Origin of the sequence: Bradyrhizobium sp. SEMIA (genome assembly GCF_014844175.1) — a bacterium.
GTDB lineage: Bacteria > Pseudomonadota > Alphaproteobacteria > Rhizobiales > Xanthobacteraceae > Bradyrhizobium > Bradyrhizobium arachidis.
Genome location: NZ_CP046601.1, coordinates 6,252,445 through 6,307,821, shown reverse-complemented (window position 1 = coordinate 6,307,821; position 55,377 = coordinate 6,252,445). Strand labels below are relative to the sequence as shown.

52 protein-coding genes and 8 pseudogenes (2 of these 60 cut by a window edge) are annotated in these 55,377 nt (G+C 64.9%); 27 read left to right on the top strand and 33 right to left on the bottom strand.

From position 1 onward, the window contains the following. From FOM02_RS30580 to FOM02_RS30570, 3 genes are all read left to right on the top strand, one after another. Positions 1 to 307, top strand: the 3' portion of a protein-coding gene (locus FOM02_RS30580) for a copper-binding protein (protein WP_027562554.1). Its footprint begins 8 nt before the window's first position; 307 of the gene's 315 nt are visible here — the last part of the coding sequence; the start codon falls outside the window, past its left edge; it ends in the stop codon at positions 305 to 307. Positions 308 to 654: 347 nt separating this feature from the next. Beyond that, the gene (flhA, locus tag FOM02_RS30575; RefSeq protein WP_027562553.1) at positions 655 to 2,796 is read left to right on the top strand and encodes a flagellar biosynthesis protein FlhA; all 2,142 of its coding nucleotides are present in this window, start codon (positions 655 to 657) and stop codon (positions 2,794 to 2,796) included. 294 nt (positions 2,797 to 3,090) lie between these two features. After that, complete coding sequence (locus FOM02_RS30570) at positions 3,091 to 3,291, top strand: hypothetical protein (RefSeq protein ID WP_027562552.1); 201 nt, start codon at positions 3,091 to 3,093, stop codon at positions 3,289 to 3,291. Positions 3,292 to 3,625: 334 nt separating this feature from the next. On the opposite strand, the gene FOM02_RS30565 is transcribed toward FOM02_RS30570, so the two are convergent. The 6 genes and pseudogenes from FOM02_RS30565 to fliI all read right to left on the bottom strand — a co-directional run bounded on the left by FOM02_RS30565 (position 3,626) and on the right by fliI (position 9,770). Continuing rightward, positions 3,626 to 4,843, bottom strand: a complete 1,218-nt coding sequence (locus FOM02_RS30565) for an NAD(P)/FAD-dependent oxidoreductase (RefSeq protein ID WP_027562551.1) — start codon at positions 4,841 to 4,843, stop codon at positions 3,626 to 3,628. Positions 4,844 to 4,960: 117 nt separating this feature from the next. Next, positions 4,961 to 5,920, bottom strand: coding sequence for a helix-turn-helix transcriptional regulator (locus FOM02_RS30560; RefSeq protein ID WP_027562550.1), 960 nt, complete (start codon positions 5,918 to 5,920; stop codon positions 4,961 to 4,963). A gap of 166 nt (positions 5,921 to 6,086) precedes the next feature. Then, a complete protein-coding gene (locus FOM02_RS30555; RefSeq protein WP_027562549.1) occupies positions 6,087 to 7,139 on the bottom strand; it encodes an anti-sigma factor domain-containing protein in 1,053 nt (350 codons plus the stop codon). A 37-nt stretch (positions 7,140 to 7,176) separates the two neighbouring features. Then, on the bottom strand, positions 7,177 to 7,722 hold the full coding sequence (locus FOM02_RS30550) for a sigma-70 family RNA polymerase sigma factor (RefSeq protein WP_027562548.1): 546 nt from the start codon (positions 7,720 to 7,722) through the stop codon (positions 7,177 to 7,179). Between the two features lie 183 nt (positions 7,723 to 7,905). Next, a pseudogene (gene fliJ / locus FOM02_RS30545) lies at positions 7,906 to 8,323 on the bottom strand (flagellar export protein FliJ). A gap of 121 nt (positions 8,324 to 8,444) precedes the next feature. After that, positions 8,445 to 9,770 carry a flagellar protein export ATPase FliI gene (gene fliI / locus FOM02_RS30540; protein ID WP_027562547.1) on the bottom strand — a complete coding sequence of 442 codons (1,326 nt, stop codon included), beginning with the start codon at positions 9,768 to 9,770 and terminating at the stop codon, positions 8,445 to 8,447. Between the two features lie 400 nt (positions 9,771 to 10,170). Here fliI and ctrA point away from each other — a divergent pair, with 400 nt between their 5' ends. From ctrA to FOM02_RS30515, 5 genes are all read left to right on the top strand, one after another. After that, on the top strand, positions 10,171 to 10,872 hold the full coding sequence (gene ctrA, locus FOM02_RS30535) for a response regulator transcription factor CtrA (RefSeq protein WP_016848562.1): 702 nt from the start codon (positions 10,171 to 10,173) through the stop codon (positions 10,870 to 10,872). Between the two features lie 171 nt (positions 10,873 to 11,043). Continuing rightward, on the top strand, positions 11,044 to 11,448 hold the full coding sequence (locus FOM02_RS30530) for a DUF350 domain-containing protein (RefSeq protein ID WP_027562546.1): 405 nt from the start codon (positions 11,044 to 11,046) through the stop codon (positions 11,446 to 11,448). A 1-nt stretch (position 11,449) separates the two neighbouring features. Then, positions 11,450 to 11,842, top strand: coding sequence for a hypothetical protein (locus FOM02_RS30525; RefSeq protein ID WP_027562545.1), 393 nt, complete (start codon positions 11,450 to 11,452; stop codon positions 11,840 to 11,842). A gap of 64 nt (positions 11,843 to 11,906) precedes the next feature. Beyond that, positions 11,907 to 12,155 (top strand): hypothetical protein, encoded by a 249-nt coding sequence (locus tag FOM02_RS30520; RefSeq protein ID WP_027562544.1) that lies wholly within the window; start codon positions 11,907 to 11,909, stop codon positions 12,153 to 12,155. A 3-nt stretch (positions 12,156 to 12,158) separates the two neighbouring features. Next, positions 12,159 to 13,319, top strand: a complete 1,161-nt coding sequence (locus FOM02_RS30515; RefSeq protein WP_027562543.1) for a glutathionylspermidine synthase family protein — start codon at positions 12,159 to 12,161, stop codon at positions 13,317 to 13,319. A gap of 56 nt (positions 13,320 to 13,375) precedes the next feature. Here the strand turns inward: FOM02_RS30515 and FOM02_RS30510 are convergent, their stop codons facing one another. The 7 genes and pseudogenes from FOM02_RS30510 to FOM02_RS30480 form a co-directional block, all read right to left on the bottom strand. After that, positions 13,376 to 13,846, bottom strand: a complete 471-nt coding sequence (locus FOM02_RS30510; RefSeq protein ID WP_027562542.1) for a hypothetical protein — start codon at positions 13,844 to 13,846, stop codon at positions 13,376 to 13,378. A gap of 264 nt (positions 13,847 to 14,110) precedes the next feature. Then, positions 14,111 to 14,983 (bottom strand): CheR family methyltransferase, encoded by an 873-nt coding sequence (locus FOM02_RS30505; RefSeq protein ID WP_027562541.1) that lies wholly within the window; start codon positions 14,981 to 14,983, stop codon positions 14,111 to 14,113. Then, positions 14,980 to 16,086 (bottom strand): protein-glutamate methylesterase/protein-glutamine glutaminase, encoded by a 1,107-nt coding sequence (locus FOM02_RS30500; RefSeq protein ID WP_265440433.1) that lies wholly within the window; start codon positions 16,084 to 16,086, stop codon positions 14,980 to 14,982. Before FOM02_RS30500 ends, FOM02_RS30505 begins: the two co-directional genes overlap by 4 nt. A gap of 75 nt (positions 16,087 to 16,161) precedes the next feature. After that, a complete protein-coding gene (locus FOM02_RS30495) occupies positions 16,162 to 16,527 on the bottom strand; it encodes a response regulator (protein WP_007600538.1) in 366 nt (121 codons plus the stop codon). Between the two features lie 75 nt (positions 16,528 to 16,602). Further along, a pseudogene (locus FOM02_RS30490) lies at positions 16,603 to 16,683 on the bottom strand (chemotaxis protein CheW); the annotation flags it as partial. A gap of 239 nt (positions 16,684 to 16,922) precedes the next feature. Next, complete coding sequence (locus FOM02_RS30485; RefSeq protein WP_027562145.1) at positions 16,923 to 17,627, bottom strand: GDSL-type esterase/lipase family protein; 705 nt, start codon at positions 17,625 to 17,627, stop codon at positions 16,923 to 16,925. Positions 17,628 to 18,331: 704 nt separating this feature from the next. After that, complete coding sequence (locus FOM02_RS30480; RefSeq protein ID WP_108914563.1) at positions 18,332 to 18,739, bottom strand: Ig-like domain-containing protein; 408 nt, start codon at positions 18,737 to 18,739, stop codon at positions 18,332 to 18,334. 207 nt (positions 18,740 to 18,946) lie between these two features. On the opposite strand from FOM02_RS30480, the gene FOM02_RS30475 reads away from it, so the two are divergent. Continuing rightward, on the top strand, positions 18,947 to 19,189 hold the full coding sequence (locus tag FOM02_RS30475) for a hypothetical protein (protein ID WP_231164290.1): 243 nt from the start codon (positions 18,947 to 18,949) through the stop codon (positions 19,187 to 19,189). Between the two features lie 73 nt (positions 19,190 to 19,262). Here FOM02_RS30475 and FOM02_RS30470 read toward each other — a convergent pair whose 3' ends face one another. Beyond that, positions 19,263 to 19,496: a hypothetical protein gene (locus FOM02_RS30470; RefSeq protein ID WP_027562147.1), complete on the bottom strand. Its 234-nt coding sequence runs from the start codon at positions 19,494 to 19,496 to the stop codon at positions 19,263 to 19,265. 194 nt (positions 19,497 to 19,690) lie between these two features. Between FOM02_RS30470 and FOM02_RS30465 the strand changes: the two genes are divergently transcribed. Together FOM02_RS30465 and FOM02_RS30460 are read left to right on the top strand one after the other, a co-directional pair. Further along, on the top strand, positions 19,691 to 20,842 hold the full coding sequence (locus FOM02_RS30465) for a hypothetical protein (protein WP_027562148.1): 1,152 nt from the start codon (positions 19,691 to 19,693) through the stop codon (positions 20,840 to 20,842). A gap of 77 nt (positions 20,843 to 20,919) precedes the next feature. After that, the gene (locus tag FOM02_RS30460; protein WP_231164289.1) at positions 20,920 to 21,159 is read left to right on the top strand and encodes a hypothetical protein; all 240 of its coding nucleotides are present in this window, start codon (positions 20,920 to 20,922) and stop codon (positions 21,157 to 21,159) included. A 79-nt stretch (positions 21,160 to 21,238) separates the two neighbouring features. Here FOM02_RS30460 and FOM02_RS30455 read toward each other — a convergent pair whose 3' ends face one another. Beyond that, on the bottom strand, positions 21,239 to 21,607 hold the full coding sequence (locus FOM02_RS30455; RefSeq protein WP_051378048.1) for a hypothetical protein: 369 nt from the start codon (positions 21,605 to 21,607) through the stop codon (positions 21,239 to 21,241). Between the two features lie 208 nt (positions 21,608 to 21,815). Here FOM02_RS30455 and FOM02_RS30450 point away from each other — a divergent pair. Continuing rightward, a pseudogene (locus tag FOM02_RS30450) lies at positions 21,816 to 22,112 on the top strand (acyltransferase family protein); the annotation flags it as partial. Between the two features lie 87 nt (positions 22,113 to 22,199). Here the strand turns inward: FOM02_RS30450 and FOM02_RS30445 are convergent. The 10 genes and pseudogenes from FOM02_RS30445 to FOM02_RS30400 form a co-directional block, all read right to left on the bottom strand. Continuing rightward, a pseudogene (locus FOM02_RS30445) lies at positions 22,200 to 23,198 on the bottom strand (HAMP domain-containing protein); the annotation flags it as partial. Between the two features lie 60 nt (positions 23,199 to 23,258). Continuing rightward, on the bottom strand, positions 23,259 to 23,735 hold the full coding sequence (locus FOM02_RS30440; protein ID WP_027549415.1) for a chemotaxis protein CheW: 477 nt from the start codon (positions 23,733 to 23,735) through the stop codon (positions 23,259 to 23,261). A 66-nt stretch (positions 23,736 to 23,801) separates the two neighbouring features. Further along, a pseudogene (locus FOM02_RS30435) lies at positions 23,802 to 24,179 on the bottom strand (methyl-accepting chemotaxis protein); the annotation flags it as partial. Positions 24,180 to 24,330: 151 nt separating this feature from the next. Further along, on the bottom strand, positions 24,331 to 24,936 hold the full coding sequence (locus tag FOM02_RS30430; protein WP_027562979.1) for a hypothetical protein: 606 nt from the start codon (positions 24,934 to 24,936) through the stop codon (positions 24,331 to 24,333). 98 nt (positions 24,937 to 25,034) lie between these two features. Then, positions 25,035 to 25,661: a hypothetical protein gene (locus tag FOM02_RS30425; RefSeq protein WP_027562980.1), complete on the bottom strand. Its 627-nt coding sequence runs from the start codon at positions 25,659 to 25,661 to the stop codon at positions 25,035 to 25,037. A gap of 56 nt (positions 25,662 to 25,717) precedes the next feature. Then, a complete protein-coding gene (locus FOM02_RS30420) occupies positions 25,718 to 26,551 on the bottom strand; it encodes a shikimate dehydrogenase (RefSeq protein WP_027562981.1) in 834 nt (277 codons plus the stop codon). A gap of 85 nt (positions 26,552 to 26,636) precedes the next feature. Beyond that, on the bottom strand, positions 26,637 to 28,388 hold the full coding sequence (locus tag FOM02_RS30415) for a SulP family inorganic anion transporter (RefSeq protein ID WP_265440432.1): 1,752 nt from the start codon (positions 28,386 to 28,388) through the stop codon (positions 26,637 to 26,639). Between the two features lie 82 nt (positions 28,389 to 28,470). After that, entirely contained in the window at positions 28,471 to 28,743 is a 273-nt protein-coding gene (locus FOM02_RS30410; RefSeq protein ID WP_008566993.1) for a helix-turn-helix domain-containing protein, read from the bottom strand. Between the two features lie 316 nt (positions 28,744 to 29,059). After that, the gene (locus FOM02_RS30405) at positions 29,060 to 31,108 is read right to left on the bottom strand and encodes an elongation factor G (RefSeq protein WP_265440431.1); all 2,049 of its coding nucleotides are present in this window, start codon (positions 31,106 to 31,108) and stop codon (positions 29,060 to 29,062) included. Positions 31,109 to 31,308: 200 nt separating this feature from the next. After that, on the bottom strand, positions 31,309 to 31,791 hold the full coding sequence (locus tag FOM02_RS30400; protein WP_027562984.1) for a DUF992 domain-containing protein: 483 nt from the start codon (positions 31,789 to 31,791) through the stop codon (positions 31,309 to 31,311). Between the two features lie 452 nt (positions 31,792 to 32,243). Here FOM02_RS30400 and FOM02_RS30395 point away from each other — a divergent pair, with 452 nt between their 5' ends. The 7 genes from FOM02_RS30395 to FOM02_RS30365 all read left to right on the top strand — a co-directional run bounded on the left by FOM02_RS30395 (position 32,244) and on the right by FOM02_RS30365 (position 39,145). After that, positions 32,244 to 32,636, top strand: coding sequence for a BlaI/MecI/CopY family transcriptional regulator (locus tag FOM02_RS30395; RefSeq protein WP_027560480.1), 393 nt, complete (start codon positions 32,244 to 32,246; stop codon positions 32,634 to 32,636). Further along, complete coding sequence (locus FOM02_RS30390) at positions 32,633 to 35,152, top strand: M56 family metallopeptidase (RefSeq protein ID WP_027560479.1); 2,520 nt, start codon at positions 32,633 to 32,635, stop codon at positions 35,150 to 35,152. The genes FOM02_RS30395 and FOM02_RS30390 overlap by 4 nt, the downstream gene beginning before the upstream one ends. 157 nt (positions 35,153 to 35,309) lie before the next feature. After that, entirely contained in the window at positions 35,310 to 36,785 is a 1,476-nt protein-coding gene (locus tag FOM02_RS30385) for a DUF1800 domain-containing protein (RefSeq protein ID WP_027560478.1), read from the top strand. A gap of 2 nt (positions 36,786 to 36,787) precedes the next feature. Beyond that, complete coding sequence (locus FOM02_RS30380; RefSeq protein ID WP_265440430.1) at positions 36,788 to 38,017, top strand: DUF1501 domain-containing protein; 1,230 nt, start codon at positions 36,788 to 36,790, stop codon at positions 38,015 to 38,017. Between the two features lie 27 nt (positions 38,018 to 38,044). Beyond that, positions 38,045 to 38,212 carry a hypothetical protein gene (locus FOM02_RS30375; protein ID WP_159073936.1) on the top strand — a complete coding sequence of 56 codons (168 nt, stop codon included), beginning with the start codon at positions 38,045 to 38,047 and terminating at the stop codon, positions 38,210 to 38,212. 152 nt (positions 38,213 to 38,364) lie between these two features. Beyond that, positions 38,365 to 38,886: a septal ring lytic transglycosylase RlpA family protein gene (locus tag FOM02_RS30370; protein ID WP_027560476.1), complete on the top strand. Its 522-nt coding sequence runs from the start codon at positions 38,365 to 38,367 to the stop codon at positions 38,884 to 38,886. A gap of 103 nt (positions 38,887 to 38,989) precedes the next feature. Beyond that, a complete protein-coding gene (locus FOM02_RS30365) occupies positions 38,990 to 39,145 on the top strand; it encodes a hypothetical protein (protein WP_167336478.1) in 156 nt (51 codons plus the stop codon). A gap of 329 nt (positions 39,146 to 39,474) precedes the next feature. On the opposite strand, the gene FOM02_RS30360 is transcribed toward FOM02_RS30365, so the two are convergent. The 3 genes from FOM02_RS30360 to FOM02_RS30350 form a co-directional block, all read right to left on the bottom strand. Further along, entirely contained in the window at positions 39,475 to 39,780 is a 306-nt protein-coding gene (locus tag FOM02_RS30360; RefSeq protein WP_027560475.1) for a hypothetical protein, read from the bottom strand. Between the two features lie 113 nt (positions 39,781 to 39,893). Next, positions 39,894 to 40,169 (bottom strand): hypothetical protein, encoded by a 276-nt coding sequence (locus FOM02_RS30355; RefSeq protein ID WP_027560474.1) that lies wholly within the window; start codon positions 40,167 to 40,169, stop codon positions 39,894 to 39,896. Positions 40,170 to 40,298: 129 nt separating this feature from the next. Next, a complete protein-coding gene (locus tag FOM02_RS30350) occupies positions 40,299 to 42,989 on the bottom strand; it encodes a flavin-containing monooxygenase (RefSeq protein ID WP_027560473.1) in 2,691 nt (896 codons plus the stop codon). A 260-nt stretch (positions 42,990 to 43,249) separates the two neighbouring features. On the opposite strand from FOM02_RS30350, the gene FOM02_RS30345 reads away from it, so the two are divergent. Both FOM02_RS30345 and FOM02_RS30340 read left to right on the top strand, forming a co-directional pair. Further along, the gene (locus FOM02_RS30345; RefSeq protein WP_231164101.1) at positions 43,250 to 43,426 is read left to right on the top strand and encodes a hypothetical protein; all 177 of its coding nucleotides are present in this window, start codon (positions 43,250 to 43,252) and stop codon (positions 43,424 to 43,426) included. Positions 43,427 to 43,662: 236 nt separating this feature from the next. Then, entirely contained in the window at positions 43,663 to 45,135 is a 1,473-nt protein-coding gene (locus FOM02_RS30340; protein WP_027560471.1) for a carboxylesterase/lipase family protein, read from the top strand. Between the two features lie 7 nt (positions 45,136 to 45,142). Here the strand turns inward: FOM02_RS30340 and FOM02_RS30335 are convergent, their stop codons facing one another. Further along, positions 45,143 to 45,322, bottom strand: coding sequence for a hypothetical protein (locus tag FOM02_RS30335; protein WP_027560470.1), 180 nt, complete (start codon positions 45,320 to 45,322; stop codon positions 45,143 to 45,145). A gap of 157 nt (positions 45,323 to 45,479) precedes the next feature. Here FOM02_RS30335 and FOM02_RS30330 point away from each other — a divergent pair. Next, positions 45,480 to 46,273 (top strand): annotated as a pseudogene (locus FOM02_RS30330) (DODA-type extradiol aromatic ring-opening family dioxygenase). A 47-nt stretch (positions 46,274 to 46,320) separates the two neighbouring features. Here the strand turns inward: FOM02_RS30330 and FOM02_RS30325 are convergent. Genes FOM02_RS30325 through glgC form a run of 3 tightly spaced genes read right to left on the bottom strand, consistent with a single transcriptional unit; the run spans position 46,321 to position 49,335 of the window. Then, a complete protein-coding gene (locus FOM02_RS30325) occupies positions 46,321 to 46,581 on the bottom strand; it encodes a SemiSWEET transporter (RefSeq protein ID WP_027560468.1) in 261 nt (86 codons plus the stop codon). 37 nt (positions 46,582 to 46,618) lie between these two features. Continuing rightward, on the bottom strand, positions 46,619 to 48,076 hold the full coding sequence (gene glgA / locus FOM02_RS30320; protein WP_027560467.1) for a glycogen synthase GlgA: 1,458 nt from the start codon (positions 48,074 to 48,076) through the stop codon (positions 46,619 to 46,621). Continuing rightward, the gene (glgC, locus tag FOM02_RS30315) at positions 48,073 to 49,335 is read right to left on the bottom strand and encodes a glucose-1-phosphate adenylyltransferase (RefSeq protein WP_027560466.1); all 1,263 of its coding nucleotides are present in this window, start codon (positions 49,333 to 49,335) and stop codon (positions 48,073 to 48,075) included. Before glgC ends, glgA begins: the two co-directional genes overlap by 4 nt. A 335-nt stretch (positions 49,336 to 49,670) precedes the next feature. Here glgC and FOM02_RS30310 point away from each other — a divergent pair, with 335 nt between their 5' ends. Then, on the top strand, positions 49,671 to 50,102 hold the full coding sequence (locus tag FOM02_RS30310; RefSeq protein WP_027560465.1) for a hypothetical protein: 432 nt from the start codon (positions 49,671 to 49,673) through the stop codon (positions 50,100 to 50,102). A gap of 114 nt (positions 50,103 to 50,216) precedes the next feature. Here the strand turns inward: FOM02_RS30310 and FOM02_RS30305 are convergent, their stop codons facing one another. Further along, on the bottom strand, positions 50,217 to 51,197 hold the full coding sequence (locus tag FOM02_RS30305) for an ABC transporter substrate-binding protein (protein ID WP_027560464.1): 981 nt from the start codon (positions 51,195 to 51,197) through the stop codon (positions 50,217 to 50,219). A gap of 475 nt (positions 51,198 to 51,672) precedes the next feature. Here FOM02_RS30305 and FOM02_RS30300 point away from each other — a divergent pair. The 4 genes and pseudogenes from FOM02_RS30300 to FOM02_RS30285 form a co-directional block, all read left to right on the top strand. Continuing rightward, positions 51,673 to 52,792: pseudogene (locus FOM02_RS30300) on the top strand (ABC transporter substrate-binding protein). After that, positions 52,770 to 53,792: an ABC transporter permease gene (locus FOM02_RS30295; protein ID WP_027560462.1), complete on the top strand. Its 1,023-nt coding sequence runs from the start codon at positions 52,770 to 52,772 to the stop codon at positions 53,790 to 53,792. The pseudogene FOM02_RS30300 and the gene FOM02_RS30295 overlap by 23 nt, the downstream one beginning before the upstream one ends. Continuing rightward, positions 53,786 to 54,586 (top strand): ABC transporter ATP-binding protein, encoded by an 801-nt coding sequence (locus FOM02_RS30290; RefSeq protein WP_027560461.1) that lies wholly within the window; start codon positions 53,786 to 53,788, stop codon positions 54,584 to 54,586. Before FOM02_RS30295 ends, FOM02_RS30290 begins: the two co-directional genes overlap by 7 nt. Then, positions 54,580 to 55,377: pseudogene (locus FOM02_RS30285) on the top strand (acyl-CoA dehydrogenase family protein); it runs 375 nt beyond the window's last position. Before FOM02_RS30290 ends, FOM02_RS30285 begins: the two are co-directional and overlap by 7 nt.

Here is a 55,377-nt window from a genome sequence, read left to right as displayed (position 1 = left end):
CATCATCCGCATCGCCGCAGCGCTGGCGCTGACCGTCGGTCTTGCCACTGAAGTCTTTTCTTCTGGAGCCCTGGCGGCCGGCGCCGCCATCAGCGGCGAGGTCAAGAAGATCGACGAGGGCGCCGGCAAGATCACGCTCAAGCACGGCCCCGCCAGGAGCCTCGGCATGGAGGAGCCCATGACCATGGTCTACCGCGTCAAGGACGCCACGATGCTCAAGCAGGTGAAGGTCGGCGACAAGGTGACCTTCGAGGCCGAGGAAGCGGCGGCCGGGTACACCGTGACGAAGATGGAGAAGGCGAAGTAGGGGCACTTTGGTCATTCCGGGGCGCGCGCAGCGCGAGCCCGGAATCCATTTATCCACTGGCTCCGCTGCACAATGGATTCCGGGCTCGCCCTTCGGGCGCCCTGGAATGACACCCCCGGCCCCCGAATCCCCCCTGCCCAGACCTCCTGCCGCACCCTCCGTTAACCCTTTGCTAACCATACACCGGGCAAAAATTGCCGGGTGAAGTCGAGTGTCGTCGGCCGCGTTAGAACGGGGGATCCCCTGTGGACGCCAGTGCGGTGCCTCACTTTCGGAACGGCGGCCCCTCGGCCGCCGCGCAGACGTTTGGGGCGCGCGGCCGGCAGTCGCGCGGGGAGGCAGCTACCATGGTCGACGTCACCGCGGGTCAAGGCGTAGGCGCAGCCAAGCCCGGCATCCCCTCCCTCAACGAGATCGTCAGCATCCTCAAGCGCGGCGACATCGCGCTCGCGCTCGGCATCCTCACCATCCTGGTGGTGCTGATCCTCCCCCTGCCCGCGATCGTGCTGGACCTGTTCCTGGCGATCTCGATCACGCTCTCGATCCTGATCCTGATGACCTCGCTGTTCATCCAGGCGCCTCTCGAATTCTCGGCCTTCCCGACCATCCTCCTGATCTCGACCATGCTGCGCCTCTCGCTCAACATGGCCTCGACCCGCCTGATCCTGTCGCATGGGCACGAGGGCACGGATGCCGCCGGTCACGTCATCGAAGCCTTCGGCAGCTTCGTGATGGGCGGCAATTTCGTCATCGGCATCATCGTCTTCGCCATCCTGATCATCGTCAATTTCGTCGTCATCACCAAGGGTTCGGGCCGTATCGCCGAAGTCGCCGCCCGCTTCCACCTCGACGCCATGCCCGGCAAGCAGATGGCGATCGACGCCGACCTCTCCGCCGGCCTGATCGACGAGAAGGTCGCCAAGCAGCGCCGCAAGGAGCTGGAGGACGAGAGCGGATTCTTCGGCGCCATGGACGGTGCCTCCAAATTCGTCCGCGGCGATGCCATCGCCGGCCTCCTGATCGTCTTCATCAACGTCGTCGGCGGCATGATCATCGGCGTCGCGCAGCAGGGCCTCTCCTTCGCCGACGCCGGGCGCAGCTACACGCTGCTGACCGTCGGCGACGGCCTCGTCACCCAGGTGCCGGCGCTGATCGTCTCGACCGCGGCGGGCCTGCTCGTGTCCAAGGCCGGCGTCTCCGGCGCCGCCGACAAGGCGCTGATGAAGCAGTTCTCCGGTTATCCGCAGGCGCTGGCGATGTCCTCGGCAGTCATGCTGGTGCTGGCGGCCCTGCCGGGCATCCCGACCATCCCCTTCCTCGCGCTCGGCGCCGGCGCCGGCGCGCTGGCCTGGCACGCCCGCAACCACAAGCGCACCACCGTCAAGGCCGAGGAAGCTGCCAAGGCCGCTCCTGCGGCAGGTCAGCCTGGCGCGCCGGGAACCGCTGCGGCCGAGGAGCCGATCTCCGCTGCGCTGAAGATCGACGACCTCAAGATCGAGCTCGGCTACGCCCTCTTGCCGCTCGTCAACGGGCCTGACGGCACCGACCGCCTCACCGAGCAGATCAAGGCGCTGCGCCGCTCGCTGGCGATCGAGATGGGCTTCGTGATGCCGGCGGTGCGCATCCTCGACAACGTCCAGCTCGAAGCCAACACCTACATCATCAAGATCAAAGAGGTCGACGCCGGCAGCGGCAAGATCTGGCCGAACCAGTTCATGGTCATGGACCCCGGCGGCAGCCAGGTTCAGGTGCCCGGCATCCACACCACCGAGCCGACCTTCGGCCTGCCCGCGACCTGGGTCGACGCCAGCCTCAAGGAAGAAGCCTCGCTCAAGGGCTACACCGTCGTCGACGCCGCGACCGTGCTCTCGACCCATCTCACCGAGCTGCTCAAGGCCAACATGTCGGACCTGCTCTCCTATGGCGAGGTGCAGAAGCTGCTCAAGGAGCTGCCGAAGGAGCAGAGCGAGCTGGTCAAGGACATCGTGCCGGGACAGGTCACCGTGTCCGGCATCCAGCGCGTGCTGCAGCTGCTGCTGGCCGAGCGCATCTCCATCCGCGACCTCTCGACCATCCTCGAAGGCATCGCCGACTCGCTCGCCTTCTCGCGCAATCCCGCGACCATGGTCGAGCACGTCCGCGCCCGCCTGGCGCGCCAGATCTGCGCGCAAAACACCTCCTACAACGGTTATCTGCCGCTGATCGCGCTGTCGGCGAAGTGGGAGCAGGCGTTCGCCGAATCCATCATCGGCCAGGGCGAGGAGCGCAGCCTCGCGATGCAGCCCTCGAAACTGTCGGAGTTCATGACGGCCGTGCGCGAGGCGTTCGAGCGCGCCGCCCGCGAAGGCGAGGCTCCGGTGCTGGTCACCTCTGCGGCAATTCGTCCGTTCGTACGTTCCCTGGTCGAGCGGTTCCGGGCCCAGACGACCGTGCTGTCGCAGGCTGAAATCCACCCCAGGGCGAGGTTGAAAACGGTCGGAAGCATCTGATTTGCCTTAAGAAGCCGTGTGTTTTTCGGCCACAGGCAAATGGTTTTTGAGTTCCTGGCGCCTTGTCGACCAACGGCCGGAAAGGCGTCAGGCGAGCACATTACATCTTTGAAATAATTATATAATCGAACGATCCTGCGTCGTTTTTGATCGCGATCTTTCACGTCCTTTCACGCTCTTGTGATGGCCTCTTGGGAACGAATCCCACCAATACTACGTTGTTGGGCACCGGAAGCATGAACCTGCCTTAAACGGCCGGCGACTACTTCGGGTAGATGGCGGCAGGAGGCTTCCATGAACCACTCGATCTACAGCGCCGATCGCTCGACCCACTTGAAGATTGTGGTCATGGCCCTCGTCGCAGGGATCGCGGTGGCAGGCCTCGGCATCACGGCACGCTCGGGTTCTGATGAAGGTCTGACCCAGACGGCCCGCGTCATCAAGGCCGGCAAGCCGGTCGTTATCACCAGCTCGAACGCATCCCTCGTTCGATAAGGAGATCTGACGAGTTTTTTGAATTCACGCGGCTCTTTACCAGCCCCCCAAAGTCACCGCGTGGATATGTAGACGACCCCAACCCCAAGTCGACTACAGAAAGCGCCCGCCCCCCACGGGCGCTTTCTCATGTCTGGGTCCTGTTTACGTTGCGAATGAAGCGCGGATGCTCCTCCACAAACTCGGCTGTCATTCCCCGCGAAAGCGGGGAATCCAGTACGCCGTGGCTTCTCGGCTCAAGCAAAGTCTCTGGAATACTGGATCGCCCGCCCCAGTGCGCAATTGCGCACAAGGCGGGCGATGACGGTGAGTTGAGGCTTGGGCGTAGCCCCAACTACCGCGCCCCGTAGGTCGGCGGCGGCGCCTGCACCGTCGGCGCAGCGGCTGCGAACAGCTCGTCCTTGCTGCCCGAGAGCGGCGGATAGATCCGCTTGCAGTTGATGGTCTTCTTGGTCGCCTTCGCTGCTGCACCTGTCGTCTGCACCTCCCGGTCCCAGCCCTCGGTGTAGAGCGCGCCCCAGCCGCCGAGATCGAGCACGGTCACGTACCAGTCGATCCGCAGCGGCAGCATCGGCCGGCCCGCAAGATCGGCCACGATATTGTGGCCGGCGAAACGGCCCATCGGCCGTGCGAACTGGCAGGACATCACGGTCGGATGCAAGCCATCGACGACGCTGGAGGCGACATCGCCGGCCGCGAACACGCCGCCGACATCCGCAACCCGCATGAAGGGATCGACCAGGAGGCGCCCGAGGCGGTCGCGCGCGTCCGGAAAGCTCGCCGCGAGACGGCTTGCACGCATCCCGGCGCACCAGATCACCGTCTGCGTCGGGATGAACTCGCCCGAGCTCAGGTGCATGCCGGCGGCCTCGACCGATGCGACACGCACGCCGAGCCGCGTCTCGACCTCGAGCGAGGCCAGCGCGGTCTCAATGACGGGACGCGCATGCGCTCCGATGGTGGCGCCGACAGTCGGATTGGAATCGACCAGGATGATACGGCGACTGCCGGTGATACCCGCTCGCGCCAGCCGGTCCGGCATCTCGGCCGCGACCTCGATGCCGGTGAAGCCGGCGCCGACCACCACGACCGTCGAGCGACCCGGCGACGGCGCGCTGTGTCCGAGCGAGGCGAGATGCTCCTCGAGATTGAGCGCCGCAGCATAGGTATCGACGTCGAACGCATGCTCGGCGAGGCCCGGAATGTCGGGCCGCATCACCTCGCTGCCGAGCGCCAGCACCAGGCGGTCGTATCTCAGCGTCTCATCGCCGCGGTCGGTGACCAGCGAAATCTCACGCCGTGCCGGATCGATGGTCTCGACCTCACCGATGCCGTGACTGACGCCGATCGGATCGAGCAGTTGCGGCAGCGGGATGGCGACCTCGGAAAGATCGGCCTCGTAATTGCGCACGCGGATGTTGTGATAGGGATTGCGGTCAATGAGGCGGATCTCGATGTCGCTGACAGCATCGATCTCCTCGCGCATGCGCGCAGCACCGATGGCCGCCCACAGGCCTGCAAACCCGGCGCCGAGCACGACGATACGCGCCATCTCCGCCTACTACGCTTTCCCAAGGATTCCTACGGTCTGCCCGCACAGGCAGATATAGCGCATTCGCCCCGGCCGACCAACTGCGGCAGCACCGCGCCCGCTGCACAAAAACGTGGCTCAGGCCTCGCGCAATTCCGACGGCGTCGCGCCAAAGCGCTTGCGGAAGGCGCGGTTGAAATAGGACAGATCGGAGAAGCCCGAGGAGTGCGCGATGTCGCTGATCTTGCGCGCCCTGGCGCGAGGATCGCCGAGCAGCTTGCGCGCCTGCAACAGGCGCTGCTCCAGCACGAACTCGGTGAAGGTGGTGCCGGCCTGCTCGAACAGGCGTTGCGCCTGGCGCGGGCTAAGCCCCGAGCGCGTTGCGATCTCGGACAGGCAGAGATCGTTGCGGCCGAGCGCGGCCATCACGTCGGCGCGCATGAGATCGAGACGCGCCGCGGCATGTCCGCGCCCGCGGGCAAGGCTTGCATGCTCGGCATCGGTGCCGAGCAAGAGGCCAACGAGATCGACCATGTGCTGCGCGGTCAGGCGCTGGCCGACGGCGTCGAGATGCGGCGCGTGATGGGCGGCAAGCGCGTGATAGCGGAAGATGGTCTCGGCCACCGCACCATCGGAGAGCACTTGCGACAGCTTCTCCTCCGCGCGCGGATTGATGTCGAGCAGCGCGCGGCGCGGCATGCGGATGGTGGTGAAGCGGTCCTCGTCGGTGTGGCCGACGGTGCCGGTGACGCTCATGTCGACCAGCACCATCTGCGCCGGCGCAAGCTCGACGGTATGGCCGTTCTGCCCAACCCGGACGAGGCCCGCATGGGCCGATATCAGCACGAGGTCGTTGCTGCCGTCGGCAAGATGGCTCTGCGAGCGCGTGTATTGCGCGGAGGCACCTTCGGGAATGGCGAGCGCGATATTGTCGACCACGCTGATCTGGAGCCGGCAATCGATGCTGTCGCCGTGGCTCGGCCCGATATCGAGGCCGCAGGGACCGAAGGCCCGCTCGCGCCAATGCTCGAAGGCCGGACCGTGCGGCAGTCCTGAATATTGGTGGACGAAGATGCCCGGCGTCCTTGCTGCATCCATCTGATTTCCTGCCCCTCTCCGGCATCATGATCGGCGACGCCGACTGCAAATTCCGGGCATTTGACGCCCAGAATTGCGGGGAGGTTCAAATCGGGGCCGGATTTGGCGAGATTTGTCGGAATGCGACGGCGGGATGGACCGTGGCGACAGGAACCAGCTCAGTCGCTTACTTCTTCGCGGGGGCCTGCGGCTGGGACGGCGGCACGGTCTCGATCAGCTTGCCGGAAAACACCGGCGCGGAGGTCGGCTGTCCCGTCGGCGAGCCGCCGGCCTGCTCGACGGTGACGGCGTAGGTGGCGCCGCTGACGACGTCGGCATCATAGGAGCCGAGCACCGGACGCGCCGTGAAATCGCCAGAGCTGATCACGCCGAGCGAGCGCGGGCGCGGCAGCTTGTCGGAGATCAGCCAGAGCTCGAAACTCTTCCCGGGCTCCGGCGTCGCGCCGACCTTGCGCACCGTGAAATTCCGCGTCGCGCCGTCGATGGTGAGAATGAAGGCCGGGCCGCCGCCCTGGCCCTGCAACAGCGCCACATATTGCGCAGAGGCGGCGAGCGGCGCTGCCGGCGTCTTCACCTCCACGGTCTGGATGCGCGGTGCGGGACGCAACGCACCCGGCAGCGCGTCGGGCCGGAAGATCTGGAGTGACAGCGTCACCAGCAGCGCGGCCGCAAGCGCACCGACGGCGGACGCGATGCCGCGCCAGCGCTTCACGCGACCCTCGAGATAAATCACGTTCGTGTCGTCGACGATCGGCACCTGCTGCACGCGCACGACGTCGGGATCGGGCGCGTGGACCTGCGGCATGAAGACCGGCGCGATGTCGCCAATCGCATCAGGTGAAGTCCGCATCGTCTCGGGCTGCTCTGCCTCGGCAGGCTGCGGCTCTGGCTCCGGCGTCTGCTCCGACGGCAAGTCCGGCGGCGCGGTTTCGACCGGCGGAGGTGGCGGCGGCGGCACGACTGCGGACGGGGCCGGCGGCTCCTGCGCAAGCGCCGTGCGCGCGATCTCGGACCTGATGTTCTCCCACACGATCGGACGCGGCTCGATATTGCCGACCATCTGGTTGAGCACGCCGAGCCGGTAAGACCAGGCCTGCACGATGTCGGCGAACGCCCTGTCCACCGCCATCATGGTCTCGACCTGCGCGCGCTCCTCGGCATCGAGCGTACCGAGCGCATATTCCGCAGCGAGCGCGATATGGTCCTCAGTGTAGGCCATCAATTGCAGTCCAGACCCAACCTCAGAGTGCAAGATCTCATAATCCGAGGCACTCCCGGATATCCAACATGCTGCGCCGCAGCCACGTCTTCACCGTGTTGACGGGCGCGGCGAACTTCTCCGCCAGCTGCTCGCGGCTCCAGCCGTTGTAATAGGCGAGAAGGACGAGCCTCTGACGATCCGGCTCGAGCCGGCCGACGCATTCCAAAAGCCGCTTCAACTCCTCGGTCATCTCCCGCCGCGCCAGCGGATCGGGACTGTCGGCCGCAACCTCCATCGCCTGAGGCTCTTCCTCGATGGAGACTTCGGACTTCTTGCGGACGATGTCGATGGCGCGGTTGCGCGCGATCGACGCCATCCACGTGATCGGCGACGACAAGGCCGGATTGAACTGGGCGGCACCGTTCCAGATCTTGACGTAGGTCTCCTGAATGACCTCCTCTGCGAGATCCTGTCGGCGCAAGATACGGAGCACGACGCCATAAAGTTTCGCCCGCGTGGCGGCGTAGAGACGCTCGAACGCGGCCTGGTCGCCCTTTGCCACCGCCTCGATCAGCCCGACCAGCTCTGCTGGCGTCAGCATTCAGTCCCCCAAACGCGCACGGCTCCGCCACTTTTCGCGCAGGCCCTGGCACTCCGCTACCATAGCGCGCGGCAAAGCCGACCACCAAGGGGGCGCGGCGCCACACTGTGGACAGCAAACGCAAAAACCCGGACCTTGCGGTCCGGGTTTCGCGAATTTCTCGGCAGGTTTGCGCTGGCGCCTTTAGGCGACGGCCCCGATTCGGGCGCGCATCAGGCCGATGCTGTCGAGGTCGGCCTGCTCGCGGGCGTTCTCCTCGGCGCGTTCGCGGGCCTGGTCGCGCTCGTCGAGCACTCGACCTTCTTCAGCTCCTCGAAGGCTTCGGCCAGCGCGGCCTTGGCTTCGTCGAGCTGGCCCTTGAGCTCGTCGGCCGAGCGGGTCAGGTTCTCGCGGCGCTGGATCGCGCCTTGGCATAGGTCGGGTAGGCGAAATGCGAGGGATCGTTGATCCCGGCGCGCTCCTGCTCGGTCTGGATCTCGCGTTCGAGATCGACCGACATCCGCTGGAAGTCGGCGATCATGGTCTCGATCTGGGTGACCCGGCGGCGCTTCTCGTCGACCTGAAACTTCTTCAGGCGGATGAGGGTATCTCGTGACTTCATCGACTCGTACTCCCCAGAAGTCCCCTAGCTGCGCGTGGGACAACACCGGTCTCCCCACAGGCCCAATTTGGGCCAAGACCGGCTCTACTACTCTGTGGGGTCGGATGATGACGCGACAAAGTTAGCGTTCCGTTTCCAAATTCCCGAGGATCTGTGCCAACTGGCGATAGCCGTCGGCCAGTGATGCATTTTCGTCCTTGCGCTGGCGCAGGAAGGCCTCCAGCGGCTCGTGCAGGCGGATCGCCTCGTCGACCTCGGGGCTGGAGCCGGCGCGGTAGGCGCCGAGCCGGATCAACTCCTCCATGTCGGCATAGGTCGCCATCACCTGCCGCGCCCGCTGGATGGTCGGCCAGAACTGCGGGTCGGCCGATTTCGGCATGGTGCGGGAGACGGATTTGAGGATGTTGATCGCGGGGTAGCGGCCGCGCTCGGCGATCGAGCGCTGCATCACGATATGGCCGTCGAGGATGCCGCGCACCGCGTCCGCAATCGGCTCGTTATGGTCGTCGCCGTCGACCAGCACCGTGAAGATCGCGGTGATGGCACCCTCGCCGAGGCCCGGTCCGGCCCGTTCCAGCAGCTTCGGCAGCTCGGTGAAGACGGTCGGCGTGTAGCCCTTGGCGGTCGGCGGCTCGCCGGCGGAGAGGCCGATCTCGCGCTGCGCCATGGCAAAGCGCGTCACCGAGTCCATCAGGCAGAGGACATCCTTGTCCTCATCGCGGAAATATTCGGCGACCGCGAGGGTCAGATACGCCGCCTGTCGCCGCATCAGCGCCGGCTCGTCGGAGGTCGCGACCACGACGACGGAGCGCGCGAGGCCCTCCTCGCCGAGATCGTCCTGCAAGAACTCCTGCACCTCGCGGCCTCGCTCGCCGATCAGCCCGATGACGCTGACCGCGGCATCGACGTTGCGTGCGAGCATCGAGAGCAGCACCGATTTGCCGACGCCGGAGCCGGCGAAGATGCCCATGCGCTGGCCGCGGCAGCAGGTAAGGAAGGTGTTCATCGCGCGCACGCCGAGATCGAGCGGGCTGCCGACGCGTTTGCGCGAATGCGCCGGCGGCGGCGAATTGCGGTACGGCATCGGCGAGGAACCTTGCGGCAGCGGCCCCTTGCCGTCGATCGGCTCGCCCAGCGCATTGACGACGCGGCCGAGCCAGGCCGACGACGGCCGCACTTGATTTGCGGCATTGGCGATCACCGCCTTGCAGCCGCGGCGCACGCCATCGAGTCCCGCGAACGGCATCACGACAGCGTTGTTGCCGGAGAAGCCGATCACCTCGCAGGGAATGGAGCGATTGGCGCCGGTCTCGATCACGAGCCGCGCGCCGACCGACATCGCATGAATGGGTCCGGCGACCTCGACCATCAGGCCGCGCACGCCGACGACGCGGCCATAAATGTTGACGCCGTCGATGTCACCGATCTGTTCGGCAAGAGCCTTCATCAGGTGTGCGCCTTCATGATTTGGCCCTCACCGTGGAAACCTTAAGTTTCGCCATATTTCTGAACGGCGCTTAACTTCGTGTTTACCCGCATCATTAATCATTGCGTCACTGTCTTTGTGACTGAGCGTGACTCCCCTTCAGAAGAAGGCTGAGTCGCGGGAGTCGGTTAGCGCCGTCTCTTAAAGTGGAGCTTGAACGGGATCGGGTGACGAAAGCTGCTTCTCGCGCAACACCTTAGGGCGATTCGAGAAAAATTGCACCGGGGGGACTTGCGTTCCAGAATCAGGATTTGTTAACCATCTGTTGTCAGGATCCGAATCAGTTGTTCAAAGGCGTTTTGTTGAGTGCCGCGAATGCGGCCGACCTGACGCCCAGGAGCGGCGACTATGGGGAACTGGCATGCGCGTTTTGCTGATTGAAGATGACAGCGCCGTCGCGCAGTCGATCGAGCTGATGCTGAAGTCTGAGAGCTTCAACGTCTACACGACCGATTTGGGGGAAGAAGGCGTCGATCTCGGTAAGTTATACGATTACGACATTATTCTCCTCGACCTCAACCTGCCCGACATGTCCGGTTACGACGTGCTCAAGCAGCTGCGGGTCTCCAAGATCAAGACACCGATTCTGATCCTCTCCGGCCTCGCCGGCATCGAGGACAAGGTCAAGGGTCTCGGCGTCGGCGCCGACGACTACATGACCAAGCCCTTCCACAAGGACGAGCTGGTGGCCCGCATCCACGCGATCGTGCGCCGCTCCAAGGGTCACGCCCAGTCGGTCATCCAGACCGGCGACCTCGTCGTCAACCTCGACACCAAGACGGTGGAAGTCGGCGGCCAGCGCGTGCATCTGACCGGCAAGGAATATCAGATGCTGGAGCTGCTCTCGCTCCGCAAGGGCACGACCCTCACCAAGGAAATGTTCCTCAACCATCTCTATGGCGGCATGGACGAGCCCGAGCTGAAGATCATCGACGTCTTCATCTGCAAGCTCCGCAAGAAGCTCGCCAACGCCTCCGAAGGCCGCAACTTCATCGAGACCGTGTGGGGCCGCGGCTACGTGCTGCGCGAGCCGCACGAGGCCGACGAGCGCATCCCGGCCTGATCCCTAAGTTTACGTCGCGGGCCCATCGGGGCTCGCTCCTCCCAGCCTGGACCCCGCCGCAAATGGCGGGGTTTTGTTTTTTGGGGACAGGAGAGCCGCTTCGTCGCTCCCCCGGCATTGAACCGCTATCCTCCCGCCGCCGACGAATGGTCGCTGCATGATGGGGGAACGATGATCCTGCAATCACTCGCCGGCCTGCCCGCCTTCTTGGTCTATTTCTGCACCGGCCTGATCGCCATCGTGGCCTATCTGTTCGTCTACACCCGCATCACCCCGCACAATGAGTTCCAGCTGATCCGCGACAACGAGCCGGCCGCGGCGATCGCGCTCGGCCTCAGCCTGCTCGGCTTCGTCGCGCCGCTGATCAGCGCGATCGCGCATTCGGCCAATGTTCTGGACTGCATGGTCTGGGCGATCATCGCGCTGATCGTGCAGATCATCGTGCTGTTTCTCGTCAAGGTGCCGGTGCCGAACCTGTCGGCGCGGATCGCCGCCGGTGAGCTTGCGCCCGCGATCTGGCTCGGGCTGTCCTCGCTCGCCGCTGGCCTCCTGAACGCCGCCTGCATGATCTACTGAGATGGCGGACAAACCCACCAAAAAGGATTTCGGCAAGCGCCGGCCGCCCGCTGAGCCGCCGCCTCCGCAGCCGCCGGTGAAGCGCTCCGGCCATGTCGCGCTGCTGGTGATGGGCACGATCGCGGTCGGCACCACCGCCTACACGCTGATGCCGCACCAGACCTGCGAGCCCTCGCCCGGAGCCGTGCCGGGGCAGACGACCATGACGTGCAGCACCAGCAGCAGCAGTTCGTCAGGCGGCAGCGGCGGCTCGCGCTGGTCGTCGCGATCGAGCTTCTTCAGCAGCGACTCCTCGAGCCATTCCTCGTCGGGATCGTCGTCAGACTCTGGCTCCAGTAGCGTGAGCCGCGGCGGCTTCGGCTCGTTCGGCCATGGTTTTTCGGGCGGCGGCTGAAGCGCGAGGTTTTGAATTCAACGCCGCGCGCCGCTCTGCTTTAAGTCGCGCGGGAGGATGCAACATGAAGCGCTCGCGAAGGGTCATGCTGACGATGATGGGAAGTGCCGCAGTAGGTGCCGTCTCGATGGGATTTACCAAGCGCGAACAGCCATGTGGCCCCGGACTCGAAGCCGTTCCCGGCATCGACGGCAAGCCCTATTGCCGGCCGAGCTATGGCGGCTTCGGCAGCACGCTGCATCGCATGCACGGTGGGCATGGCGGGCACGGACATGGCCATGGCGGTCATGGCCATGGCGGCCACGGCGGTTGATCCATGCAACGCATCGTCTGTCCCGAGCGCGATGACTGGCAAGAGACCGCCGAGCAATGCGGCTTCGCCTTCCATACCATCGACGGCGAGCGCTATTGGGACGAGCGCGCCTATTACGGCTTCACGCTCGACGAGATCGAGCGCGGCATCGAGACGCCGACCGGCGAGATCGACGCGATGTGCCTCGAGCTTGCCGGCCGCGTGATCGGCGACGACCGTTACTTGCGGCGCCTGAAGATTCCGGAGGCGTTCTGGAATTTGATCGCCGAGAGCTGGGAGCGCGACGACCGCAGCCTCTATGGCCGGCTCGATCTGAAGTTCGACGGCGACGGCCCGCCGAAGCTGCTCGAATACAACGCGGATACCCCGACATCGATCTTCGAGGCCGCGGTGTTTCAATGGACCTGGCTCGAACAGGCCATCGAACGCCGCATCATTCCGGCGCGCGCCGATCAGTTCAACTCCATCCATGAGCGCCTGATCGAAGCGTGGAAGGCGATCGGCGACCGCCGGCATCTGCATCTCACCGGCACGACCGACAGCGAGGAAGACGCCGGCACGCTCGCTTATCTCGAAGACACCGCACGTCAGGCGGGCCTCTCGACCACGCTGCTCGACATCGAGGAGATCGGCTGGCGCGATGAAGCCGGCGGCTTCGTCGATCTCGACGATCGTGACATGGCGCTTGTCTTCAAGCTCTATCCCTGGGAGTGGATGTTCCAGGACGCCTTCGGCGCCAAACTCAAGGACGCGCCGACGCGCTGGATCGAGCCACCGTGGAAGGCCGTGCTCTCCAACAAGGGCATCTTGCCGCTGCTCTGGGAGATGTTTCCGAACCATCCCAATCTGCTGTCGGCCTTCTTCGAGGACGATCCGCGTGCCGCTGAGCTCGGAACATCCTATGTGCGCAAGCCGCTGCTGTCGCGCGAAGGCGCCAATGTCACGCTGGTCTCCGGCGGCGTATCGCTTGACGAGCAGGCCGGCCCCTACGGCGCAGAAGGTTTCGTGCGGCAGGCGCTATCGCCGCTGCCGAATTTCTCAGGCAACTATCCGGTGGTCGGAAGCTGGCTGGTGAACCACGAGCCGTGCGGCCTGTCGATCCGCGAGGACGAGAGCCCGATCACCGGCAACCGCTCGCGGTTTCTGCCGCATGCGATCTTGTGAAATGCGCTCGCGCGCCTCACCGGCAAAGGCGCGCGAGCGCTAAGGTTCGTGCCGGCTTAGGGGGTCTTGACGATAAATCTTCCGTCGTAGAGGCCGGCGCCCTTGAACCCACTTTGCACGCTCTCGAAGCCGCCCGTGCCCGTCGCATTTGCGTACGTGCCGGTGCCCGACAAAATCGTGTATTCGCCCTTTGCCTTTCCGTCCTTGACCGCGCCGGCGTAGCGCGCCGTGATCGAGGAGCCGTCGTCGAAGGTGTAGGTGCTGTAACCGAATATCGGTCCTGAGCCCTTGAGCAAGTCGGAGGAATTGACGAAGTCCTTCACGGCAATACGGCCGTCCTTGAAGAAGGCAACGCCGAACATCTTGCCGGACATGACTGTCTGACCTTCGACATTCGCGACTTCGGTGACCTTGACGTCCATCGGCTTGGTGACGAGCTTGAATTCGAGCACCTGCTCGCCAGCAAAAGCCGTCGCGGGCAACGAGAGCGCCGCCAACAGGAAATAAGAGGCACAAGACATTCGCATGGTATGTCCTCCTCAAAACAGGTCATGATCTTGAACGAATTCCCGCCTCGGTCGGGCGGGACGACCGGGACCATAGCACAACCGCCAGATGCTGATGAGGGCCGCGATCGCGTCGCATCACGGCGCGCGCTCTGCTGCGCGGTAGCCGAGTAATCTGCGCTGCTCAATTGCTGGTGAAGCGCCGCGCGCAATGGAGAGACCGGCAGGTGCTGCCGGTCATCCGCAACAACGTCGCTCACTCCGATCGCCGCGCCGTGCGGCAAATCACCTCGCCGCGGCAACCTTCAGCGGCTGCGGCATCAATCCGCCCATCGGACGGCCGGAGCGTGCGGGATTGAGCTGATAGAGACCGCGGCGCTCGGTGATGGGACGGAACGCATCGGTGATACCGACGACGGATTCGGCAGCGCCAAGCAGCAGCGTGCCGTCGGCTTCCAATCCCTTCGCCATCCGCTCGAAGATCACAGCCTTGGTATCCTGATCGAAATAGATCAGCACGTTGCGGCAGAAGATCACGTCGAACGTGCCGAGATGGGAGAAATCCTGCAACAGGTTGAGCTGGCGAAACTGCACCATGGCGCGGATATCGGCGTTGAGCTGCCAGAGCTCGCCGGTCTGCGTGAAGTACTTCATCAGGTGCTGGATCGGCAGGCCGCGTTGCACCTCGAACTGGCTGTAGACGCCGGCCTTGGATTTCTCCAGCACCTCCTGCGAGAGGTCAGTGGCGACGATCTCGATGCGCCAGCCGGCAAGAGCTGCGCCCATCTCCTTCACGCACATCGCGATCGAATAGGGCTCCTGCCCCGTCGAGGACGCCGCCGACCAGATGCGCAAAGACTTGCGCGCCGCGCGCGCCCGGATCAGGCCCGGCAGGATGGTTTCGCGCAGATGATCGAACGGGATCTTGTCGCGGTAGAAGAAGGTCTCGTTGGTGGTCATCGCTTCGACCACGTCGGTCGCAAGCCGGCCGTCGCCGTTCCGGATCTTAAGCACGAGATCGGGAATGCCAGGAAGACTTGCCTTGCGCGCGAGCGGCAGCAAGCGGCTCTCGACCAGATACTGCTTGTCGGCGGAGAGATCGAGACCGGAGCGCTCTTTCAGGAACTTGCGCAGATAATCGTAATCTGCGGGCGTCACGAGCGGTCTCCCGCGAACAGGCGATTGACCTTGGCGCCGATCTGGTTGAGCGGCAGGATCGCCGCGCAGATGCCGGCATTGGCCGCCGCGCCCGGCATGCCCCAGACCACGCTGGAGGCTTCGTCCTGAGCGATCACGCTGCCGCCGGCCGCGACGATGTCCTTGCCGCCGCGCATGCCGTCCGAGCCCATGCCCGTCAGGATCACGGAGAGAATGTTGCCGTGCCAGATGTCGATGGCGGAGGTGAACAGCGGATCGACCGCGGGCTTGCAGAAATTGACCGCGGGACCATCGTCGAGCGCGATCGCGACGTCCGCGCCGCTGCGGGCGACGCGCATGTGCTTGCCGCCGGGCGCAAGATAAATCCGTCCCGGCTTCACCGGCTCGCCATCGACCGCCTCGGCTGCCGGCCGGCGGCTCGAACGCGCCAGATGCTCGGCGAGAATGGTGGTGAAGGTCGGAGGCATGTGCTGGGTGATCAGCACGGGGAAGCGATCGATCACCGGGCCGAGCTCGGTGACGAGCGCCATCAGCGCCTGCGGACCGCCGGTCGAGGAGCCGATCAGCAGCACCTTCGGGACCTGGGTCGAGAACGGACGGGTCGACAACGCGGCTGACGACGGCGCATGCACGGCGGGCTTGCGGCGCAGCCGCGCGCCGAGGTGACGGATCTTCTGGATCAGGTCGTGATGAAAGATGTCCGCGGCCTGCGCCTCGCGCGTCGATTCCGGCTTCGGAATGTAATCGGCCGCGCCGAGCGACAGCGCCTTGAAGCTGATCTCCGCATTACGGCGGGTCAGGGTCGAAGCCATGATGATGACGAGGTCGCGCTTCTTCGCCAGCAGCCGCGGCAGCGCCGACAGACCGTCGAGCTCGGGCATTTCGATGTCGAGCACGGCAACATCTGGGTTGATGCGTTCGAGCTGGTTGACCGCCTCGAGCCCGGTGCGCAACGAGGCTGCGACCTCCATGTCGTGCTCGGCACCGATCCAGCGCGAGATCAGACCGCGGATGACGACGGAGTCATCGACGACCATCACCCGCAGCGGCCCGGCTTCGCGCGAGGGACCCGTGGTCGAATTACCTGCGAACGCAACACTCATTACTCACCAACTCAGACTGAAACGGTTCAGTTGAAAACAATCGCCGAAGGATCCGTTCAGCCTCCGGGAGTTCGCTCAGATAAGTCCGACTTCCTGGAATTTCGCCGTCACGATGTCCTTGTCAAACGGCTTCATAATGTACTCGTTGGCACCGGCGTGCAGCGCACGCGCGATATGTGCGACGTCGTTCTCGGTGGTGCAAAACACCACCTTGGGCTGGTCGCCGCCCGGCATGCGCCTGAGATGGCCGAGGAATTCGTAGCCGTCCATCACGGGCATGTTCCAGTCGAGCAGCACCGCGTCGGGAAGTCCGCGCTTGCAGGCCTCCAGCGCCTTCTCACCGTCCTCGGCTTCGAGGATCTGGAAGTCGAGTCCCTCCAGGATCCGGCGCGCAACCTTGCGGATGACGCTGGAATCATCAACGACGAGACAAGTTCGCATGTGAACCTCTGCTTCCTCCCCCCTTCGCGGGGGGCACTTCCAATTGCAAGTCCGTCGGCGGCGCTTGCTGCCGTATCAGGCCGCCATCATCTCGGGCGCGAGCTCGAGCACGCGGTCGACGTCGAGGACGACCATGAGCTGGCCGTCGAGACGGTGGGGATACCAGTCCCACATAACCCGTGCCGATCATCGCGATTCGCATGAAAAACCCTAGCTCCTTTGAGGATAGATGTTCCGCTGAACATCCTAGTACACTTCTTTATCTGCTCGCACGCCCAACAATGGGGCAGGTTTTGGAGTAGTCCGAATAAACCTTACTCGCTCTCCGAACTTTTGAACGAACAGCGAGCACTCGTCCAAGTTTCGACATAGATAATCGCACAGTGGCGCGCTTCTCACCGAACGTACGGCTCGATAGCCCTTCTCCACTGTAGGTAGCCCAGGCCGAGCAAGTGAATTCCGTCATAGGTATACTGCTTGATGAGACCTGTCTCCGCAGACGACAGTGATTTGTTCAAGTCGATGAATGTCAGTCCGTTCTTGTCGGCATGGGCGCGGAGCAGCTCGTTGAGAGCCCGAATGTCATCAAGTATCCCGCCGCACACTGCCCTCGAGCATTCGAGCGTGGACTGGATATAGACATCGACTTTCTGCTCTGTGAGTCGATCGACTATCTTTCGATAGTTCTCAAAAGAAACCGCGACCGGCTGATTGAACGCGAAGTCGTTAAATCCCACCATGACAAAGGCACGCTGTGCTCCAACGGCGAGAATGGCGTCCATGCGCTGGAGAATGTCATCCGTGCGATCGCCACTGATACCGCGGTTCGCTATGCTCGTACCGGGAAACATCTCGTGCCATTCCGCCGCCTCGATGAGGCTGTCGCCAATCATGACAACGTCTGCATGTGGATGGAAAGTCTCAAAGAGCGTATTGCGCGGCCGCGGAGCGGTTCGGGGAAACCAGCGCCGCAACGGGTCGCCGACAATTCCTCTTGCGAGCGTCTGCGTCGACCGTATGAGATAGAATCTCTCCTGGCAGATCGCTCCGAGAGCGAAGGCGGCCAGCGCAATGAGAATGTGTCGGGCGCCGCGTTTCATTGGGATGACGTTGAGCTCAAACGTTGCTCACGGTAACCCACGATCTTTTCGCTTTAAAGGGATAACAATGCCGGCAATGCGGCCTTCTCCATCAAGGGCCAGGACGCTTGGTCTGAGATTCGAGGCGGAGAGACAGGCCGAGCTCGCGGGCTTTACGATGGACTTCACCGGTTGACCGCCCGAGTTCAATTGCGATTTGAGATGCACGCCGCTTCTGCGCCAGCATCCTCAACCGCGAGATCTCTTCCTCGGTCCAACGGCGCATTTTCGCCACCGCATTGCTATGCAATTGCACAACTCGGTCGAGACGGGCCCGTTCCTTGCGCGTCGCCTGCGCTGTTCGTCGAATTGTTACAACAATTCTCGACCAGGACAGCCGCGAACGGGCTCATCGCTCCAGAAGAGCGACTCTGCCACAATGAGATGAAGTTTGTTCGAGTTCCGAAGCCGAAAAACTAGGCAGGCTCGCAAGCTGCTTTTTCTCGCCTGTGTCGCCTACACCAAGCTGTCGCCTATCGGGCCGCGTTCGACGCTAGCCAGCGCCCAGTTCGAGCACTTCGCTACGTTTGCTTTGCTTGGAATGGTCTTCATGCGAGGCTATCAGCGCCGGATCTGGCTCGTATTCGCTCGCGTCAACGGGAGCTCCTTAGGCCTAGGAGCACTCTCACCGCTAACGCCAGGTCGACGGGCCGGCAAGCCTCAGTTCAATAGCCCGTCAGATTGGCGACGAGCCCCTCGTTTGAGGCGCTGACCTTGATGTGAATGACCGACCGCCCCTCGTCGTGGCGATTCTTTCCCACCACCACCAGCGCAAAACTGTCGCTACCCTTGAAGTCCGAGTTGGCGAAATAGCGAAATCCGGGACCGACCAATGTGAGTTCGCCCCCCTTCGGCTGCTCCGCGACGGACACGCTGAAGATTTGCATGGTCGACCAGCGAAGTCCCTGAATGCAGTTGGCGCCGGGCTTGATCGTCATCGACCAGTCGATACTGTCGCCGGCGAGCTTGTAGGGCTGATGATCTCGCAGGCAATTTGGCGTTGCGTTGGCTTGGCCGCTCAGAAGAGCGCTGATCATCGGCACGACGAGAGCGGGAAAAACGAGCGTTTTCATTGGCGCCATCCTTTTCGAGGACGATGCGCCAACTCGGGCTAACGTTCGGTAAGCCCCGGCCGCAAAGGGCCCGCGTTGGTAAATGTGAAGCTAAAATCCCGTCAGCAGGTTGCAAGACGACACTGGCAAGACCGAAAACCGAACGGTTATATAGTTGCGTCGGCTGTTTCGTCCGAACCACCTGTCCTCCCACGAGGCGAGACGAACTTGAAGATCACAATCAACCTCGTCATGCTGGCCTGTACGCTCGTTCCGACCGCGGCCGCCGCTCCAAGCGCCGAGGTGGCCCGCAAGTGCATGCATTATTCCTACATCGCTTATCCGTATCAGCGCCCCGGGTCGGTGCGGATGAGCGGTGATCGCCAAGCCTTTTTCAGGAACTGTATGGAGAAGGAAGGCAATATTCCTGCTCCAGAGACACCTTCCTCATCCGCACAACGCCAGTCCTAACGTGCCTGCGACAGGCCCAACTGCGGAATCAGTTGGGCGGCGTTCACTTGGACGGTGTTCACTTGGACGGGGCTCACTTGGGCGGCGCTCCAGCATCCACATTGCCGTTGCTGGCGACACATTTGTTGAAATAGTCGTGCTGAACACGCCCTGACCCTTTTGCACTGCCGGCGGCCGGGTTGCCGGGCTCGCGCGGCGGAAACTGCTTGGCCGTCAACGCGCTGCATTTTCGTGCAAGCTCGGCCGTGAGCGCGGATGCGTGCCCCGGAACGGCACCGACCGCAAGACACGTCACGGCCAGCAGCATCAAGGGCGATTTCCAGTTTGCGAACATGGCGATTTTCCTGCACGACAGCTTGTCTCGCGACCGGACCACGCGATCCGCCGCATCCAGCCACTCTAGTCGAGATGCATGGCGCCGATACAGCCGAAAATGCCGTATTCGTCGCAGGCGGATTGGTTTAATGTGACTGTCATGCACTCAAGAATGCCACCCAGGCGATGACCGCGGGCGATCTGATACCAAGCGATCCCGAGCGGCCGGACCAGGCTCCTACTGAGATCCAATTCGCGCTCGTCATCGCCCGCATGATCGAGACGGTGGACAAAAACCCCGAGCATTTGCGTCAGGCCATCTACGACCTTGCCCGCTACAAACTGCTGGAGCAGTTCACTCATGCGGATGCCAAGGATATCAAGCGCGCGCAGCAGGCGCTCGAGACCGCAATCCGGGGCGTTGAACACTTCTCGCAGCAGCAGCCGCTCATTGCGCCCTCCCCGACCAAGGTACGGCCCGAAGAGGCTCCGGCGCGGCCGGATCAGCTGCCAGGCCCTATTGCCGCTCACGCCGCGGCAGGGCAGCCGACGCCGCCGGAGCCAGCCTGGCGCGTCGGACCGCAACACGCGGCAGGTCGCGGCCGAAGCCCGCAGTTTGCGCTGATGCGGCGAACTGCCGCGATGCTTCTCATCGTCGGCGGCGTTGTGCTCGCCGTCCAGCAACGTGAGCGGCTGTGGCACCTCGCACAAAACTTCGGCCGGGTTCTCCCTCCTCAGGAAACAGCAACAGCCTCGCCCCCGGTCCAGCCCGTGAGCGCACCTGCGCCGACGCCTCCCCCGGCGAAGCCCGATCCATTGCGGCCGACGGACTACGGCATCTACGCGGTCGCCGACAACCGTCTCATGGAGCTGCCGCTCCTCCCCGGCAAGGCACCAGATATTCGCGTTGCGGTCTCGGCCGCGCTCAAGGCACCGAGCCCGACGGTGTTACCGAATGGACACCCGAAATTCGTCGTGTTCCGCCGCGATTCCTCGGCGAATGCAGCCGATCGGGCCGAGGTTCGCATCCTGGCCAGGGTCTCCCGGGAATTTTCCGCCGAGGCCGCCGGAAAGAGGCCGGATGACAGCGAGGCGACCTGGGTGATCAGGAATGTTTCGTTCCCGTTCCGTTCATCACCAATCCCAAATGCGCCCGAGATGTACGAGCTGCATAGTGAGGATCCCGAGCTCGAATTGGCGCCGGGTCGCTACGCCCTGATCCTCAGGGGGCAAGCCTACGATTTCACGATTCCAGGAGAGATCACCGATGCGCGGCATTGCATCGAGCGTGTGGTCCTGACCACGGGGGTTCTCTATACCGATTGCAAGAAGCCCTGACGTCTTCCAATCCGCAACTCAACGCCTAGCTAGGTTGGAGCTGTCGGTTAACCCGCGTCGGATTGATGGAGGCAACAATGCGTTCGTCCCTGCTCACGGCTCTCGTCATAGCAATGCTCGGCACCGCTACAGCGGCAGAGGCTCAGGGCACGCAGCAGGGGCAGAGGGGCAAGCCACAATCCGCGCGCAGGCCGGTCGCAACCCAACCGAGCAACAATCCGTTCCAAAATCCCATTGGGCAAGGCGTGCCGCCGGCGGTCTCGGCGAATCCCAATATCAACAACAACAACAGTGGGCTGACCAATCCGCCGCGCTGAGCATGCAGTGGCGGGACCGCACTTCGAAGCAAGCGAAAATCATCACGGTCGAGCGCACCATCGCAATACAGCGGCAAGCCTACTCCGCGCTGACTTCGACCTCGATCGACGAATTGCCCGAAATCCGCATCGACGATCCCGTGATGCTCAGCTTGAACGAGTCGCTTCCGCGAGCACCCTGATTGGACAAGTAGCGGAACGAAGGTCCCTGGATGATGATCTGCCCTGATTTGGGCATCTCCGTGATGGCGATGTGATCGATCATGATCGTCGACCATCGCAAGCCCTGGATGCATTGCCCGCCCGAAGCGATCTTGAACGACCAGCGAACCGTGTCCGATTGAAGCTTGAATGGCTCCGGATGCAGGAGACACGTTCCTCCGGCCAGTGCCGCCGCGGGCGAGAGCCCCGCGAGAAGAGCAAGCGATCGGAACATGAATTTGGTCACAACACACCTCGTTGCCGAAAATCCGGACGGCCTCGCAGCCGATCAGCATCCTTTACACCGGGACCAATGATCCTGTCCTGCTTGCAGCGCCCGCTCGCAGCCTTTCGCGACCCGGGGCCAACCGCCCCAATCGTCCTGCATTGATGACAAGATAGGCATAAGCGGCCGACTGTCTTCAGCTTGCCATGTTGAGGCCCACAGATATCCAGTGATATCTAGATACGAGCCCACCGCCTCGAAGCTACCCAGCGGCCCAGGAGCAGTAGTGCACCGCATAGTCACTATTCAATATTTGCGCGCGATAGCAGCCAGCGCCGTTGTCGTTCACCATTTCATAGGCCCGGCCTATTTCGAGACGGGATTGAAGCAACCTGCATCAATCGGGGAAGCAGGGGTCGATCTGTTCTTCGTGATCAGCGGCTTCATCATGTGGACGACAACTGGACGCAGGCAGATCGGACCGACGGAATTCATCTGGCACCGCCTGATCCGGATCGTTCCCCTCTATTGGATCTTCACCCTGGTCTACCTCTTGGTCATATTGGCCAGTAAGCACAATCCGATTGCGCCGCTGGATGTCGTCAGGTCGCTGTTCTTCATTCCGTGGTTCGAGGACGGTCGCGCCCTGCGAGAGCTGCTCGGCGCTGGCGGAGAGCTCCTGGCTGCCGGCGGAGACGTTCTGCGCCGCGGTCAGGGCTTCCGACACGATCTGGCGGAGCTTCTCCACCATGCGCTCGAGCGCGAGGCCGAGCGTATCCTTGTCCGACAGCGGCTTGGCCTCGACCGTGAGATCGCCCTGCGCGATCTGGTTGGCGAGCGCCGCCGTCGCGTTCAGGTTCACCGTCATCGCGTTCAGCGACTTGATCAGGTCGCCGATCTCGTCGTTGCTGGACGACTCGATCTTGTGGCTGAGATCGCCGATCGCCACCGCATCGGCGAGGCCGACGGCCTGCGCCAGTGCGCGGCTGATGTTGAGCGCGATCCAGGTCGCTGCAGCCGCGGCGATCAGCAGCGAGGCGATCACCAGGCTCATCAGGATCATCTCGGCGCGGGCGCCGTCCTGCTTGGCCTGTTCGGCCTGCTCGGCCATGTTCTTCCTGACGTTCTTGATGTAGCCGTCGGCCGCTTCGATCGCGTCCGCAACGACCTTGCGGCCGTCATGCATGGAACGGTCCAGCGCCTGCGGCTTGTCGGTCTTCGCGAGGCGGACCGTCTCGTCCTGATAGGCGTTCAGCTTGGCGAACGCGACATTGAAGCTCTCCATCAGCTTCTTGCCGCTCTCGCTGGCCGCCGCGTAGATCTCGTCCTTGGACTTGGCGACCGCTTCGCGGTTCTTGATGAGATCAGCCCGGAACTGCTCGTGCTCTGCGTCGGACGCTGCGAGGATGGAGTTCTTCTCCGAGCGCACGAGGAAGAGAATGCCCTCCTTCAGCTCGGCGGCCTTTTCCATGCGGCCCGCACGACTGACCAGCAACTCGGTGGTGCCGACCATGTCGGCGAGCTTCATGTAGCCGACCGCGCCGGCGATCATGGACAGCAGGATGACGACGCCGAAGGCGCTGGCAAGCTTGGCTTTGACGGTGAATCTCATGTCAGTCTCGTTGGTTCGAATTGGGGTGCTTACGCTTGTCCACGCTTCACTCTTGCAAACTCAGGCGGCGCGGGGCGCATCGCGCCCTTCCGGGATCTCGTCATGCGCCATCAGCTTGGCGAGGTCGAAGATGACGACGAACTTCTCGCCCTTGCGGCCGATGCCGGCGGCGTAATCGGACTGCCATTTGCCCCCGACCTCGGGGATCGGCTCGATCGCCTGCTCGTCGATGTCGGTGACCTCGAACACGCAGTCGGCGACGAAGCCGACACCAACCAGGCGGTCCTTCATCGGCACGTCGAGGATGATGATGCGGGTCGCCTCGGTGGCCGCCACGCTGGGCAGGCCGAGCTTGGTCCGGAGGTCGACGATCGGATAGCCGCTGCCGCGCACGTCGATCATGCCGAGCAGGAAATTCGGCGCATGCGGCAGGCGCGAGATCGGCCGCATGTCGAGGATTTCACGGACGTTGCGGATGCTGATGCCGAACGTCTCGCCGGCGAGCCCGAGCGTCAGATATTGCGAGGTTGCGGCCATGTTGCAGTCCAGGGATCCCAGGTTTCGTGAAGTGCGCGGTCCGGCTCGGGGCCGGACCGGCTTTGATCAGCGTTGAAACTCGGCGTCGCGGTCGTCTTCGCCGTCATGCATGTCGAACGCGAAGCCGCCACCGCCGGCGACCTTCGTCGCGCGCGCGGGCTTGCGGGCGGGCGCGGGTTTCTTCGCCCCGCGATCCGCCGCCGCCATGTGCGCGGCCTTGGCGCGGAGCTGGCCGACCGCGCGGTCGATCGGCGCGGGGGCGGCACTCTCACTGCGTCCGCCCTGCTCGATGCGGAAGAACGAGATGGTCGACTGGAGCTGCTCGGCCTGCGAGGCGAGCTCTTCCGAGGTCGAGGACACCTGCTCGGAGGCGCTGGCGTTCTGCTGGCCGACCTTGTCGAGCTGCTGGATCGCCTGGTTGATCTGGGCGCCCAACCCATCCTGACAGACTTCCAAGACACAGGGACCCATAACCACAGGGAGTGGTTTGGCGAAGACTCGGAGTTGCCAGCCTCCGCCTCACGCCTCCCTGCGGTTATGGGTCCCTGCTTTCGCAGGGACGACAGCGAGGACGTGGCTGCAGCTCGCGCACCCCTCACATCGGCGGCGTGATCCCGTCCCGCCCGACATTCACCCGGTTCGCCTCCAGCGAGCCGTCCTCCTTCTTCGCCGCGCCGAAGATGATCAGCTTGGCACCGGGCTTCACTTCCGATTTGTCGCTGGCAACGAAGGTGACGATGGGCGTCTCCGGCGGCACCACGACTTTCTTCTCGCCGTCCTTGTATTTCACCGTGATGTTCTGGCCGTCGGTGCCCTTCACCGTCTGCGCCACGGTCGCGTTGGTCATCGTCGAGTTGGCGCGGGCGTCCCAGGGGCGGAAACCTTCGGCGGCGCCGCGCTGGTTCTCCGGGAAGATGTGCACGGCAATCGCCTTCTGGGTGCCGTCGGGCTCGGGCATGGCGGTGACGCCGATATAGGAGCCTTCCTTGATCTCGGAGAGCTCGGTCTTCACCACGGCGAAGACCGCGACGTTGTCCGTCATCTTCACCTTCACGTCGCTGCCCTCGCGGGTCTTGATGCCGAGCGTGTTGCCGTCGACGCTCTCGATGGTGCCGCGGATGCGGACCGTCGGCGCCTGTTGCGCCGAGGCGGATGAAACGGCGATAAAGGTGGCGAATGCAGCCACGGCGGCGCGTGGCATCCAGATGGTCAGTGTCGGCATGGCCTTGTCCCTCCAGGACGTTGCGGTGGTCAGACACGGCAACCCCGCGTAACCACCGCTATTCCATGCTCGGCCGATCACATCGGCGGGGTCAGGCCGTCGCGGCCGACGCTGACGCGGTTGGTCTCGAACGAGCCATCGGGCAGTTGCTTCATGAAGGCGATGACTTTCGCGCCGGCCTTCAAATCGGATTTGTCGCCGGGCACGAAGGTCACGACCGGCGTGTTGTCGGCGACGAACACCTTCTTCTCGCCGTCCTTGTACTTGACCAGCAGCGTGTGGCCGTCATTGCCGACGACGCTCTCCGAGACCGTGGCGTTGGTCATGCTGGAGTTGGGCTTGAGGTCATAGGGCCGCGAACCTTCGCCGGTGCCGCGCATGCTCTCAGGAAACACATGCACCTCGACCGCGTTCTGGCCGCCGTCCGGTCCCGGCACGGTGGTGGCGCCGACGAAAGAGCCGACCTTGATGTCGGCGAGTGAAATCTTTGTAATGCCTGAAACGTTGACGTCAGGCGCGATGCGCAGCTTGACGTCTTCGCCGCTGCGCGACTTGACCTGCATGGTGTCGCCGTTGACGCTCTCGATCGTGCCGCGCACGCGCGTCGGCACCGGCGCCTTCTGCGCGAAAGCATAGAGGGTGGAAGCGGCCACCATCGCAACAGCGATGAGCGGGCGCGTGAAAGTTTGGCGTTGAACGGTCATGACGGTCTCCGATTGTCCCCACGGATGGAGAACGCCGAAGAGTGCCGACTATTCTCTCAAGTCTTTGTGAGATCAGCCTCGACCAATGCGCGCAGCTCGGCCGTCACCTCGGGCCTGCGGCCGAACCACAATTCGAAGCCACGCACCGCCTGGTGCAAGAGCATGCCGAGCCCGTCGGCGGTCTTGAGCCCGCGCGCTTGCGCGGCTCCAAGCAGCGGCGTCACCAGCGGGACATAGACGAGATCGGCGACGACGGCCTCGTTCGGCAGCCGCGCGACATCGACATCGAGTGACGGCTGGCCGTGCATGCCGAGCGAGGTCGTGTTCACGAGAAGTTTTGCGCGCGGCAGCACGTCGTTGACCGCGTCCCACGTAACGGGATGCACGTTCGGCCCGAACTGTCCTGCGAGAGTCTCTGCCCGCGCGATGGTGCGATTGGCGAGATGGATGCGCTTGATGCCGCGCTCACGCAGGCCGAACACGACCGCGCGCGAGGAACCGCCGGCCCCGAGCACCAGCGCTTCCTCCGCTTTGTCCCAGCCGGGCGCGCTGGCATCGAGATTGCCGATGAAACCCTCGACATCGGTGTTGGTCGAACGCAACTCGCCGTCTTCGAACCACAGCGTGTTGGCTGCGCCGACGGCTTTCGCACGCGCATCGGGTGTCGAGAGCGCGAGCACCGCTTCCTTGTGCGGGATGGTGACATTGGCGCCGACAAAACCGCGCAGCGACAGCCGCAGCACGAAATCGCGCAAATCGTCGGGCGGAACCGCCTCGATGACATAGCCGCCGGCGATGCCGAGCGTGCGCAGCCAATAATGATGGATCAGCGGCGAGCGCGAATGCGCGGCCGGCCATCCGATCAAGCAGGCTGCGGGAGCCTTGGTCACTGTCGTCGTCTCCTTGGGGTCGTATTTGGAGGCGATCCATTTCGCGTCCCGCGGGCTCTGTCAAGCCGGGAGGCTCAGTACGACATCAGCTCCCGGCCACATCATCGGCCACGGGCCGCGCCGCACCGCCCTTGATGTCCGAGACCGCGCGCTCGATCGTCTCGCGATAGCGGGCGCGCGGCGGCGCGCCATGGGTGAGCAGCGCGCGGCGGACCGCGGGCGTGGCTCCGGTGATGAACAGGCGGATGCCCTGGCGATGCGCCTTGGCGGCGACGCGGCCGAGCACGTTGGCCGCGGTTGAATCCAGGAACGGCACCGCGGCGAAGTCGACCACAAATCCCTTGCGCTTGTCGGCGACGCCGTCGAGCACGTTGCCGATGGCCGACGCCGCGCCGAAGAAGAACGCGCCGGTGATGCGATAGACCAGCACGTCGCGATCGACCGCGAGTGCGGGATCGTAGGGAACGCGCTCGCCATTGCCGTCATCGGGGCGGTCGGCGGCCACGAGCGGCGTGCGCTCCTCGATGCCGGTCATCTCCGCCATGCGATGGATGAACAGCACCGCGCCGAGCGAAAAGCCGACCAGAATGCCTTCGGTGAGATCGCGGAAGATCGTGAGCAGGAAGGTTGCGAGCAGCACGATGGCGTCGCCCCAGGACGAGCGCAAGAGCGTCGCGAACTCCTGCTTTTCCGCCATGGTCCAGGCCACCACCACCAGCACGGCGGCGAGCGCAGCGAGCGGGATGTAGCTCGCAAGCGGTGCCGCGATCAGCATGAACAGCAGCAGGAACACCGCATGCAGCATGCCCGCGAGCGGCCCGCGCGCGCCGGCGCGGATGTTGGTCGCGGTGCGCGCGATCAGGCCGGTGACGCAGATGCCGCCGAACAGCGCCGAGCCGATATTGGCAACGCCTTGCGCCACCAGCTCGCAATTGGAGCGGTGACGGCGTCCGGTCATGCCGTCAGCCACCACCGCCGAGAGCAGCGATTCGATCGCGGCGAGCAGCGCGAAGGCGATCGCATCGGGCAGCACGCCTTTCGCCTTGTCCAGCGAGAATGCGGGCAGCGCGGGTGACGGCAATTCGCGCGGAATGCCGCCGAAGCGCGAGCCGATGGTTTCGACCGGCAGCGAGAACACCGCGCACGCGATCGCGGCGAACACGACCGCGATCAGGATGCCGGGCCAGGACGGACGCCAGACCCGCAAAGCACCGATGATGGCGATGCTGACGATCGCAACGGCAACCGCGGACGGGTTGATCGTGTGCAGGCCGCCCGCGAGCGCAATGATCTTTGGCACGAATTCGCTGGGCTCTTTCCCCGCCAGCGTGATGCCGCCGAGGTCGTGCAGCTGGCTGGCGAAGATGATCACGGCGATGCCGGCGGTGAAGCCGACGGTGACGGGATAGGGAATGAACTTGATGTAGGTGCCGATCCGCAGCAGGCCCGCGGCAATCAGGATGACGCCCGCCATCATGGTGGCGAGGATGACGCCGTCGACGCCGTGCCGCTCTGCGGTCACTGCGACCAGCACGATGAAGGCGCCGGCGGGCCCGCCGATCTGGAAGCGGCTGCCGCCGAGCAGCGACACGATGAAGCCGCCGACGACGGCGGTGTAGAGGCCGCGGTCCGGTGTCACGCCGGAAGCGATCGCGATCGCCATCGACAGCGGCAGCGCGACGATCGCTACGGTGAGGCCGGCGAACACATCCGCGCGGAAATCCGATAGGCCATAGCCCTCGCGCCAGACCGTGACGAGCTTTGGCAGGTACAGTTCAGCGAAGGTTGGCCGGCGCAGCCGGTGCAGCCCGCTTGCGTGATCGCTTGTGATGCTCATGTCCCACAATGCTCCATGCATCGTGCGGCGTATTGCGCAGCGATGCGCTAGCTCATCCTGATCCCAAGCACGACCAATGCGATCATGCCCCCACGCGGCGCGGCGGCCCCGGCTCCTTCAGGCGAACGCCGCGTCCGCCGCTGTCGCTGCGCGCCTGCTCGCCGATCAGCTCGACACCGGCCCGGTCGAACGCCTCGACCACCTTGATCAAGGTCTCGACCACGCCGCGCACATTGCCGGTCGAGGCCTCCATCCGTTGGATGGTCGGCAGCGACACGCCGGCGAGCTCGGCCAGGGTTTTCTGGTCAATGCCAAGCAGCGCGCGGGCTGCCCGCATCTGGAACGACGTGATCACCGTGGCCTCACGTATCAGGAGTTATAAGTGATATCTGGAGTGTGTACAATGATGTAAAATACATCATCAGGAGGCGAACGCAAGCATCCTCTCCGCCTCCTCCGTGATTGTGAGCACTTGTCCCCTCGCCGTCACCCTGAGGTGGGCCGAGCATCCTTCGAGCTCCCCATGTGGCGCTCTGCGCCCCATGGCTCGCACCTCAGGATGACGGAGTTTAAGACTTTGCTGCGCTCGCAATGACGAATGAAGAGGGCCCGAACTTACGTCTCCTCTCCCCGCAAGAGCGAGGAGAGGAGAAAGCAGCGCTCGTATCTGATCACGCCGCGTGCTGATGCGCGGCGATGATCTGGTCGGCGGCGCGGCCGGTGACTTCGGCCATGTGGTCGAACTGGCGGGTGAAGCTGCCCGCCCCTGCCGTGGCCGAGCGCAGCTCGACGATCAGCTCGCCGATCTCCGCTTCCGGCATCATGGCACGGACGCAGTCCCATCCGCTCCAGCCGTCGCGGGTGTCGAAGCCGAGGATCTGGCCGCGCCGTGCCGACAGGATCGCGTTGATCTTGGCGGTGGCGTCGGTCGGACAGACGATCTCGACCACGTGGATCGGCTCCAGCAACACCGGCTGGCATTGCGGCAGGCCTTCGTTCAATCCGATCCGCGCCGCGGTGCGGAAGGCGAGATCGGAGCTGTCGACGCTGTGATAGGAGCCGTCGGTCAACGTTACCTGCACGTCGGTGACGGGGAAGCCGAGCGGACCGCGCGTCAATCCGTCGACGACGCCCTCCTCCACCGCCGGGATGTAGTTGCGCGGCACCGCGCCGCCGACCACCTTCTCGGCGAACTTGAAGCCGTCGCCGCGCGGCAGCGGCTTGATGTCGAACACGACGTCGCCGAACTGGCCGTGGCCGCCGGACTGCTTCTTGTGGCGGCCGCGCTGGGTGATCGGCTTGCGGATGGTCTCCTGATAGCCGATGGCGGGCGGATGCGAAGAGATCTTCACGCCGAAGCGGTCGCGCAAGCGCTCGACCTCGACGCGCAGATGCATCTCGCCTTGCCCCCACAGCACGGTGTCGTGGGTCTGGGGATTCTGCACGACAACCAGCGAGGGATCCTCCTCGTGCAGGCGGGCCAGCGCCTGGCCGAGCTTCACATCGTCCTTACGGTCGGTGGACGCGATCGACATCGCGAGCACCGGTGACGTCGGCTCGGGGGCGGTGAGCGCGGCCGGCGGGGTCTTGCCGTTCGAGACCGTGTCACCGGTCTTGAACGGGTCCAGCTTGGCGAGGGCGACGGTGTCGCCGGCGTCCGCCGCGGCGCGCTTGGTGTCGTAGGCGCCGTTGACGGCAAGGATGCCGGAAATGCGGCTGGTCCCGCCGGAGGAGCATTGCAGCGTCGCGCCGTCGTCGAGATGGCCGGCGAGCAATCGCGTCAGCGACAGCTTTCCGCCATGCTGCGAATGCAGCGTCTTGAAGACGTAGCCGACCGCATCCTTGCTCTCGGGAACGCCGAGCCGCTTCGCGGTCTCCGCAACACCAGGCGCCTCGTGGCGCAACGCCTTCATCAGCCGCAGCACGCCGTTTTCGCGCGCCGCCGAACCCAGCAGCACGGGGCAGATCTGCCCTTCGCGGAGTTCGCGGGCGAGGTCGTCGAACACGGCATCGCGCGGCGGCTGGATGTCTTCGAGCAGCTGCTCCATCAGCGCATCGTCGTGGTCGGCGAGCTTCTCCAGCATCGAGAAGCGCGCCTCCTTCTCGCGATCGAGATCGCCGCCTTCGAGTGCGACCACCTCGGAGGCCTTGTGCTCGCGATAGACGAACGCGCGCTCCAGCGCGAGATCGACAAAGCCCTCGATCAGGTCGCCCTTCCAGATCGGGATCTGGCGCAGCACCAGCGGCACGCGCGAGGCGGGCTGGAGCATCGCGAGCGTCTCGCGGATGCGCTGGCTGGCGCGATCGATCTTGTTGAGGAACAGGAAACGCGGAATCTTCAGCTCTTCCAGCTCGCGCAGGATGATCTGAAGCTGCGGCAGCTTCTTCTCGTCGGCCTCGCAGACCACGACCGCGGCATCGACCGCGGGCAGCGCGGCGCGCATGTCGTGGGCGAATTCGACGGAACCGGGACAATCCAGGAAGGCGTAGCTGTCGCCCATGAAACTCGTGGTGGCGGCAGTCAGGCCGACGGTCATCTTGTGATGACGGGCCTCGGCTGTGGCGTCGCCGACGGATGTTCCGGCATCGACGCTGCCGGCGCGCGGGATTGCGCCCGTTCGCGCCAGTATTGCTTCGAGAAGTGTTGTTTTACCGCTTTGGAAAGGGCCCACCAGTGCAATGCACCGTGGACCTCGGGGACTTCTGACGTCTTGTCCCATTCGCCGCCTCCTTGGTGTGGAGCTCGGCCCATGATTGGGTCGGCAAACGGTGATGCTCTGCCCGTCCCAAAGATTTGGCAAGCATCAAACGTCGCTGCGGTGCGTCGTCGGTTAGATCCGGTGTAACGTCTTGGAGATGAGCCGCGGTGTTCCACCTCTCCCCGACGGGAAGAGGTGGAAAACAGCACTGCCCTTGGCGCTTAGCGTCCGGGGCGGAGTTCCAGGCTCTCGAGGCCGGCGGCGACGTTGAGGCCGACCTGGCCCTGCACGCTGAGCGGCTGGAGCGCGATCGAATTGTTGGAGCCGCCGACCAGCACGTTGCCGCCGAGGCCGACGCCGACCGAGGCGCTGCCCTGCGCGCCCGCATAATTGCCGGAGAGATCGCCGGGGCCCAGCCGGTCGACCGGCGCGAACACGCCCCAGGCCAGCGTGGTCTCCTGGGTGATGCCGATGTCGAGGCCGACTTTCCGGATCGTCGCGACGTAGCGATCTTCGGGCACGCCCTCGGCGCGCAGCACGCAGCCGAGATTGGTCACCGATCCCACGATGAAGCCAACGCTGGCGCCGCCGCGGCATTCGAGCACGCCGACGCGAACCATCCGCTGCTGCTGCGCATCGCTGTTTGCGACGGAGGCAACGAGGCTGGCGGCAGCGAGCCCGGCGAAGATGAACGAACGGCGCATGAAACGTCTCCGGCTATGAATGTGATGCGAGCAGAGAGAGCGCCCCACCCGTGTTGCGTGATGGTCTATGCCACAGGAATTTTGGAGTTGCCAGATCGGACGTATCTGAAATGAACGCTTGGAGAGAGGCCCCTCACCCCACCCTCTCCCCGTAAGAACGGGGAGAGGGAGTGAGAGAACCGAGCGTCCCTAACAGCAAAAATTCGCGCTATCGGCGGACTAACCTCTCCCCGCTCTTTGCGGGGAGAGGTCGGATTGCGTAGCAATCCGGGTGAGGGGCAAGGCACGCCTGCAGGCCAGATTGAAAGCCCACCCGACGCCTCAGTCGTTTTCAGTTCGGCGTCAGGCCAGCCCGCCACCACCATTCCAGGTGGAATCGCCGTTGTGCCGCGCGGCGCTATATGCGACAATCTGTAGCGTTACAAGAAACTCAAGCCGCAAGGTAAGCCGCCATGGACGATCGTTTGCCCGAACTGGGAGACCTCGAGCGCGAGGTCATGCAATTGGTTTGGGCCCATGGTCCTGTCACGGCCGAAATCGTGCGTGAGCGGCTGTCGCGGCGCCTGAAGGAGTCGACCGTGCGCACCGTGCTGCGCCGGCTCGAGGAAAAAGGCTATGCTAACCACACCGTGGACGGACGGACCTATGTCTACACCGCCGCCGAACCACGCGCGAAGGTCGCGGCCAAGGCCGTGCAGCGCATCGTCGACTGGTTCTGCAACGGCTCGATCGAGGAGGTCCTCGTCGGCATGGTGGACAATGCGATGCTCGACCAGCAGCAGCTGCGCACGCTGGCCGACCAGGTGGCCAAGGCGAAGAAGGCGAGGGGAGTGAAGAAAGAATGATCGCAACTCTGGCGGAGGCGGCGCTGCGCTCCCTTGTGCTGGGAGGCGTCGTCTGGTTCGGTCTCTATCTTTTTCGCGTGCGCAATCCACACGTCCACATGACGGCGTGGATCGTCGTGCTGCTGGCATCGCTGGCGATGCCTTTCGTGATGCATTGGCCGACGCTGACCATCACGCGGCTGCCTCTGCCGATGCCCATGCCGGACGATGTCGCCCCAGTTGACATCTCGATGCTGGAGACGCCGCAGCCAGCCCTGGCAATGCCAGCGGGCGCCGCCGTCGTGGCGCCGCCTAGAAGCGGGTTCTCGATCAATTGGTGGCTGGTCGCCACCATCGTCTATGCCGGCGTCGCCGGCCTGTTGCTGTTGCGGCTCGCCATCGGCCTTTGCCTGACCTGGCGCCTGGCGCGGGCGGCGCAGCCCGTGAGCGGCGCGGCCATGATCGGAGCCGACGTGCGCGTCAGCCGCGACGTCGGCGGTCCTGTCACCTTCGGCTCGACCATCCTGGTGCCGCCGCAATTTGCAGCCTGGGATGCGAAGAAGCGTCTCGCGGTGCTCGCGCATGAAGGCGCGCATGTTGCCAATTGCGATTTCTACATCCTGCTGCTGGCTTCGCTCAACCGCGCAGTGTTCTGGTTCAGCCCGTTCTCGTGGTGGCAGCTCGCGCGCCTCGCCGAGCTCGCCGAGATCATCAGCGACGCCGAAGCGATCGAGGTGATCGACGACCGCCTGTCCTATGCCGAAATCCTGCTGGATTTCGCCAGCACCGTGAAGCCGCGGCCGGTGGAGCTCGCGATGGCGCGCGCCTCGACCGTGCGCGCCCGTGTCGAGCGCATCATCGCGGCAGCCGCGATGCCCGTCGCCGTCGGCTGGCGCAAGCGGCTGTGGATCGCGGCGGCGATCGTACCGGCCGTGATCGTCTCCGCGGGCATGATCGCCTATCGCAGCCCCGACCCTGCGCCCGTCGCCGCGGACACCGGCGAGGTGCCGGCCCAGCATTACCGTCCCTTCGTCAATTTCTACGCCATGGGGCCGTCTTCCGTGTTCGCGATCTTCCGCGAGGGCGACGAGGTTTACGGTCAGCTTACCGGGCAGCGCAGGCTGCGCCTGACGGTTGGCAGCGACGGCACCGCGTCCTACGCGGCTTCGTCCGGCGAGATCACGTTCCAGCTCGAGGCGGAGCGCCGCTCGTCCGAGCTGATGCTGCGCATGAACGGCCGCGACATCCGCGCGGTTCGCGTCGCCGAAATGCCGACGGCGGCGGCCGATTCCGCAGCGCTCGATCAATATGTCGGCTGGTACAGGGTCGCGCCGAACCGCGTGCTCACCGTGCGCCGCGACGGCGATCGTCTGCAGGTACAGGAAACCGTGCAGGGCCGGGCGGCGCTCCTCGCCGAGGGTGCCGACGTCTTCTCGATCCATGGCGATAATCTCCTGATCTTCCTGCGCGACGAGCAAGCCAAGGTCTCGCGGGTTCTGGTCCAGAACGCGGTCTTCGGCGCGCGACTTGCGCCGCGGATCGACGCGTCGGTGGCGCAGGCGATCGAGGCCGATTTCGCGCGCCGTGTCGCGGAAGTTCCGGATCGCTTCCGTGAGCAGGTCCCGGTCGCCGGCGGCAAGGACTTGATCTTGCGCGGGATCGAGGACTTGCGGCGCGGCACGCCGAACTACGATCGCATGAGCGCGCCGCTGGCTGCCAAGATCCATCGTCAGCTCAATGAAACGCAGGCGACGTTCGCAGCCCTCGGTGCAGTCGAGTCGCTCTTCTTCCGAGGCGTCGGCCCCGGCGGCTACGACATCTATGGTGCGAAGTTCGAGAACGGCACGGCGGAATTCCGCCTGCTGCTCGAGCCCGATGGCAAGGTCGGCGACGTGCTGTTCCGGGCCGACGGCAATGACGAGCTCGGCGGCATCGTGCCTTGCGCGGAGGACGCGAGCGTGCGCGGCCGCGCCGGCACCTCGCCGATCAGGATCATGCTCTATAACGAGATGGGCGACGACATCCAGGTCTTCAATCTCGATGCGAGCGGCAATCGCAGGATGCAGAGCCTCGTCAGGCCCAACGCGACCTGGGCCGCGACCACCACCGTGAACAATCCCTGGGTGATCGCCGACAAGGCGGGGCGGTGCATGGAGATCCTGGTGCCGGGCCGACAGACCCGCTTCCACAATGTCGAGGCGTCGAACCTCGGCGCGCGTCCGGGCCGCGCGGCACGCCGCGCCGTTCCGATCGCCAATGGCGAGGAGATGCTGCGCCGTTACATCGAGAGCGTCGGCAAGGGCCAGCCTGACTACGAGCACATGACGCCGGAGGTCGCCGACATCACGCGTCAGCAGCTGCCGTTCGACCAGGCGATCCTGGCGCGGTTAGGTGCGCTGCGCGCGGTCTCCTTCCGCGGCGTCACCGCGCTCGACAGCGACATCTATGTCGCCCAGTTCGCCAACGGCTCGGCGGAATGGCGTATCGGCGTCAGGAACGGCACGATCACCAAGATCGCGCTCGGGCCGAATTTCTAGGACGGCTGCTGCCGGCCGGCGGCTCGCGATTTCTTGACGGCGGTGTCCCAATCTCCGCTTGCCCGTCCATTGGTTGAATGCTACGATTTGTAGCACTACAAATCGTAGCTGCCGATGGCGCTGCCGTCGGGCAGTCTCGAAAGATTGGGCATTCGTCATGAGCAATGCTGCAAAGGCCGAGGTCGTGCTGGCGCTCCATCGCTTCGGGATGGGACCACGGCCGGGATCGATCGCCGCCATCGGGACCGACCCGCGCGGCGCGCTGATCGCAGAGCTCGACCGGCCGCTCACGCTGACCGCCGCAGCCAGTCTTCCGACGAGTGCGAAGGCCTATCGCACCGTGGCCGATGCCAATGCGCGGCGGACGGCGCGCGCCAAGCAGGCGCAGCAGCAGGCCAAGAAGCAGCAGATGGCTGCGACGCAAGTGGCTGCGGGCGAGCAAAGCCAGGCGCAGAGCGAAGGGCAGGCGCCGGCGCAAGGCCAGGAGAAGGACGCTGCCGAGATGGCGGCGAAGCAGGCTGCCGACGCCATTCCCGATCCCGGCCGCCCGATCTATTTGCAGGAAGCCAAGCTGCGCACGGAGGCCGCGCTGTCTGCCGAGATCGGCTTCGCCGAGCGGCTGGTGTGGTTCTGGTCAAATCATTTCTGCATCTCGGCCAACCGGATTCAGAGCATGTCCGGCGCCTACGAGCGCGAAGCGGTGCGTGCCAATGCGCTCGGCCACTTCGTCGATCTGCTGCTGGCCACCGAGGGCCATCCGGCGATGCTGTTCTATCTCGACAATCTGGAATCGATGGGCGCGAACTCGACCGCCGGCATCAACCGCAGCCGCGGCCTCAACGAGAACTTCGCGCGCGAGATCATGGAGCTGCATACGCTCGGCGTGCGCACCGGCTACACCCAGGACGACGTCATCAGTTTCGCCAATGTGCTGACGGGTTGGACCCTGGTGCCGCCGGGCGCCGATCCCACTCACGGCGGCGAGTTCACCTTCAATCCGCGGCTCCATGAGCCCGGCGGGCAGACCGTGCTCGGCAAGCGCTACGAGCAGGAAGACGCCGAGCAGGGCCGCGCCGTGCTGCGCGACCTCGCCGCGCATCCGGCGACCGCAACCCATGTCGCAACCAAGCTCGCGCGGCACTTCGTTGCGGACGAGCCGCCGCCGGCGCTGATCGAGCAGCTGGCGAAGACCTTTCGCGACACCGAAGGCGATCTCAAGCAGGTCGCGATCGCGATGGTGTCGTCGGATGACGCCTGGCGCGGGCCGCCGTCGAAGCTCAAGCGTCCCGGCGAATGGGTCGTCGGCATGGTGCGTGCGACCGGCATCACGCTCGTCGATCCCGTCCGCTACACCGGCGGCCAGCAACTGCTCGGCGAACCGCTGTGGCGTCCGTCGATGCCCAAGGGCTATCCGGACGACGAGGCGAGCTGGATCGACGGCGTCGGCCGGCGGCTCGACGTCGCCAACAATTTCGCCGAGCGCATCACCGGCATGGCCGATCCGCAAGTGATCATCGAGGACGTGTTCGCATCAGAGATCGCGAGCGAGGTGAAGCAGGCGGTCGGCCGCGCCGAGAGCCGGCAGCAGGCGCTCGCGCTGCTGTTCATGTCGGCGGATTTTCAGAGGAGGTGAGCATGGGCTTCGATCATCATCTGCCCACGCGGCGCGAGCTTCTGGTCGGCTCCGGTGCGCTGTTCGCCTGGAGCCAGATGCCGCGGATCGCGCGCGCCGAAGGCCGCGATCCGCGTCTGCTCGTCATCGTGCTGCGCGGCGCGCTCGATGGCCTCGGCGCGGTCGCGCCGGTCGGCGATCCCGACTGGGCCTCCTTGCGCGGCGATCGCGCGCTACTGCTGGACGGCAAGCCGCCGGCGCTGCCGCTCGATTCCTTTTTCGCGCTCAACCCGGCGATGCCGAACCTGCACCGGCTCTACAAAAGCGGCAAGGCTGCGATCGTCCACGCCTGCGCGACGCCCTATCGCGAGCGCTCGCATTTCGATGGCCAGGACGTGCTGGAGAGCGGCATTTCCAAACCCGGCGTGACCGCGTCGGGATGGCTCAACCGCGCGCTGCTTGCGATGGAATCCGGCGGGCGCGTCGATCCGCGCGGCAGCCGCGCGCTCGGCATTGGCTCGGTGACTCCGCTGGTGGTGCGCGGCTCCGCGCCGGTGATGACATGGGTGCCGCAGAAGCTGCTGCCGGCGAGCGAGGACACGCAGAACCGTCTGCTCGATCTCTACCAGCACACCGATCCAAAACTCGCGACCGTGCTCCAGGCGCGGATGAAGCTGGCCTCGCTCGGCGGCGCACCGGGCGCGGGCGATCCGATGTCGGACGATCCGACCCTGGCGCCTCCGGGCATCGCCGAAGCCGCCGGCACCGCCGCGCGCTATCTCGCAAAGCCCGACGGCCCGCGCGTCGGCGCCATGGGCTTCGTCGGCTGGGACACGCATATCGCGGAAGGCGCAGCGTCCGGCCAGCTCTACAATCTGCTCGGCGCGCTCGACGGCGCGTTCGCGGCGATCGAGAGCAACATGGGCGAGGCATGGAAGGAGACCGTGGTCGCCGTCGTCACCGAGTTCGGCCGCACCGCGCGCATCAACGGTACGCAAGGCACCGATCACGGCACGGGCACGGTCGCCTTCCTCATCGGCGGCGGACTCGCCGGCGGCCGCGTGATCGCGGACTGGCCGGGCCTGAAGCCGGCGCAGCTGTTCGAGGATCGCGATCTCAAGCCGACCACGGATCTGCGCGCGGTGCTGAAGGGCTTGCTGCGGGATCACCTGCGCGTCGAGGAGAAGGTGCTGGCAGATACAGTCTTCCCCGGCAGCACTGAGGTCAAACCGATGGGAGGCCTCGTCGGCTGACGGCGTTGTCGCAACCGGATCGGGTTCGTGATGTGCACACTGACGCAATTGGAGCTCGACTTTCTCGCCAGCCTGAAAACCGGCTGGCGACGGCTCTATCGGCGCGAGCTGATGCGGCTCCTGAAGGGGGACGCCGATACCGGTGAGCACAGCCCGGATTCGCGTCCGATCATTTTGCGGGTCGTATCGGGCTGATTTTCCGCGAATTTTGTTCCGATTCACGACAGCGACTGTGGTGGAATGGCCACAGCTGGCGCGAAAGGACCGCGGCCGCAAGGCCGCTTCTGTTCAGACAAGGTTCTGCCCTCATTGCCGACCGAAACTTGGGGTTGTTCGGAGGGCGCATCATGTCTCGCATTGCAAGTGCCGAAACTGCCCGGATGTCCCTGGCAACCTCGAGCCGGCTGCTGCTGGTCATCGTCGGTGCCGCTTCGCTCGCCGCGTGCGCGCAGTCGCCGGCCGGCCGCCAGAGGGCGGATCTCGGCACCAGCCGGCAGGCCACGATCGAGCGGCCGCACCGGGTCGCGGCATTCCGCCCGCGGCCGATCCACCGGGCGCGCATTCCCAATAATACTCGCGAGGCAAAGCAAAACGCTTCGCATGGCGTTGCCAGCTTCTATTCGGATACGGAAACCGCAAGCGGCGAGAAGTTCGACAAGAACGAATTGACCGCGGCCCATCCGACCCTGCCGTTCGGCACCAAGCTGCGTGTCACCGATGTTTCCTCCGGCCGCTTCGTCACCGTCCGGGTCAACGATCGCGGGCCGTTCGTTCGCGGACGCGTGGTCGACGTCTCGCCGTCCGCGGCCGAGGCGCTTGGCATGGTCGACAAGGGCATCACCAATGTCAGGCTCGATGTCGTGCGATAGCGCGATTCATCGAGCTGAGACGCGCCGCGCTTAACCGGCTGTTAGCTGCTTCTCGCGCACGATGGCTGCCCGAACAATTCGGGGCGGTTGGGGAGGCGGGCGCTTGAACACGATCCAGTATCTCGAAGATCAGGCCGCGCGCGCCGAGCGCCTCGCCAAACGGATCACGGATACGCTGACGATCGAAAAGCTGCTGACCTTCGCCGGCGACCGCCGCCGCGAGATCGAACTGATCGCTGGCAAGTACCGGCGCGCATAACTCCCGTAATCCATGCACTGAACGCATTCGCCCTCTCTTTGAGGCGCGGAACTTCTTTTCGCCTGCCGCGTCATCTGGGCGAGGCAAGAGGAGGAGGACATCATGGGTTTTGGAAGAGGTGCTTTGCTTTGGCTGCTTGGCGTGCCGCTGCCGATCATTCTGCTGCTGGCATTGTTCTGGCACCACTAGAGCATGATCGGGAAAAGTGTAGAGCGGTTTTCCGACAAGATCATGCTCAAGCACGAACGTTGAAGTACGGAAAAGCGCCGCGGACGCGGCGCTTTTTTTGTTGCCTGCGATTTGAAGTCCATCAATTGCGCAATGCGCGATCAGGTGTGGCTCTCGACGAAGTCGCTGAGATAATCGGGCAGCGTCACGCCGTCGATGTCGCAACGCGCCTTGATCTCGCCGGCGACATCGGTGGAGATGTCCTTCATCCAGTGCTCGAGCGTGTTGAAGGAAATCACCTTGATGGGATCGTTGAAGCAGCCGGCGACGAGCTCGCCGATGGTGGCTTCGAGATCGCTGCGCTCGACCCGAATCTCAGTTGCCTTGTCGAGGCGATCGATCACCACGATCAGGGTCTGATCTGCGCCATAAGGCACGATGGAAGATGGTACGCTGGCTTCAAGCATCTTGAGGCACTCGTCTTGACTTCCGATCCCCATTAACGGGAAAAACCGGAAGAAGGTTCCTGCCTTGATCGGAAGCTTGTCGCGCGCGTGCAGCTTTCCGCGCCTGCACGCAATCAGAGATATTCCCGCAAGCGCGACAGCTCTGCGACGTGCTCGGGCGAGAGGACGCCCGTGACCAGCGGCGGCTGCGCCGTCGTGTGGATTTCATAAAGATGTCTGGTCGCCGCCGGCTTGCCCATGAAAGCGGAGATGCACTGATCGAGCGTGCCTTCGCTCACCTGATAGGTGTCCCTGTCCGGCCGGCGCTGGTTCGCCAGTGACGGCCATTTGTGCAGCACCGCAAGCGCGCTGAAATCGACCTTTGAACCTGCAACTGATGCGTCCCTCATTGTCCCCGCCCTCACGCAAAAACACCCCAGCACGCTGGTTGGCGTGCCGGGGCCCACTATCGCTGCATCTCAATGCCGCAGCCACACAACGCGGCGGCCGGGAAAAGGTTCCCGGCCGCCTTGTTGCCGTCAGCTTGCGGCCGCTGCGATCTTGTGCCCCGGACTGACATGACCGTGGCTGGTCTCGTCGCCGCGGCTGACCTCCGGCGGAAGCTCCGCAAAGCGTCGCAGGGCTTCGGCCATCTGCACGCGGCCCTGGACGCCGGTGATCACCACGTCGACCATCGCAAAGGACGAGTGGAAATGGCCGCGCGCCTTGAGCTGTTCGACCGGGACGCCGGCAGCAGCCATTGCTTCGGCATAGGCGATGCCCTCGTCGCGCAAGGGATCGAACTCGCAGGTGACGACGAAGGCCGGCGGTAACCCTGAAACCTTGCCACGCAGCGGCGAGACGCGCGGATCGGTGCGGTCGGCCGGTGAGCAGTAGAGGTCCCAGAACCAGTACATCAACGAGCGCGTCAGGAAATAGCCGGTCGCATTGTCGTTGTAGGACGGGCGATCATAGGTGCAGTCGGTGACCGGACACACTAGCAATTGGCCGGCGATCTCAGGCCCGCCGCGGTCGCGCGCGAGCTGGCAGGTGACGGCGGCGATGTTGCCGCCGGCGCTCCAGCCCGCGACCAGCACCGGTCCCGGTCTGCCGCCGAGCTCGGTGGCGTGCTCGGCGATCCAGCGCGCCGCCGCATAGCCGTCTTCGGCCGCGGCCGGGAAACGATGCTCCGGCGCGTGGCGGTAGCCGACGCTGACGAACATCATGCCGGTCCTGCGCACCATGTCGCGACAGAACGGCTCGTCGGACTGTTCGTCTCCGAGCACCCAGCCACCGCCGTGGAAATAGACCACGACCGGATGCGGCCCCGGCGTCGCCGGCTTGTAGGCGCGATAGGGCAGCGGGCCATCGGCGCCGGGCAGGGTGCCGTCGACGATCTCGCCGATCGGGCGTCCCGCCGGGCGCCCCTTGTTGAACTCGTTGACGAAGGCGCGCGCGCCGATCGCGCCCATCGACTCGATCGGCGGCAGGTTCAGCGACGCCAGCAGGTTCAGCACCAGCCGCACGTCCGGCTGCAGCTTCACCACCTCGCCGTCGTTGCATTGCGGGGCGACATTGGGGCCGCCGAGCTTGAAGCCGAGCATGCCGCGGTTCGTGACCTCGTCGCAGATGCTGCGATAGGGGCCGACGCCGCCGGTATAGGGCATCAGGCCCTGGATCTTGCCCGGCACGTTGGCGCCCGTGTACCAGGTGTTGGCGAGCCGGTGCAGCGTCACCATCGAGCAGTCAGCCATGTGCCGACCCCAGGCGGCCTGCGCCGTCTCGGTCGGCTCCATCGTGGTGAAGCCGGCATCACGCAATGCGGCGAGGCGATCGACCACCCAGTCGACATGCTGCTCGATCGACACCGCCATGTTCGAGAGCACCGACGGGCTGCCGGGCCCGGTGATCATGAAGAAGTTCGGGAAGCCCTCGACCGTGAGCCCGAGATAGCTCTGCGGCCCCTGCGCCCAGACATCGGTGAGCGACTTGCCGCCGCGTCCGGTGATCGGATGCACAGCGCGGATCGCGCCGGTCATGGCGTCGAAGCCGGTCGCGAACACGATGACGTCGACGTCGAAATTGCGCTTGCCGGTGGTGATGCCGCTTCCGGTGATCGCCTTGATCGGCTCCTGGCGCAGATTGACCAGCGTGACGTTCGGCCGGTTGTAGGTCGCATAGTAATTGGTGTCGAGGCAGGGACGCTTGGCACCGAAGGGATGATCGTCCGGCATCAGCGCCGCCGCCGTCTCGGGATCCTTGACGGCAGCACGGATCTTTTCGCGGATCAGGTCCTGGACGATCTTGTTGCCGTCGACGTCGACCGCCTGGTCAGCCCAAAGCTGCGTCAGGATGTGGACGAGGTCACCGGCTGCCCAGGCGCGTTCGAACCGCTCACGACGCTCGGCATCGCTGAGCTGCCAGCTCACGACGGTCTGCTGCGGATAGGGCACGCCGGTCATCGACTGGCGCGCCTGCTCGCGATAGGCCGCGCGGTCGCTCTGGAACATGTCCATGCGATCGGCCGGCGAGGGGCCGTTATGGGCGGGCAGCGCGAAATTCGGCGTGCGCTGGAATACGGTCAGATGCGCGGCCTGCTCGGCGATGATCGGGATCGACTGGATCGCCGAGGAGCCGGTGCCGATCACCGCGACGCGTTTTCCCGCGAGGTTGACGCCGTCATGCGGCCAGCGCCCGGTGAAATAGACCTCGCCTTTGAAATCCTTCACGCCGTCGATCTCCGGCGGCTTTGGCGCGGAGAGGCAGCCGGTGGCCATGACGTAATGACGAGCGGAAACCGGTGCGCCATTGCTGGTGGTGAGCTGCCAGCGTTCGGCCTGCTCGTCCCACTTGGCTTCCGTTACCTTGGTGTTGAAGCGGATGTCGCGACGCAACTCGTAGCGATCGGCGACGAAACCGAGATAGCGCAGGATCTCGGGCTGGGTCGCGTATTTCTCCGACCAGGTCCAGGCGCTCTCCAGTTCCGGGTCGAAGGTGTAGCTGTAGTCGATGGTCTGGATATCGCAGCGCGCGCCGGGATAGCGGTTCCAGTACCAGGTGCCGCCGACATCGCCGGCTTCTTCGAGCGCGACGGCCGAGAGGCCGGCCTTGCGCAGGCGATGGAGAAGATAGAGGCCGGCAAATCCGGCGCCGACCACGGCAACGTCGACTTGTTGGGCTGTTCCACTCGCCGCCTTGGACTCACGTGCGGCGACCATTGCGTCTGGCATGGTATTCCTCCCGTGTAGTTTGTTTTGCCGGCAGGCTAGCCCTGCAGGCCTGGTCTGTCATCAGGACAAATGCAATCTTCGGTAGTCATTCGCGGCGCGATCGTGGCCGCGCGAAGATTGCGGCGATACACGCACCGCAATGCACAATCGCCGGGATTGTCCGGGCTAATCAGAGCACATCCTTCTGTGTATGCTTGCGGCTACAAGCCACGCGTGCCCAGGGCGTCATGACAGAGTTGAGTGAGCGAACCAAAGCGAACATGGACGTCGTCCTGGAGGAGACGTGCCGCCAATTGCCGCATGGCGGCGATCACGACAGCCGCAGGTTCATCGCCGAGCGCCTGATCGAGGCGGCAAAGGCGGGACATTCCACGCTCGGCGAGCTCGGCATCATCGCAAGGCGCGCGCTGGCGGAGATCATTGCGAAGAGCGGTTAGGCGGCGGCCGCGGTGACGGTGCGCTCCCTCGCCCCGTTCTTACGGGGAGAGGGTTCGGGTGAGGGGCTTCTCTCCGCGCGTGCGACTGCCGCGAGACCTGTACCCCCTCACCCGGATCGCACCGGACGATGCTTCGCATCGCCGGGCAGAAGTAAGAACGCGGCGGTGCTTGCCTCTTCGCGCATCCAAGACGTAACCTCGCCAGGAACCCTTTCCGCGCATTGAGATCCCTCAAGATGCGGTCCCTGCTCACGCTCATCACGACGTCCGCGCTCCTTTGCTGTGCCGGCTTCGCCTTCGCGCAGCCGGTCGGACAGTTCCCCTTCGCGCTGACGCGTGAGGGGCAGATGCTGGGCGCCGTCGAAGGCGAGGTGGCCTCGTTCAAGGGGTTGGCCTATGCGGCGCCGCCGGTCGGCGCGCTACGTTGGCGGGCGCCGCAGGCGACCGTCGAGAGCTCGGAGATGCACACCGTCTACGATTACGGCGCGCCGTGCCTTCAGCCGTCGCTGCCTGATACGAGCGAGGATTGCCTGACGCTGAACGTGTTCCGTCCGTTCGGGGTCGATGGCCCGCTGCCGGTGATGGTCTTCATCCATGGCGGCGGGTTCGTCTCAGGCACGGCGAACGATCCGCTGTTCGACGGCGCAAAGCTCGCACAGGCCGGCCTCATCGTGGTGACCGTGAATTATCGCCTCGGCGCGCTCGGCTGGCTCAGCCATTCCGAATTGTCGGACGGCGGCTCCGGCAATTACGGGCTGATGGACCAGATCGCGGCGCTGCACTGGGTCCACGACAACATCGCGGCCTTCGGCGGCGATCCCGGCAATGTCACCCTGTTTGGTAGCGACGCAGGCGCGACGTCGATCGCGCTGTTGATGCTATCGGCGCCATCGCGCGATCTGTTTCAGAAAGCCATCCTGCAATCGGTGCCGGGCCGTAGCCGACTGCGCTCGGCCCAGGAGGCGGAAGTCGTGAGCCGGCAGTTCGCAGCGGCGCTCGGATCGCAGACTGATTTGCGCGCGGCCGAGCCGCCGCGCCTGCTTGCCGCCCAAAAACATCTGCTCGAAAAATCACCGCACGGCTTTGCGCCATTCATCGATGGAGCTCTGGTGAGCGGAGATGTTGCCGAAGGCTTTGCGGCCGGGCATGAAGGCCGCATTCCCCTGATCATCGGCTCGAACGATGACGAGACGGGCTTTGATAGCGAGCTCGACCTCAAGGAGGCGCTCGCAGCATCAGGTGCCACGAGCGAGGTGTTGCGCAAGCTTTATCCCGATCTCGCCAAGCCTTCGGAGCTCGCGGCGCGGTTCTACACCGACAAGGTCTTCTCCGAGCCGGTGCGGCTGCTGGCCCGCCTGCATGCCGCAAGCGGCGCGCCGACGTTTCGCTATCGCTTCGCCTACGTGCCGGAAGCGCGGCGTGCAAATCCCGAAGGCGGCCACGGGCGGGAGTTGCAGTTGATCTTCGGCGTGGAAGGCGTGCCGGGTGCGGGCATCTTCTCACGGCGCGACCGAGAGGTCGCAAGCCGCATGCGCAGCTACTGGATCAACTTTGTAAAAAGCGGCGATCCCAACGGTCCCGACTTGCCACGCTGGGACGCGGCCGCAGACCGCGATCGCCTGCTCCTGATCACGAACGACCGCATCGCGAGCGGAGACGACCCCTTGTCAGAGCGTCTCGACCGGCTCGCAGGTGAGGGCAGAAAATGAGTTGGAATTAGGCCGCGAGCTCGACGCGCGGCGCCGGGCTCAGCCGGTCTTCCTCCAGATAGTCCACCGCGCCGTCCTTCTCGACGGCATAGAACTGCTGGCCTTCCCGCGACTTGAACGCGGCGCGAACGACGCCGCGGCGGCCCTTGTCACTGTTAACGACGTCCCCCAGCGCAAACTTCCTCATCTCACGTCCCTGGCAACCGGCCGACTGCTTCGGCCACACAGCCGGGATTCTGCGAGGCAAATCGTTAACGACTTGCTAACCATGCCGGTTTGCCTATGCTCGCCGCCGATGCGCAGCTGCTACACGCGCATGTTGTCTTTGAGCCGGGCCTTTACCCATGACGCGATTTCCGACCCTGTTCCTGTCGCACGGCGGCGGCCCCTGGCCGTTCATGGAGGACAGACGGGTGCAATATGCGAAGACCGCCGAAGCGTTCGGCCGGTTGCCGCAGCTGCTGCCGGAAAGGCCCAAGGCCGTGCTCGTCATCACCGGACATTGGGAGGCCGACGCCTTCACCGTGTCGACCTCGGCGCATCCGCCGATGGTCTACGACTATTACGGTTTCCCCGAGCATACCTATCACCTGAAATATCCGGCGCCGGGCAAGCCCGAGCTTGCAGCCAGGGTGAGGGCGCTGCTCAAGCATGCGGGCCTCGATTGCCGGGAGGATCCCAACCAGGGCTTCGATCACGGCACCTTCGTGCCGCTCGGCCTGATGTATCCGAACGCCGACATGCCGATCGTGCTGCTGTCGCTGAAATCGACTTACGACGCGGCCGAGCACATCAAGGTCGGACAGGCGATCGCATCGCTCCGCGACGAGGGCGTTCTGATCGTCGGCAGCGGGCTGACTATCACAACATGCGCGGCTTCGGCCGTGCGGAGTCCAAGCCGGTCTCGTATGATTTCGAGGCCTATCTGAACGAGGCTATCAGCAACCCGGATGCGGCGCGCCGCAACGCGATGCTGGTCGACTGGGAGAGCGCGCCGAGCGCACGCCTTGCACATCCCCGCGAGGACCATCTGCTGCCGTTGATGGTGGCCGCCGGTGCCGCCGGCAGCGATGTCGGCAAGCGCGTCTTCGTCGACGAGGTCGCGAACGTCGCGATGGCGTCGTACGTGTTTGGGTAATGACTTCTTCTTGCTCTCCCCGCTTGCGGGGAGCGGCGAAGACAGCTTCACCCGTAGCGAAGCTTCATCACGAGAATGCCGCCGGCGAGCAGCATGGTGACGGCGTTCGAGGCGATCAGTGGGCCGTCGCCGCTGAGCAGGCCGTAGATCAGCCAGAGCGCGAGGCCCAGCACCATGACCAGGAACATGCCGAGCGAGATGTCGCCGGTGGAGCGGGTCTTCCACACCTTGATGGCCTGCGGCGCGTAGGCCACGGTGGTGCAGGTGGCGGCGGCAAAGCCGATCAGCTTGATCACGAATGGTTCCATGCGCGCTCTATAGCATGGATTCGACGGCGGTCATGACTCAGGTGCGCGACACCATGAGATCGCGATACAGCGCGGCATAGTCGCCGGCGCGGTTGCGCCAGGAAACGTCGGTGGCAAGGCCGCTCAGTTGCAGCCGGCGCCAGGTCAGCTTGTCGTGGAAGACGGTGTTGGCCTTGCGCAGCGTGCCGACGAGGGCATTGGTGGTCACGGGGCCGAACTTGAATCCGGTGGCATCGCGGTCCGACGCATCGGCCTCGCCGATATCGACGATGGTGTCTTCGAGACCACCGACGCGGGAGACGATCGGCACAGCGCCATAGCGCAGCGCGCAGAGCTGGGTCAGGCCGCACGGCTCGAAACGCGAGGGCACGATCAGCGCATCCGAGCCGGCCTGGACCAGATGCGCCAAAACCTCGTCATAGCCGATCATGACGCCGATCCGCCCGGGATTGGTGCGGGCGGCGGCCTGATAGCTCTCCTGGAGATCGCGGTCGCCGCTGCCGAGCAGCGCGAGCTGCATGCCTTCGCCCAGGATGGTGGGAATGGCCTCCAGCAGCAGATCGAGCCCCTTCTGCCAGGACAGGCGGCTGATGACGCCGAGCAGCGGCGCTTCGTCCGAGGAATCCAGATTGAACTGCTGCTGAAGCACCGCCTTGTTCGCGGCCCGGAACGTCAGGTCTCCGGCGCCGAAACGATAGGCGATGTGCGGATCGGTTTGCGGATTCCATACCTCGGTGTCGATGCCGTTGAGGATGCCGCTGAGCACGTCGGCGCGTTCGCGCAACAGGCCGCCGAGACCCATGCCGCCTTCGTCGCTCTGGATCTCCCGCGCGTAGGTCGGCGACACCGTGGTGATGCGATCGGCGAGTTGGAGGCCGGCTTTCAGAAAGCTGATGCCGCCGAAATATTCGAGGCCATGGACGTCGAACGAGGACGCCCAGGGCAGGCCGATCGCGCCGATCAGTGCGCGGTCGAACTTGCCCTGATAGGCCATGTTGTGGATCGTCATCACGGTGCCGGGCCGCGGACGGTTGTCGTAGTGCAGATAGGCCGGCGCGAGTCCGGCCTGCCAGTCGTGGGCATGGACGACGTCGGGCACGAAAGCGGGGACGAGGCCGTGGCCGATATCGGCCGCGATGCGCGACAGCGCGGCGAAGCGGATGCCGTTGTCGGCCCAGTCGACGCCGTCGGTGGTGACGTAGGGATTGCCGGGCCGCGCATAGAGATGCGGCACGTCGAGCACGAACAGGTCGAGCCCGTCATGGGAGCCGGCGAGCAGGCGTCCGGGACCGCCGAAATAATCCGGCCAGCGCCGGATCTCATCCGCGCCCGCGAGCAGCCGCATCACGTCGGGATAGCCCGGCATCAAGGTGCGCATCTCGACGCCGTGCGCCTTGAGCGCGATCGGCAACGCGCCGGCGACATCGGCGAGGCCGCCGGTCTTGACGATGGGATAGACTTCGGAGGCGACCGCGAGGACGCGAACAGGCGTCATGTATTGAGCCTGTCGATCATCGGCTGGGTGATCAGCGAGATGCCCTGCTCGGTGGTGCGGAAGCGCTTGGCGTCGAATTCCGGGTCCTCGCCGACGACGAGGCCTTCGGGAATCTCGACGCCGCGATCGATCACGACGTTCTTTAAGCGAGCGCCGCGCCCGACATGGACGTAAGGCATGATCACGGCGTTCTCGACATTGGCGTAAGAGTTGACGCGCACGCCGGTGAACAGCAGCGAGCGGCGCAGCGAGGCGCCGGAGATGATGCAGCCGCCCGACACCAGCGAGCTCACGGCCTGGCCGCGCCGGCTCTCCTCGTCATGGACGAATTTCGCGGGCGGGGTGATCTCGGCATAGGACCAGATCGGCCAGGCGCGGTCGAACAGGTCGAGCTCGGGCACCACGTCGGTCAGGTCGATATTGGCAGCCCAGTAGGCATCGACCGTGCCGACATCGCGCCAATAGGCGCGCGGGTCGTCGCCGGAGCGGACGCAGGAGCTCGAGAACTGGTGCGCGATGGCGCGGCCGTTCTTGACGATGTAGGGAATGATGTCCTTGCCGAAATCGTGGTTGGAGTTCGGATCTGCAGCGTCGCGCTTGAGCTCCTCGTAGAGGAATTTCGCGTCGAACACGTAGATGCCCATGCTGGCGAGCGAGACATCAGGCTTGCCCGGCATCGGCGGTGGATCCTTGGGCTTCTCCAGGAACTCCTGGATCCAGCCGTTCTCGTCGATATGCATGATGCCAAAGCCCGAGGATTCCACACGCGGCATTTCGAGACAGCCGACGGTGACGTCTGCGCCGCTGTCGACGTGCTGGCGCAGCATCACCTCGTAATCCATCTTGTAGATGTGGTCGCCGGCGAGCACCACGATGAAGCGGGCGTTGTGCGACTCGATGATGTCGATGTTCTGGTACACGGCATCCGCCGTGCCGACATACCACATGCTCTCCGACACGCGCTGGCTGGCCGGGAGGATGTCGAAACTCTCGTTACGCTCGGGTCGGAAGAAGTTCCAGCCCATCTGAAGATGCCGGATCAGGCTGTGCGCCTTGTACTGGGTGGCGACCGCGAGGCGGCGGATGCCGGAGTTCACCGCGTTGGACAGCGCGAAATCGATGATGCGGGACTTGCCGCCGAAATAGACCGCGGGCTTGGCGCGCCGGTCGGTCAGCTCCAGGAGCCGGCTGCCGCGTCCGCCGGCCAGGACGAACGCCAGCGCCTGACGGGCAAGCGGCTCGGGTCTCGCGGCACTCATGTGATCCTCCCACAGCTCTGGCGCTTCGCGAGAGGCTTCCCCGCCGCGCGCATTGGAACCGATAGTAACGGTACGAATAGTAAATCGGGAAGGTGGTTGTTGGTTGCGAACACACGGGAAGCTTAATGCTTTGCCGCGGAGGCCGGGCCCGTCGCGCCGTCGTCCCGGTGTCATATCGGTGCGGCCGGACGCGGCATCGCGCGCCGGTCGGCCGCGTCTTGTGCGCCGCACGCAAAATCCAGGCTTTGAGAAACAGGCTTTGACTTGGCGCAAGGATGCCCGATCATGCCTGCGCGATCCCATTTCCAAGCAAACGTCAGACAGGGAGCACGACGATGAGGATCTGGAAAACGGCAATTGCCTGTTCGCTGGCGGGCGCGGTCATGGCCGGTCAAATCGGTCAGGCCAATGCGGCGCCGATGCCGACCAATGTCGCGACCATGAAGGCCGCGGCCGGCGATGACGTCACGCAGGTGTATTGGCGCGGCGGCTGGGGCTGGGGCCTCGGCGGTCTCGCGGCCGGCGCAATCATCGGTGGCGCTATCGCCGCCAGCACCGCGCCTTACGGCTATGGCTATTATGGTGGCGGTCCGTATTACGGCGGCTACGGCTATCCGGGCTACGGCTATGGCTATGGCTCTGGTTATGGTTATGCGCCGGCCTATTACGGCTACGGACCGGCCTACGCTTACCCCAGATATTATCGGCCCTACCGTCCGTATTACGGCTATCGCTACGGCTACTACCGGTCCTACGGATATTGGTAAGTTAGAGCGACAGCCACACGATCAGGCTCATGCAGGCGAAATGCATGAGCACGATCGCGGCGAGATGCAGCGGGCCGGCTTTGAAGCGAGGTCCGCGCATCCCGCTGCTTCCGCCTAGTTCGATCCCGCCGCCGCGGCGGTGAAGCTGCGGTCGACGGCTTTGCTGACGTCTAACGTCTTCGGCAGGATGCCGTAGCGCGTCGAGCGGTCGGACGCTTGCTGGATTTCCTTCACCACGTTCTCGTCGATCACGATCGGGCTGGTGCGCTGGGCGGTGTAGGCGGAGAGCAGCACGTCCTCCGGCAGCCTGGTCAGCTCGGCGGTGTTCTTGGCATATTCGCCGAGATGGTCGAGCGACCACAGCCGCGCCTTGTTCAGCCGCTGCACGAGATCCTGCACTGCCGCACGCTTGGTGGCGATGGCGTTATCGGAGGCGACGATGAAGGTGATGGTCGGCGTCAGGCCCTCGCCGTCGGCGATCACGCGCGCCTTGTCCTTCAAGGTCGCGAACGAGACATAGGGCTCCCACACCGCCCAGGCATCGATCGAGCCGGCGACCAGCGCGATCTTGGCGTCGACAGGGCCGAGCGGCGCGAAGGTCGCATCCTCCAGCTTGATCTGCGCCTTCTCCAAGGTCGCGTCGATCAGGAACTGGCCCCAGCCGCCGCGCGTGCCGGCCAGGCGCTTGCCCTTGAGGTCGGCCGCCGACTTGATCGGCGAATCCTGGCGCACCAGGATTGCTTGCGTCTTCGCATCCGAACGCGTGCCGCCGATCGCCTTGATCGGCGCGCCGGCCGCGTAGACCGACAGGAACGAGAGATCGCCGGTGTAGCCGACATCGAGCGCGCCGGCGTTGAGCGCTTCCAGGATGGGAGCCGCCGCCGGGAATTCCGACCATTCGATCTTGTAGGGCAGGTCCTTCGCATAGCCGGAGATGTCGAGCAGCGAGCGATTGCCGCCCTTCTGGTCGCCGACGCGCAGCACCACCGTGTCGGCGGCGAATGCAGCCGCGGCGGTCGACAGCGTGATGGCGGCGGCAAGCAGCGATGCGGCGAGCCGGCGGGTGATGGAATGATCGTCGGAGTTGATGCTCATGTGGCCTGTCTTGTTGCTTTGCTCACGACGCGTGAGCGAGCGATGCAGCGAGACGATCAAGTCTATGATCGCGCGATACGCAGTCAATGAAATGGCCATTCGTATTGTGCACGCATCGGGCAAGGACGTTTCTGCGCAGCGCAGCTTTCGAGAACGTGTCGTGCGTGCAGCGTCAAGATGCGCGGGAATGAAGCAGGCGAGGGGCCGCGTCGCGTTCTGCCGGCCGATACATCGGCAGAAATCGTTTCATCGTGGCTGCGCGCGCTGATGGAGAGAATGACTTCGCTTCGCGCTACATTCGAAATTCCATTTCATTGACGATGCCGCGTGTGCGCCGCATGATTTGCGCATCGTATCAACGCGGCGCGAAAACGCCGACGGAACAAATTTCTCTCAACGCAGCTCCGCACGGAACATGCGCAACGCGAACCGTTGCGCGCATGGCGGAGCCGTGCCAGCGCAGGAGTGGGGACTGATGGATAACGACAACAAGCGCGGCGGTTCGGGGCTCGACCGCCGCCACCTGCTCCAGGCCGGGCTGGCTGCGGCCCGGGCTGGCTGCGGCCGTGCGCCGCGCCGCTCGTGCCTTCGGGGCAGCGCAGGCCTTTGCGCCGCGCGCCATCGCGCCTGCAATCGACTTCTCGGAATTCCCGCTGTGCCGGACGGCATCTGATGCGCCCGCGCTGATGGGTGCCCCGCGTAAGCTGAAGCTGTCGTGGAATGCCGGCGCGGTGTGCCTCGCGCCATTGCCGGTCGCGATCGAGCACGGCTTCTTCCAGAAGCAGAATCTCGACGTCGAGCTCGTCAATTATTCCGGCTCGACCGACCAGCTGCTCGAGGCGATCGCAACGGGAAAAAGCGATGCCGGTCTCGGCATGGCGCTGCGCTGGCTGAAGCCGCTGGAGCAGGGCTTTGACGTCAAGATCGCCGCCGGCACCCATGGCGGCTGTATGCGCGTTCTGACGCGCGCCGACTCGAGCGTCGCCAAGCTTGCCGACCTCAAGGGCAAGATCGTCGCCGTCGGCGATCTCGGCGGGCCCGACAAGAACTTCTTCTCGATCCAGCTGGCAAAACTCGGCATCGACCCGAACAAGGACGTCGACTGGCGCGCCTATCCCGGCAATTTGCTCAACGTCGCCGTGGAGAAGGGCGAGGTGCAGGCGTTCCTGTCGTCCGACCCGCTGGCCTATCTCTGGCTGAAGGACAGCCAGTACAAGGAGGTCGCCTCCAATCTCGACGGCGAGTACCGCGACAAGAGCTGCTGCATCGTCGGCCTGCGCGGCAGCCTCGTGCGCGAGGAGCCGCAGGTCGCGCGCGCGATCACGCAGGCGCTGCTCGATGCGGCCATGTTCACCGCGCAGAACCCGACCGTCGCTGCGAAATCGTTCCGGCCCTATGCGCCGAAGGCGGCCACGCTCGCCGATATCGAGGGCATGGTGCGCTATCACACCCACCATCATCATCCCGTCGGCGACATCCTGAAGCGCGAGCTCAAGGCCTATGCCGACGACCTCAAGAGCGTGCAGGTGTTCAAGCAGAGCACCGACACGGCCAAATTCGCGGAGCGCATCTATGTCGACGTATTCGCTGTCTGATGGCCTCGCCTCCGGCGCGCCGCGTGTGTCGCGCGCGCCGCTGCTGGCGACCTGGTTGCGGGACTCCGGCGTCGGCATTCTCGCCAGCCTCGCCTGGATCGGCTTCGGCGTTTCCTGCCTGTGGTGGCCGGATGTCGGCGACTGGTCGCGCACGCATTCGCTCGGCATCGCCGCCTTCGTCATCGCGGCCGTCGCGCTGTTCGGCACCGTCGGCGCCGATTATCTGGGATCGGCTGGAAAAGCGCTGAACACGCGCGCGCCCTGGCTGGTCGCGCTCGGCGCATTCCTGACGCTCTGGGAAGTTGCCACCGCAAAGTTCGCCTGGCTGCCGCTGCCGTTCTTTCCGCCGCCGCAGTCGATCATCGAGGTCTATACCGACGATCTGCCAAAGCTGCTCGACAGCGTGTTCGCCTCGGTCGGGCTCCAGCTCGGCGGTTATCTGATCGGCGCGACCATCGGCTTTCTCACCGGCGTCTCGATCGGCTGGTCGCGCGCGGTCGGCTATTGGGTGCATCCGGTGCTGCGCTTCATCGGCCCGCTGCCGGCGACGGCCTGGCTGCCGATCGCCTTCTTCACGTTCCCATCGAGCTGGAGCGCCTCGACCTTTCTGATCGCGCTCGCAACCGGCTTCCCAGTCACGGTGCTGACCTGGTCGGGCGTCGCAAGCGTCAGTAACGCCTATTACGATGTCGCGCGCACGCTGGGGGCAAGACCGTCCTTCCTGGTGCTGAAGGTCGCGATCCCCGCGGCGCTACCGCACGTCTTCGTCGGCCTGTTCATGGGGCTTGGCTCGTCCTTCGCGGTGCTCGTCGTCGCCGAGATGATCGGCGTCAAGGCGGGCCTCGGCTGGTACCTGCAATGGGTGCAGGGCTGGGCGGCCTACGCCAACATGTATGCGGCGCTGATCGTGATGTCGCTGCTCTGTTCCGGCGCGATCACGCTGCTGTTTGCGATCCGCGACCGCCTGCTGGTCTGGCAGAAGGGGACCGTGAAATGGTAGCCGCAGCTGCTCTCGCCGAAGCGATCACCCATCCGGCCGCCGGCGCCGCGCTCGACATCGAGCAGGTCAGCCACGCCTTCGACATCGATGGCACTGAATTGCCTGTCCTCAGCGACGTCAGCATCGCGGTCGAGCCCGGCGAGTTCGTCGCGCTGCTCGGGCCATCCGGCTGCGGCAAGTCGACCTTGCTGCGGCTCGTCGCCGGCCTCGACAAGCCCAAGACGGGTACGCTGCGCGAGGACGAGGCCCGCATCACCCGGCCGCATCCCTCGCGCGTGGTCGTGTTCCAGGATCCGACGCTATTTCCCTGGCGGTCGGTCTGGGACAACGTCGCCCTGGGCCTCGAGGCCCAGGGCATTTTGAAGAGCCAGCGGCAGCGCGTCGACGACGCGCTCGATCTGGTTGGCTTGGCATCGTTCCGCAATGCCTATCCGCACCAGCTCTCCGGCGGCATGGCGCAGCGCGTCGCACTGGCGCGGGCGCTGGTCAATGATCCCAAGATCCTCATCCTCGACGAGCCGCTCGGCAAACTGGACTCGCTGACCCGCATCACGATGCAGGCCGAGCTGGTCTCGCTGTGGCAGCGCAAGGGCTTTACCACGCTCCTCGTCACGCACGATGCCGAGGAAGCGCTGGTGCTCGCCAACCGTGTCATCGTCTTCAGCGAGCGGCCCGCGCGGGTGAAGGCCGACATCCGTGTCGACCGGCCCTATCCGCGCCATCGCGGCGACCCGTATCTGGCCGATCTGCGCCGCCAGATCCTTGGCTTGCTGGGGTTGGACGCCACATGGTGACAACCGCAGTCCAGGGCCGGGCAGCCCATAACGAGCCCGACTTCATTGCGCGCGCCGAGACGCTTGCCGAAGGTTTTGCCGCGCGCGCCGCCGAGCACGATCGCACCGGCAGCTTCCCGTTCGAGAATTTTCGCGAGCTGTCCGAGGCGGGGCTGTTGTCGTTGACCGTGCCGGCGGCCCATGGCGGCGGCGGTGCGGGCGCACGATACGCCGCGAAAATCCTCGGTATCATCGGCAAGGCCGATGCGTCGACCGCACTGGTGCTGTCGATGCATTACATCAACCATCTCGTGATGGCGCGGAGCCCGACCTGGCCGGCGCGACTGTCGCGCAAGCTCGCGCGCGAGAGTGTCGAGGGCCTTGCGCGTGATCAACGCGCTGCGCGTCGAGCCCGAGCTCGCTCGCCCGCGCGCGGCGGCCTGCCGGCGACGATCGTGCGGCGGACCGAAACCGGCTGGCGTCTCTCCGGTCACAAGATCTATTCGACGGGATCGCCGATCCTGAAATGGTATCTGGTCTGGGCCCGCACCGACGAGGCCGAGCCGCGCGTCGGCCAATTCCTGGTGCCGGCAGGCCTTCCGGGCACGCGCATCGTCGAGACCTGGGATCATTACGGCCTGCGCGCCAGCGGCAGCCATGACGTCATCTTCGACGACGTCGTGATCCCGCTCGATGCCGAAGTCGATGTCCGCAAGCCCGCCAACTGGCGCGCGCCCGACGTCGCGCAGGCCACCGTACATACCATCTTCGTCGCGGCGATCTATGACGGCATCGCGCGTGCGGCGCGGGAC

What these genes read in the sequence shown, in the direction of transcription:
- flhA (WP_027562553.1), top strand. Translation starts at nt 655, where the DNA reads ATGGTCGACGTCACCGCGGGTCAAGGCGTAGGCGCAGCCAAGCCCGGC.
- FOM02_RS30570 (WP_027562552.1), top strand. Translation starts at nt 3,091, where the DNA reads ATGAACCACTCGATCTACAGCGCCGATCGCTCGACCCACTTGAAGATT.
- FOM02_RS30565 (WP_027562551.1), bottom strand. Translation starts at nt 4,843, where the DNA reads ATGGCGCGTATCGTCGTGCTCGGCGCCGGGTTTGCAGGCCTGTGGGCG.
- FOM02_RS30560 (WP_027562550.1), bottom strand. Translation starts at nt 5,920, where the DNA reads ATGGATGCAGCAAGGACGCCGGGCATCTTCGTCCACCAATATTCAGGA.
- FOM02_RS30555 (WP_027562549.1), bottom strand. Translation starts at nt 7,139, where the DNA reads ATGGCCTACACTGAGGACCATATCGCGCTCGCTGCGGAATATGCGCTC.
- FOM02_RS30550 (WP_027562548.1), bottom strand. Translation starts at nt 7,722, where the DNA reads ATGCTGACGCCAGCAGAGCTGGTCGGGCTGATCGAGGCGGTGGCAAAG.
- fliI (WP_027562547.1), bottom strand. Translation starts at nt 9,770, where the DNA reads ATGAAGGCTCTTGCCGAACAGATCGGTGACATCGACGGCGTCAACATT.
- ctrA (WP_016848562.1), top strand. Translation starts at nt 10,171, where the DNA reads ATGCGCGTTTTGCTGATTGAAGATGACAGCGCCGTCGCGCAGTCGATC.
- FOM02_RS30530 (WP_027562546.1), top strand. Translation starts at nt 11,044, where the DNA reads ATGATCCTGCAATCACTCGCCGGCCTGCCCGCCTTCTTGGTCTATTTC.
- FOM02_RS30525 (WP_027562545.1), top strand. Translation starts at nt 11,450, where the DNA reads ATGGCGGACAAACCCACCAAAAAGGATTTCGGCAAGCGCCGGCCGCCC.
- FOM02_RS30520 (WP_027562544.1), top strand. Translation starts at nt 11,907, where the DNA reads ATGAAGCGCTCGCGAAGGGTCATGCTGACGATGATGGGAAGTGCCGCA.
- FOM02_RS30515 (WP_027562543.1), top strand. Translation starts at nt 12,159, where the DNA reads ATGCAACGCATCGTCTGTCCCGAGCGCGATGACTGGCAAGAGACCGCC.
- FOM02_RS30510 (WP_027562542.1), bottom strand. Translation starts at nt 13,846, where the DNA reads ATGCGAATGTCTTGTGCCTCTTATTTCCTGTTGGCGGCGCTCTCGTTG.
- FOM02_RS30500 (WP_265440433.1), bottom strand. Translation starts at nt 16,086, where the DNA reads ATGAGTGTTGCGTTCGCAGGTAATTCGACCACGGGTCCCTCGCGCGAA.
- FOM02_RS30495 (WP_007600538.1), bottom strand. Translation starts at nt 16,527, where the DNA reads ATGCGAACTTGTCTCGTCGTTGATGATTCCAGCGTCATCCGCAAGGTT.
- FOM02_RS30485 (WP_027562145.1), bottom strand. Translation starts at nt 17,627, where the DNA reads ATGAAACGCGGCGCCCGACACATTCTCATTGCGCTGGCCGCCTTCGCT.
- FOM02_RS30480 (WP_108914563.1), bottom strand. Translation starts at nt 18,739, where the DNA reads ATGAAAACGCTCGTTTTTCCCGCTCTCGTCGTGCCGATGATCAGCGCT.
- FOM02_RS30470 (WP_027562147.1), bottom strand. Translation starts at nt 19,496, where the DNA reads ATGCTGCTGGCCGTGACGTGTCTTGCGGTCGGTGCCGTTCCGGGGCAC.
- FOM02_RS30465 (WP_027562148.1), top strand. Translation starts at nt 19,691, where the DNA reads ATGACCGCGGGCGATCTGATACCAAGCGATCCCGAGCGGCCGGACCAG.
- FOM02_RS30460 (WP_231164289.1), top strand. Translation starts at nt 20,920, where the DNA reads ATGCGTTCGTCCCTGCTCACGGCTCTCGTCATAGCAATGCTCGGCACC.
- FOM02_RS30440 (WP_027549415.1), bottom strand. Translation starts at nt 23,735, where the DNA reads ATGGCCGCAACCTCGCAATATCTGACGCTCGGGCTCGCCGGCGAGACG.
- FOM02_RS30430 (WP_027562979.1), bottom strand. Translation starts at nt 24,936, where the DNA reads ATGCCACGCGCCGCCGTGGCTGCATTCGCCACCTTTATCGCCGTTTCA.
- FOM02_RS30425 (WP_027562980.1), bottom strand. Translation starts at nt 25,661, where the DNA reads ATGACCGTTCAACGCCAAACTTTCACGCGCCCGCTCATCGCTGTTGCG.
- FOM02_RS30415 (WP_265440432.1), bottom strand. Translation starts at nt 28,388, where the DNA reads ATGAGCATCACAAGCGATCACGCAAGCGGGCTGCACCGGCTGCGCCGG.
- FOM02_RS30405 (WP_265440431.1), bottom strand. Translation starts at nt 31,108, where the DNA reads ATGGGACAAGACGTCAGAAGTCCCCGAGGTCCACGGTGCATTGCACTG.
- FOM02_RS30400 (WP_027562984.1), bottom strand. Translation starts at nt 31,791, where the DNA reads ATGCGCCGTTCGTTCATCTTCGCCGGGCTCGCTGCCGCCAGCCTCGTT.
- FOM02_RS30395 (WP_027560480.1), top strand. Translation starts at nt 32,244, where the DNA reads ATGGACGATCGTTTGCCCGAACTGGGAGACCTCGAGCGCGAGGTCATG.
- FOM02_RS30390 (WP_027560479.1), top strand. Translation starts at nt 32,633, where the DNA reads ATGATCGCAACTCTGGCGGAGGCGGCGCTGCGCTCCCTTGTGCTGGGA.
- FOM02_RS30385 (WP_027560478.1), top strand. Translation starts at nt 35,310, where the DNA reads ATGAGCAATGCTGCAAAGGCCGAGGTCGTGCTGGCGCTCCATCGCTTC.
- FOM02_RS30380 (WP_265440430.1), top strand. Translation starts at nt 36,788, where the DNA reads ATGGGCTTCGATCATCATCTGCCCACGCGGCGCGAGCTTCTGGTCGGC.
- FOM02_RS30370 (WP_027560476.1), top strand. Translation starts at nt 38,365, where the DNA reads ATGTCTCGCATTGCAAGTGCCGAAACTGCCCGGATGTCCCTGGCAACC.
- FOM02_RS30360 (WP_027560475.1), bottom strand. Translation starts at nt 39,780, where the DNA reads ATGCTTGAAGCCAGCGTACCATCTTCCATCGTGCCTTATGGCGCAGAT.
- FOM02_RS30355 (WP_027560474.1), bottom strand. Translation starts at nt 40,169, where the DNA reads ATGAGGGACGCATCAGTTGCAGGTTCAAAGGTCGATTTCAGCGCGCTT.
- FOM02_RS30350 (WP_027560473.1), bottom strand. Translation starts at nt 42,989, where the DNA reads ATGCCAGACGCAATGGTCGCCGCACGTGAGTCCAAGGCGGCGAGTGGA.
- FOM02_RS30345 (WP_231164101.1), top strand. Translation starts at nt 43,250, where the DNA reads ATGGACGTCGTCCTGGAGGAGACGTGCCGCCAATTGCCGCATGGCGGC.
- FOM02_RS30340 (WP_027560471.1), top strand. Translation starts at nt 43,663, where the DNA reads ATGCGGTCCCTGCTCACGCTCATCACGACGTCCGCGCTCCTTTGCTGT.
- FOM02_RS30335 (WP_027560470.1), bottom strand. Translation starts at nt 45,322, where the DNA reads ATGAGGAAGTTTGCGCTGGGGGACGTCGTTAACAGTGACAAGGGCCGC.
- FOM02_RS30325 (WP_027560468.1), bottom strand. Translation starts at nt 46,581, where the DNA reads ATGGAACCATTCGTGATCAAGCTGATCGGCTTTGCCGCCGCCACCTGC.
- glgA (WP_027560467.1), bottom strand. Translation starts at nt 48,076, where the DNA reads ATGACGCCTGTTCGCGTCCTCGCGGTCGCCTCCGAAGTCTATCCCATC.
- glgC (WP_027560466.1), bottom strand. Translation starts at nt 49,335, where the DNA reads ATGAGTGCCGCGAGACCCGAGCCGCTTGCCCGTCAGGCGCTGGCGTTC.
- FOM02_RS30310 (WP_027560465.1), top strand. Translation starts at nt 49,671, where the DNA reads ATGAGGATCTGGAAAACGGCAATTGCCTGTTCGCTGGCGGGCGCGGTC.
- FOM02_RS30305 (WP_027560464.1), bottom strand. Translation starts at nt 51,197, where the DNA reads ATGAGCATCAACTCCGACGATCATTCCATCACCCGCCGGCTCGCCGCA.
- FOM02_RS30295 (WP_027560462.1), top strand. Translation starts at nt 52,770, where the DNA reads ATGTCGACGTATTCGCTGTCTGATGGCCTCGCCTCCGGCGCGCCGCGT.
- FOM02_RS30290 (WP_027560461.1), top strand. Translation starts at nt 53,786, where the DNA reads ATGGTAGCCGCAGCTGCTCTCGCCGAAGCGATCACCCATCCGGCCGCC.